Genomic DNA, 57081 nt, shown 5'->3' on the forward strand with positions numbered 1-57081 from the left:
CCAACGTGCTGGAAAAGGAACGGCGCGGCGAATATCTGGGCAAGACCATTCAGGTTATTCCGCATGTAACGAATGAAATCAAAGACTTCCTTGCCGTGGGCGAAGATGAGGTCGATTTCATGCTGTGCGAGATCGGCGGCACCGTCGGCGATATCGAGGGCCTGCCGTTTTTCGAGGCGATCCGCCAGTTCGCGCAGGATCGCCCGCGCGGGCAGTGCATCTTTATGCACCTGACCCTGCTGCCCTATCTGGCCGCGTCCGGGGAACTGAAAACCAAGCCGACGCAGCACAGTGTCAAGGAATTGCGCACCATCGGCCTGTTCCCCGATGTGCTGGTCTGCCGCAGCGAACAGCCGATTCCCGAAAAGGAACGCGCCAAGATCGCGCTGTTCTGCAATGTGCGTCCTGATGCCGTGATCCCGGCCTATGACCTGTCCTCGATCTACGAGGCGCCCTTGGCCTATCACCGTGCCGGGCTGGATCAGGCGGTGCTGGACGCATTCGGCATCAGCCCCGCGCCTCGCCCCGATCTGACCCGATGGGAAGACGTGATGGACCGCCTGACCAATGCCGAAGGCGAGGTGCGCATCGCCGTAGTTGGCAAATATACCCAGCTTGAGGATGCGTATAAATCCATCTCCGAGGCGATGACGCATGGCGGCATGGCCAACCGGGTGCGGGTGCGTGCCGAATGGGTCGCGGCCGAGGATATCGAGGCGGAAAACGGCGCGCATCTGCTGGATGGCTATCACGGCATCATCGTGCCCGGCGGCTTTGGCGAGCGGGGCACCGAAGGCATGATCGAGGCGGCGCGATACGCCCGCGAAAAGAAGGTGCCCTATCTGGGCATCTGTCTGGGAATGCAGATGGCCGTGATCGAGGCGGCGCGCAATCTGGCCGGGATGCCCGACGCCGGGTCCGAGGAATTCGACCACGAGGCGGGCAAGACCCGGTTCACGCCGGTGGTTTACCACCTGAAAGAATGGGTGCAGGGCAATTACACCGTGCAGCGCAAGGTTGGCGATGACAAGGGCGGCACCATGCGCCTTGGGGCCTACAGCGCCGTGCTGACGCCGGGTTCGCGGATCAGTCAGGTTTATGGTGGCGCGGTTGAAATCGAAGACCGCCACCGCCACCGCTATGAAGTGGACGCGACCTATCGCGATCAGCTTGAATCGGCGGGGCTGGTGTTTTCGGGCATGTCGCCCGATGGCAAGCTGCCCGAAGTGATCGAATACCCCGATCACCCGTGGTTCATCGGCGTGCAGTCGCACCCGGAACTGAAATCCAAGCCCTTTGACCCGGCACCGCTGTTTGCCGATTTCATCCGCGCCGCCAAGGAAGGCGCGCGGCTGGTGTAAGGGGGCTGTGATGGTGCAGTTCACCCGCAGGGCGGTTCTGTCGCCGCAGGGTCAGCCCTATCAGATGGCCGGGGCGCGGTCGTTCAGGCTGGCCCCAGAGGCCGAGGTGGTCGAAACCGCCTTGGGCGAGTATCACTCGTTGCATCATATTGATCTGGACCGGGCGCGGGTGTGTTGGGTGGATGCGGGCCGCAAGATTTCGGATCGCGAAGGCGCGTTCTTTTATCAGGAACAGCGCCGTCATGCGCAGGCGGTGCTGTTCGCGCCGTTCGATGATGCGGTGCAACTGGATGCGCCGCTGACCCGGCGGCCGGTGCTGTTCTTTTCCATCGGGCGCTGCGGCTCGACCCTGATTTCCAAGATCGCGCATACCTGCGGCCTGACCACCTGGTCCGAACCCGACAGCTTTACCAACCTGACCCGCGCCCGTGATCTGCGCCTCAGCCAGCCGCAGACGGTGGCGCGGCTGACGCATCTGGCGCTGTCCGATCTGGACCGGCTAAGCGAGGGCACCGCATTTGGCATCAAGTTCCGCGCCGAGGTGACGGGCAGCATGGCCAGCATCATCGACGCCGCCGAAGATGCGGTCAGCTTTTTCGTGGTGCGCGACGCGGTGGAATGGGCGCGATCCAGCCGCAGGGTGTTCGGGGTGACGGCGGATCAGTCGGTGCGGCGGCTGGCGCGGATGGTGAATGTGGTGCGCCGGGTGTCTGGCTCTGGCCGGAGGATCCGGCTGCTGGATTACCGCCAGATGGTGACGCAGCCCGAGACGGTGGCGGCGATGATCTGCGACGCGGCGGGATTGCCTTATCCCGATCCCGCGCGCCTGCAACAGACCATGCAGACGGATTCGCAGCAGGGCACCAGCATCAATCGCGAGGCCAAACGCTTTGACCTGCCGCCCGACTTTGACGACAGCTTTCGCGCCGCCTGGGTGGCCGCCGCGCCCAATCTGGACCCGCATGACAGCGCCCGCTGGCTAAGCTGACGATCTGGCCGGTGGGGGAGGATGCCCCCCCGACAGCGGTTCGGAAAACGTCCCGATCTGCGGGAATAGACCTGTATCTGACACGTTTATCCCATCGGGGCGGCCAGTGGGGGGAAAGTGGATCACGAGAACGGACAGCTTGTCGCCCGCATGGATCGCGCCCTGGCCGACCGTTTTGGGCCGGGGTGGCATCTGCGCCGGGTCTATCACCGCATCCGCCCCGCCGGGGTGCAGCAGGTCTATCAGGCGACATCCGCGCAGGGGCAACGGCTGGCGATCAAGATCTGCGCCACGCCAGAAACCACACGGGCGCAGTTCGACGCTTTGGTTCTCATGGCGCGGGCACAGCCCGACAGTGTGACCCCTCGATTTATCGCGGCGGACGATGGGTTCTTTGCAATGGACTGGATCGAGGCGCCGACGCTGAAGGACCGGCTGGGCGATGCTGAACGGCTGAAGCTGCTGCATGGTGCGGGCCGTTGGTTGCGGCGGCTGCACGCGGCCACGCGCGCGCTGCGCCCCCGGACCGATGCCGGGCCAAGGGGCGATCTGCTGTATCCGGGGCAGGGTGCCGAATACAATGCCGTCCTTCGCGAGCTGACGCAGCGGCAGCGGCGGCTGCGCATGAAATTCGCCTGGATTTCATTGCTGCACGGGGATTTTCATCCGGGGAACCTGTTCGTGGATGCGGGCAGGATCGTCTGCTTTGATCCGCCGCAGATCCGCTATGGCCCGCGCCATGTGGATTTGGCCCGTTTTCTGGTGCTGCTGAGGGTGTATCGCCAGCACGCGCAGGCTCTGGGCAGGGCATGGCCCGACAGCTACCGTCAGGATGAAGCTGCCTTTTTGGGGGGGTATGGCGCGTTGTATCTGCCTCTCTCGGGGCGGCTGCGGTTCATGGTTGATCTGGCCACCGCCCGGCTGTGGCACCATCTGGCGCGCCAACCCCGGTTAACCGCGCTGGAGCAGGCCGAACTGGCCATGCTGCATCGCCAGATGGCCCGGCGTGGGCTGCTGCCGGAACCCGGCTGACCGATCCGGCGTGGGCCGATCTGCCCCCTACACTTTCGCCCGGCAAAAAGGCAGACTGCGCCCGAACCGTGGCCGCCAACCGTGACGGAGCCTGTGATGCGCCTTGCCCTGATCTTGTCCCTGCTGCTGGCCGCGCCTGCCATGGCGGATGCGCCGCTGTTCATTCTGGACCGCACGCAGATGGCCTTTGACCTTGGCCCCGGTCATCCGGCGAACAGCCCGGCGCGGGCGTCGAATTCGCCGAATGCGGCGTGGAATTCGGCCGCCAATTCGGCCAACAGCGCGGCGGCCTATGAAAACCGGCCTGACAATCCGGCGAACCAGAACCGGCTGATCTTTACTGCCGATGGCAATGTGCTGGGCTATTACGCCGTGAATGCGGGCGGGGTGCTGAACCTGTTCGATCTGCGCGGGCAGCGGATCGCCTATCGCCCGGCGCGCGGCACCCGCAGCCTGTTCACCACTGGCGGGGAATGGTGCGGCACGGTTGACGGCACCATGGGCGGCGGCTTTGCCCTTGGCGTGACGCGGCAATGCGCGGCGCGGTTCGGGCGGTAACGCAGCCCTTGTGAAACTGTCACAATGCCGGTCTATGACGAGTAAAATTTTCGGAGGACGGAATGACCGACGCACCCAGAGACTGGCTTGACGCCGAGCTTCAGGACACGCTGGACGAGGATTACGAGATCGAGCTTGAGGATGCCGTTCTGTCGGCGGAAATCAAGAAGATCTATCGGGATACGCATCCCGATGAACTGGATCGCAAGGTTTATTTCAACGAGCTGCTGCGCCTTCAGTCCGAGCTTATCAAATTGCAGGACTGGGTGGCCCATCACAAGGAAAAGGTCGTCGTCATTTTCGAGGGCCGCGATTCCGCAGGCAAGGGCGGCGCGATCAAGCGTATCACCCAGCGTCTGAACCCGCGCGTGTGCCGGGTCGTCGCGCTGCCCGCCCCTTCGGACCGCGAGAAAAGCCAGTGGTATTTTCAGCGCTATGTGCCGCATCTGCCGGCGGGTGGGGAAATCGTGCTGTTCGACCGCAGTTGGTATAACCGCGCCGGGGTCGAACGGGTGATGGGCTTTGCCGACGAAGATCAGGTGCAGCAGTTCTTTGACGACGTGCCGGAATTCGAACGGATGCTGGTGCGTTCAGGGATTCGGGTGGTGAAATACTGGTTCTCGATCACGGATGAGGAACAGCAGATGCGGTTTTTGATCCGCATCCACGATCCGCTGAAACAATGGAAACTGTCGCCGATGGACCTGCAATCCCGCGTCCGCTGGGAAGCCTATACCAAGGCGAAAGAGGAGATGCTGGAACGCACCAATATTCCCGAAGCGCCTTGGTATGTCGTGCCCGGCAATGACAAGAAACGCGCCCGGCTGAATGTGATGAACCATCTGCTGAGCCTGATCCCCTATACCGAGGTTCCGCACGAAGAGGTGCATTTGCCCGACCGCGTGTTCAACGTCGATTACGAACGCGAGATTCTGCCGCCGGAACTGTATGTGCCCCAAAAGTATTAATGCCTCCGGCGGGGATATTTACGGACCAAAGATGCTGGATTTCGTGATCTGTGACGTGTTCACGGATCGGCCGTTTTCCGGCAATCCTTTGGCCATCGTCATGGATGCGGACGGGTTGAGCGCGGCGCAGATGCAGATCATCGCGCGGCAGTTCAATCTGTCCGAGACGATCTTTGTCATCGCTCCGCGCGATCCGGCGCATACCGCGCGGGTGCGGATTTTCTTTCCGACCGCCGAGATTCCTTTTGCCGGTCATCCGACCATCGGCTGCGCCTTGCATCTGGCGGGTGGTGCCGACGGGCGGATCGTGCTGGAGGAGGAGGCGGGGCTGGTGCCTGTCACCATCCGCGACGGCGTGGCGGAATTTGTTGCGCCGCGCTTGCCTGTGGCGCATGGGGCTGTGCCCGATGCCGGGTTGATCGCGGCGGCGCTGGATCTGTCGTCCGGCGATCTGGGCTTTGACCGTCACAGGGTCGGGTGTTGGCAGGGTGGCCCGGCCTTTCTGTTCGTGCCGGTGGCGGATGGTGCTGCGTTGGTGCGTGCCCGCCCGGTCGAGCCGTATTGGTCACGCTTGATGGCGGCGGCTGATGTGGACAGTGCCTATCTTTACACCCCGGATGGGGGCGGGTTCCGTGCCCGGATGTTTTCGCCAACCGCCGGGATTCCCGAAGATCCGGCCACCGGGTCTGCTTCGGCCCTTTTGGCGGCGCAGTTTCTGGCGGCGGGCGATCTGGCGCAGGGCGAAACCCGCATCGCGCTGCGGCAAGGGGTCGAGATGGGGCGGCCGTCCGAGATTGGCTTGACCGTGGTGGTTTCCGGTGCTTGGCTGGCCGAAATTCGTGTCGCGGGCCGTGCCGTGTCGATGGCGCAGGGCCGTATCCGTATACCGGAGGTGGGATGACCAAAGCCTATTGGGTCGGGTTGGTGACGGTCGATGATCCGGCTGCCTATGATGCCTATCGTCAGGCTAATGCCGCTGCGTTCGAAAAATACGGCGCGCGGTTTCTGGTGCGTGGCGGGGCGGCCGAGGTGGTCGAGGGCAATGTTCGTCCGCGTGTGGTGGTGATCGAGTTTCCCGATCTTCAGACGGCGCGCGATTGCTGGCACAGCCCGGAATATCAGGCGGCGCGGGCGCTGCGTCTGCCGGTCAGCGATGCCGATCTGGTGATCGTCGAGGGCTGGGGCGGGTGACAATCTGGCCCTTGCCGTCACGTGGTGTCGGTTTATATCGGGTGGATGTTTCGCAATCTGCTGTCGCGCCTGTTTTCTGATGAGCCGCTTTCGCAACCGCTGGCATCCGAGGATGCCGAGGTTGCGGTGGCTGCGCTGTTGGTTCGTGTGGCGCGGGCCGACGATCATTACACCACGACCGAGCGCGACAGGATCGACCGCGTGCTGGCCCGGCGCAGGGGGCTGAGTGGTGACGAAGCCACCGCCCGCCGTCTTGCCGCCGAAATGATCGAGGCCGAGGCCCCCGACACCGTGCGCTTTACCCGGCAGGTCAAGGAGCGCATCGCGCTGGACGATCGCATCGGCGTCATCGCCGCCATGTGGGAGGTTGCCTATGCCGACAATCGCCGCAGCGCCGAGGAAGAAAGCCTGATCCGTCTGGTCGCCGGTCTGCTGGGGGTGACGGATCGGGAATCGGCGGTTGCGCGGCAGCAGGTGCTGGCGCAGATGGGGTTGCCCGAGGGTTGAGCCGCTGGTTGGTTGTGGTGCGGTTGGTCGGGCGATCAGCCTTTCGTTTTTGCGTATTTATGACAAACAGGAAGCCATGGGCGCGTCCGGGGTGGCCGGATGTGGCGGCGCGTTAATCCAGTTCGGCCAGAAAGATATATCCGGCGCCATAGATGGTTTTGATAAGGCGCGGGTTTTTCGGGTCTTCGCCCAGCTTGGCCCGCAGCCGCGAGATACGCACATCCATCGCCCGGTCAAAGCTGTCGCCTGCCGTGCCGCCCAGTGATTCCAGCATTTGTGCGCGGGTAATCAGGCGGCGCGGGCTGTCGAGGAACAGGCGCAGCAGTTCGGCTTCGGCATGGCTGATCGGGGATTCGCTGCCGTCTGGGGCGGTCAGCATGTAGCGGTCGAAATCGGCGGTCCATCCGGCGAAGTGCTGGATCTGGCCGCTGCGGCCTGCGGTGGTCTGGGCCGGGCGGCGCAGGCGGGCGCGGATGCGGGCCACGACCTCGGCGGTTTCGAACGGTTTGATGATGTAGTCATCGGCGCCCAGTTCCAGCCCCGTTACCCGGTCCTGCACCTGTGCGCGGCCCGAGATGATGATGATCGCCGCCCCCGATTCCGCCGCCAGCCGGTGAACCAGCGCCAGCCCGTCGCGGTCGGGCAGGCCAAGGTCGATCAGGCAGGCGTCGGGGGTGATGCGGCGCAGCGCGGCCTCGAATTCGGTGGCGCGGGCAAAGGCGGCGGTGCGGAACCCGGCATCTTCCAGCGCATTGGCCAGCAGGCGGCGGATTTCCGGTTCGTCGTCCAGAATGGCGATCAGCGGGACATCAGACATCGGGCATGGTTCCAGAGATTGCCTTGGCCAGCGCGGCGGCCAGCCGGGCGGCGTCGAAAGGTTTGGTCAGCACCGGGCAATTGGCCGCCAGCCGGGCAGGGTCAGAGGGCGGCAGCGAGGTCATCAGCACGCAAGGCAGCGGGCCGCCGGTCAGATCAAGGCCAGAGCCGTCGCCCAGTTGCAGGTCTGACAGGATCAGCGTCAGCCCCGGCAGATCGGCGATGGCCCGCGCCTCGGCCAGCGAGGCGGCCTCGATCACGGCATGGCCAAGACTGGTCAGCATATCGCGGACACTGGTGCGGATCGTATTATCGTCCTCGGCCAGCAGCACCATTTGCGGGGTGGCGCGACGCAACGGCAGGCGGATGCTGATGCATGCGCCGCTGTCGGTATTTCTCAGCCGCAGGGTGCCGCCGGCCAGTTTGGTCTGGTCATAGACCATCGACAGGCCAAGGCCCGATCCTTGTGCCTGCTTGGTGGAAAAGAACGGCTCGGTCCCGCGCTGCAATGCTTCGGGGGAAAAGCCGGGGCCGGTGTCGGTGACGGTCAGCAGCAGCCAGTCGCTGCCCTCGGCGCGGGCGGTCAGCGCGATCCGGCCCGGCCCGGCCATGGCGGCATTGGCGTTCAGGATCAGGTTCAGCAGCGAATCCTGCAAGAAGCCGGGGTCAAGGATCAGGCGCTGATCGGGCAGGGTGCAACTGACCGCCAGTTCGGTGCCGTCGTGCAGCGACGGGCGGGCCAGCGCGGCGGTTTCCGTCAGCAAGGCGGGCAGATCGACGGGCTGTGGCGACGGCTGGCGCGGCCCGGAAATCCGCGCCAGCCGTTCCAGCAGCGCCGCGCCCCGGCGGGCGGCGGCCAGCGTGCCCTGCACATCGGCGGCTGATCCCGGCGGCAGGTCGGCCCCGGCCAGCCGCCCCTGAAGGCCCAGAATGATCGTCAGCAGATTGCCGAAATCATGCGCCAGCCCCGATGTCAGCCGCGCGGCCAGTTGCCGTTTCGAGGCGTGGCTTAACGCTTCGCGCGCCTGAACCTCGGCGGTGACATCGGTGGACAGGATATAGACACCATGCCCGGCGCGGTCGGGCGTCAGGGCGATGCGGATGCGGCGGCCCGATCCGGGGTGCGTCATCTCGAACACCTGCGGATCGCCGGCGAGGGCGTTTTCCATCGGCGGGACCAGCGTTCTGGCCGCGTCGGGGCCATGCGCCTCTTGCAGGGTCAGGCCGACGATTTCGGCATTGGTGCCGGGAAAGACCGAAGGCAGGCGCCGGTTGGAAAAGGTATAGCGCAGCTGATCGTCCATATGCGCGATATGGGCCGGGATCATTTCGATGACCTGCCGGGTGTGCGCCTCGGTCCGGGTCAGGATGGCCTGCGCTTCTTGCAGGGCGGCGTTGGTGGCGGCCAGTTCGCGGTTGGCGGCGGCAAGCTGTTCGGCATGGGTCAGCAACTGTTCCGACAGTTCCTCGGACCGGGCGCGCAGCAATGCTTCCTGCCGCTTGGTGGCGGTGATGTCGGTATAGACGGCGATCCAGCCGCCCTGCGCCAGCGGCGCGCCCTCGACCGCGATCCAGCGGCCATCGGGGCGCTGACGTTCCAGATAATGCGCCTGAAAGGCCCGCGCCTGTTCGACCCGCATGGCCACTGCGGCATCGGGATCGGCCTGCGGGCCGTATTCACCGCGCTCGACCATAAAGCGGATCGTGTCTTCAAAGGTGGTGCCGGGCTGGATCAGTGATTCGGGCAGGTCGAACATGTCCTGAAACGGGCGGTTCGCCACCGCCAGCCGCAGATCGGCGTCGAAAATCGTCAGGGCCTGCCCGATCAGATTCAGGGCCGAGCGGGTCAGATCGTTCAGTTGCGCCGTGGTTTCCATCCTGTCCCCCTCGGGCGTCAGCGTTAGCATCGCCCCCCGCGAGGGGGAAGCTGTAACATTTTGTTGGATTCGGGAAAAACTGCGGCAAAGATTGCCCCCGACAACGAAAAGCGCGCAACGGAGGAGAGGTCCGGCGCGCACGAAGCCCGGCAGACAGGCCGGGCAGGGGGAGGGGACATGACCACACCAGCCGCGCCTGCGGGCGATCTGCAATCTATTCCTGCGCTGTTGGCGCGGAACGTCGCGCAGTTCGGCAACTGTCCCGCCTATCGGGAAAAGGAATTCGGCATCTGGCAAAGCTGGAGCTGGGCCGAAGCCGCCGAAGAAATCCGCGCGCTGGCGCTGGGCTTTCTGGCGCTGGGGCTGAACCGGGGCGATCATGTGGCCATCGTCGGGCGCAACCGCCCGATGCACTATTGGTCAATGGTGGCGGCGCAGATGTGCGGCGCGGTGCCGGTGCCGCTGTATCAGGACGCCGTGGCCGACGAGATGGCCTATGTGCTGGGGCATTGTAACGCCCGCTTTGTCGTCTGCGGCGATCAGGAACAGGTGGACAAGATCATCGAGGCCGAACAAAAGGCCCATACCGTCGATCAGGTCGTCTATGCCGACAAGCGCGGGATGCGCAAATATGACCACACCCGCCTGAACGCGCTGGAACATGTGCAGGCCGAAGGCCGTGCCGCCGCGCAGCGTCTTGGCCCCGAACTGGACGCCCGCATCGCCGAACTGACCTATGACCACACCTGCGTCATGCTTTATACCTCGGGGACGACCGGCAAGCCCAAGGGCGTGGTGCTGTCGAACCGCAACGTGATCGAAAGCGCCAGGAACTCGGCCTCGTTCGATCATCTGGGCATGGACGAAGATGTTCTGGCCTATCTGCCGATGGCGTGGGTCGGGGATTTCGTGTTCTCGATCGCGCAATCCACCTCGGTCGGTTTTACCGTGAACTGCCCCGAAGGCGCGCATACGATGATGACCGATTTGCGCGAAATCGGGCCGACCTATTTCTTTGCCCCGCCGCGTATCTTTGAAACCATGCTGACCAATGTGATGATCCGCATGGAGGACGCAGGCGATCTGAAACGCGGTATCTTTAATTACTTCATGGAGTTCGCCAAGGCGAACGGCGAAGAATTCGGGATGCCGAAATACCGCAAGCAGCAGTCGAAACCGACGCTGCGGCGGCGGGTGCGTTGGGCATGGCGCTATGCCATGGGGATCGGCTTTGCGTTTGAAACCATCGTGGAAAACGCGATCCGTCTGGCGCTGGTCAAGCTGCGCCATGGCAAAAAGGCGCGCGACCATTTCAAGGCGCGCGGGCCGCTGTTGAACCTGTATCCGCAGCCGCTGCGCGATTACTTTACCTATCGCACCGGCGAAGTGCTGGTCTATTCGCCGCTGAAAAACTCGTTGGGGCTGTCGCGCATCCGCGTGGCCTATACCGCAGGCGAAGCCATCGGGCCGGAGATTTTCGAATTCTACCGCAGTCTGGGCATCAACCTGAAACAGCTTTACGGCCAGACCGAAGCAACGGTGTTCATCACCCAGCAGCCCGACGGTCAGGTGCGTGCCGATACCGTTGGCGTGCCCTCGCCGGGGGTCGAGGTCAAGATCGCGGACAATGGCGAGGTGTTCTATCGCGGCCCCGGCACTTTCGTCGAATATCTGAACAACCCCGAAAGCACCGCATCGACCAAGGACGCCGAAGGCTGGGTTGCAACCGGCGACGCCGGGTTCTTTGAACCGGACAGCGGCCATCTGCGCATCATCGACCGCGCCAAGGATGTGGGCAAGATGGCCGATGGCAGCATGTTCGCGCCCAAATATGTCGAAAACAAGCTGAAGTTCTATCCCAACATTCTGGAAGCCGTGGTGATCGGGAACGGGCGCGACTATTGCACCGCCTTCATCAACATCGACCTGACGGCGGTGGGCAACTGGGCCGAACGCAATAACGTGGCCTATGCCAGCTATCAGGAACTGGCCGGAAATCCGCGCGTCTATGAAACCATCCGCAAACATATCGAAGAGGTAAATGCCTCGGTTGCGCAGGATGCGATGCTGTCGGGCTGCCAGATCCACCGCTTTCTTGTGCTGCACAAGGAACTGGATGCGGATGATGGTGAAATGACCCGCACCCGCAAGGTCAAGCGCGGCGTCATTTCGGAAAAATTCGCCGATCTGATCGAGGCGATGTATGGCGGCAAGGACAGCATCTATACCGAAACCGAAGTCACCTACGAAGACGGTCGCAAGGGCAAGCTCAAGGCCACGGTGCGGATCGAGGATGCCAAGGTTTTCCCGACCGCCAGCCAACAGGTCGCGGCGGAATGACCGCCCGCCCCGCAAACTGCCCCGCTTTGAAAGGTGACGCATGACCCAGATGACCGCAGCCACCGCCCCGGCCGAGGGCTATACCACCGCGGATGGTCGCCAGATCGGCCCGGTGCTGATGGAGATGAAGAACATCACCCTGCGCTTTGGCGGCGTCAAGGCGATCACCGACATCAGCTTTGACATCCGCGAAGGCGAAATCCGCGCCATCATCGGCCCGAACGGGGCTGGCAAATCCTCGATGATGAACGTCATGTCGGGCTTTTATGTCCCGCAGGAAGGCGAAGTCTGGTTTCGCGGCAGCCGCCGCCCGCCGATGAAACCGTATGAGGTCGCGCGGCAGGGCATCGCCCGGACGTTCCAGAACATCGCGCTGTTCGACGGCATGTCGGTGCTGGACAATATCATGACCGGCCGCCTGAACCAGATGAGCGCGAATATCTTTCAGCAGGCCCTGTGGTGGGGCGCGGCCGAACGCGAGGAAATCGCCCATCGTGAAAAGGTGGAAAAGGTCATCGACTTTCTGGAAATCCAGAACATCCGCAAAACCCCGGTCGGGCGCTTGCCCTATGGTCTGAAAAAGCGGGTCGAGCTGGCCCGCGCGCTGGCCGCCGAACCCAAGCTGCTGATGCTGGACGAACCGATGGCCGGCATGAACGTCGAGGAAAAAGAGGACATGTCCCGCTTTATCCTGGATGTGAACGACGAATTCGGCACCACGATTGCGCTGATCGAACATGATATGGGCGTGGTCATGGATCTGTCCGACCGCGTGGTCGTGATGGATTACGGCAAAAAGATCGGCGACGGCACCCCCGACGAGGTGCGCAACAACCCCGAGGTCATCAGCGCCTATCTGGGGGTGTCTCATGACTAAGACAGAATTCGCCGCAACCGGACGGGAGGCCGTGTGACATGGGTTTCTTTATTGCCACCGAGGTCTTTATCAACGGTCTGATGACCGGCGTGATGTATGCGCTTGTCGCGCTTGGCTTTGTGCTGATCTACAAGGCGTCGGGCGTGTTCAACTATGCGCAGGGCGTGCTGGCGCTGTTCGCCGCGATGACGCTGGTGGGCATCCAACAGGGGCAGGTGCCCTTTGCGCATCTTATCAACGCGGCCTTTGGCACCAACCTGCACCATTTCGGCTGGACCATCCCGTCGCTGCTGGCGATCCTGCTGACAGCGGGCGTCATGGTTCTGCTGGCCATCGCCATCGAAAAGCTGGTGCTGCGCCATCTGGTCGGGCAGGAACCGATCATCCTGTTCATGGCCACCATCGGCCTTGCCTATTTCCTTGAAGGTCTGGGCGACGTGATGTGGGGTGCCGACATCAAATCGCTGGACGTGGGGCTGCCGCAGGGCGTCTCGGAAAGCTTCGAGGAAATGACCGATGCGATGTTCGGCTATGGCCTGTTCATCGACAAGCTGGACATCTGGGCAGCCATCATCGCGGCGGCGCTGGTCGCGGCGCTGGTCGTGTTCAGCCAATACACCAAACAGGGCCGCGCCATGCGCGCCGTGGCCGATGACCATCAGGCGGCGCTGTCGGTCGGGATCAACCTGCAATTCATCTGGATCATGGTCTGGTCGATCGCGGGCTTCGTGGCGCTGGTCGCGGGCATCATGTGGGGCACGAAATCGGGGGTGCAGTTCAGCCTGTCGCTGATCGCGCTCAAGGCGCTGCCGGTGCTGATGCTGGGCGGCTTTACCTCGATCCCCGGTGCGATTGTCGGGGGGCTGATTATCGGCGTGGGCGAAAAGCTGTTCGAGCTGTGGGTCGGCCCACTGGTCGGCGGCGCAACCGAAAACTGGTTCGCCTATGTGCTGGCGCTGCTGTTCCTGGTGTTCCGTCCGCAGGGCCTGTTCGGCGAAAAAATCATCGAGAGGGTGTAAGGATGCAAGGTTGCAGCGCCTCCGGCGGGGAGAATGGGACAAGCAAGAAGCCAGCTTCCTGTTTGCCTGAATACGCAGTCCACCGCGCAAATCCGAATGCCATGTTTCACCATCAAGAGGGGGTCAACTGATGCTTTACCGTGAGGCCGGTGATTTCAAGACCAGCTACCGTGATGACGGGCAGACCTTCCCGATCGGCTTCGACCGCTGGCGCTATTACTTCGTGCTGTTCGTCGCCTTTCTGGTGATCCCGCTGTGGATCGACGATTACTGGGCGAACGCCGTGTTTGTGCCCTTTCTGATCTATGCCATCGCGGCCATCGGGCTGAACATCCTTACCGGCTATGCCGGGCAGGTCAGCCTGGGGACCGGCGGGTTCATGGCGGTGGGGGCCTATGCGGTTTACAAGCTGATGACCGCCTTTCCCGACATCAATATCGTGATCCACATCGTTCTGGCGGGCGGGATCACGGCGGCGGTTGGTGTGCTGTTCGGCCTGCCTTCGCTGCGGATCAAGGGGTTCTATCTGGCCGTGGCCACGCTGGCGGCGCAGTTCTTTCTGGTCTGGCTGTTCAACAAGGTGCCGTGGTTTTACAACTATTCCGCCTCGGGTCAGATCAACGCGCCGACCCGCACCGTTCTGGGCTGGGATGTAACCGGCCCGGCCACCAGCGCCCCGGCGAAATACCTGATCTGCCTGGTCTTTGCCTTTGTGCTGGCGTGGGTGGCGCGCAACCTGACGCGCGGCACCATGGGCCGCAAGTGGATGGCGATCCGCGATATGGACATCGCCGCCGAAATCATCGGGGTGAACCCGCTGACCGCAAAACTGACCGCCTTTGCCGTGTCGTCCTTCTTTGTCGGCATCGCGGGCGCGCTGTTCTTTGCCGTCTATCTGGGGGCCGCCGAAGTGGGCGAGGCGTTCGGGATCAACAAGTCCTTCCTGATCCTGTTCATGATTATCATCGGCGGTCTTGGATCTATCTTTGGCGCTTTTGCAGGGGCCGCTTTCCTTGTGTTGCTGCCGGTGCTGCTGAAAAACGTCCTTGTGGGTGGCATGGGCTGGCCGACCGATCTGGCGGCACATATCGAGCTGATGATCGTGGGCGCGCTGATCGTGGTCTTTCTGATCGCCGAGCCGCACGGGCTGAACCGCCTGTGGGAACTGACCAAGGAAAAGCTGCGGCTGTGGCCGTTCCCGCACTGACGTTCGAATATCAGAACCGGGCAATCCGGCACGTTTAACCTTTTGGGAGGAAACCCGAATGAAACTGACTTTCCCCGCAATCGTCGCTGCCGCCATGATGGCCGCCGCGCCCGCGATGGCCGATCTGGTGGTGCCGAACCTGTCGTATCGCACCGGCCCCTATGGCGCGAACGGCACGCAATACGCCGATGGCTTCAACGATTACTTCACCCTGCTGAACGAACGCGACGGCGGCATCGGCGGCGAGCGTGTGCGGGTGCCCGAATGCGAAACCGCCTATAACACCGAAAAGGGTGTCGAATGCTATGAGGCGACCAAGGGGCAGGGCGCGCTGGTTTACAACCCGCTGTCCACCGGCATCACCTATCAGCTGATCCCCAAGGTGACGGTTGACCATATCCCGCTGTATACGCCGGGCTATGGCCGCACCTCGGCCAAGGACGGCACGGTGTTCGAATGGGTGTTCAATGCGCCCGCCAACTATTGGGACGGCGCTTCAATCGCGGTCAAACATCTGCTGGACGTGAACGACGGTAGCCTTGATGGCAAGTCGATTGCGCTGGTCTATCACAACTCGGCCTATGGCAAGGAACCGATCCGCACGCTGGAGGAGTTGTCGAAAAAGCATGGCTTCAAGCTGACACTCATCCCCGTTGATGCGCCCGGCCAGGAACAGAAAAGCCAGTGGCTGCAAATCCGGCGCGAACGTCCTGACCATGTGATCCTGTATGGCTGGGGCGTAATGAACCAGGCCGCCATTCAAGAGGCGGCGAACGTCCGCTTTCCGATGGAAAACATGATCGGCATCTGGTGGTCGGGTTCGGAACTGGACGTGCGCCCGGTGGGGGCAGGGGCCAACGGCTATAAGTCCATGACCTTCCACGGCGTCGGCACCGATTACCCGATGTATGATGACATGAAGCAATATGTCATCGACCCCGGCAAGGCCTCGCAGGGGGGGGCGCATGTCGGTTCGGTGCTGTATTCGCGCGGCATGTATGCGGCACTGGTCATTTCCGAGGCGATCCGCAAGGCGCAGGAACTGTCGGGCACGTCCTCGGTCAATGCCGAACAGGTCCGTCAGGGCTTTGAGGCGCTGGACATCACGCCGGAACGTCTGGTCGAACTGGGCCTGCCCGATTTCGGCCCGGAACTGGCGATCTCTTGCGACAACCACGGCGGCAGCGGCATGGCCCGCGTGCAGCAGTGGGATGCCGCCGCAGGCCAGTGGAACCTGATTACCGAGTTCACCGCCCCCGACCACGAGGTGCTGGACCCGCTGATCGCCGAAGACAGCGCGGCCTATGCGCGGGAAAGCAATATCACCCCGCGTAGCTGCAACTGATCCGACAGCCCCGGCGGTATGATGCCGCCGGGGCCACCCTGACCGCCATCTGACCGGGGGATTGCCCATGCTGGACACCGCGCCGAACCAGACCTCGACCATCACCAGCGGCGAAACGCTGCTTGAGGTGAACAATATCGAGGTGATCTATAACCACGTCATTCTGGTGTTGAAGGGCGTCAGCCTGTCGGTGCCCAAGGGCGGCATCACCGCTCTGCTGGGGGGCAACGGCGCGGGCAAGACCACCACGCTGAAGGCGATTTCCAACCTGCTGCACTCGGAACGCGGGGAAGTGACCAAGGGCAGCATCACCTATCGCGGCGAGCGTGTGCAGGACATGGACCCCGCCAGTCTGGTAAAAAAGGGCGTCATTCAGGTGATGGAGGGGCGGCACTGCTTCGAACACCTCACGGTCGAGGAAAACCTGCTGACCGGCGCCTATACCCGCACCGATGGCAGCGTCGCGATCAAGCGCGACCTTGAAATGGTTTACGAATACTTTCCGCGTCTGCGTGAACGGCGGCGGTCGCAGGCCGGTTATACCTCGGGCGGGGAACAGCAGATGGTCGCCATGGGCCGCGCCCTGATGAGCCGCCCGGAAACCATCCTGCTGGACGAACCCTCGATGGGGCTGGCCCCGCAGCTGGTCGAGCAGATCTTCGAGATCGTCAAAGCCGTGAACGAGGGCGAGGGCGTGACCTTTCTTCTGGCCGAACAGAACACCAACGTCGCGCTGCGCTATGCCCATTATGGCTATATCCTTGAAAGCGGCCGCGTGGTGATGGATGGCGCGGCGGATGCGCTGCGTGAAAACCCGGACGTCAAGGAATTCTATCTCGGCATGTCGGACGAGGGCCGCAAATCCTTCCGCGACGTGCGCAGCTATCGCCGCCGCAAACGCTGGCTGGCGTGATGACCAAACCGACACCGAAACGCAGGGGGACAGCATGACCAGCCATCACGACGATCTGGAAACCCGCAGTGCGGATGAACGAGAGGCCGCCCTGATGCGCGACCTGCCCGCCGCGCTGACCCGTGCCAAGATGGCCCCGGCCCTGGCGCGGCTGCTGCGCGAGGTGGACCCGGATCAGATCACGACCCGCGCCGCACTGGCCAGCCTGCCGGTGATCCGCAAGGCGGAACTGTCTGATGCGCAAAAGAAATCGCCGCCCTTTGGGGGCTTTGCCACGCGCAAGGCGGCCGAGTTCGATCATATCTTTCAGTCGCCCGGCCCGATCTATGAACCGGGCCGTCGGGAAGGCGACTGGTGGCGTCTTGGCCGGTTTCTGCACGCCGCCGGGGTCGGGCGTGGCGACATTGTGCAGAACTGTTTCGGCTATCACCTGACGCCCGCAGGGATGATGTTCGAATCGGGCGCGCGGGCGGTGGATGCTGCCGTTTTGCCCGCTGGAACCGGACAGACCGAATTGCAGGTCCGCGCGGCGGTGGATATTGGCACGACCGTCTATGCAGGCACGCCGGATTATCTGAAGATCATTCTGGATAAGGCCGACGAGATGGGCGAACAGCTTGGCTTTACCCGCGCAACCGTGTCGGGCGGGGCGCTGTTCCCGTCGCTGCGTCAGGCCTATGCCGACCGTAGGATCGTCACCCGGCAATGCTATGCCACCGCCGATCTGGGGCTGCTGGCCTACGAATCCGATTCGATCGACGGGATGATCGTGGACGAGGGCGTGATCGTTGAAATCGTCCGCCCCGGCACCGGCGATCCGGTCCCCGAAGGCGAGGTTGGCGAGGTGGTCGTCACCACGATGAACCCCGATTATCCGCTGATTCGATTCGCCACGGGCGATCTGTCGGCGGTGCTGCCGGGCACAAGCCCCTGCGGCCGCACCAATATGCGCATCAAGGGCTGGATGGGCCGGGCCGATCAGACGACCAAGATCAAGGGCATGTTCGTGCGCCCCGAACAGGTCGCCGCGCTGGTCGCCCGGCACCCCGAAATCGCCCGCGCCCGCGTGATCGCCACCCGCGAGGGCGAGATGGACAGCATGACCATCCGCATCGAAGCACCTGATTCAACAGGTGAATCCTATGCCGCAACCGTTGCCGACGTTCTTAAGCTGAAAGGTCGTATCGAGGTTGTCGCCCCTGGCAGCCTGCCCAACGACGGCCTGGTGATCGAGGATCAGCGCAAATACGACTGATGCAGAATACGATGCATTTGAAGCGTTAACTTGTTTTGAAAGGCGTCCTGATAAACTTTCCACCCTTGGGTAACTGAAACTTGGGGGTGGCATCATGGCCGCTGATAAGGGCAGAGCATCTGCTCCGATCATTATCAAACGTGTGCAGGTCGGTGGCGGCGGTCATCACGGCGGCGCATGGAAAGTGGCCTATGCGGATTTCGTGACCGCAATGATGGCATTTTTTCTGCTGATGTGGCTGCTGAATGCGACCACTGAAAAACAGCGTCGCGGTTTGGCCGATTATTTCGACCCGACGATCATGCAGTCCCAGACCGGCTCGGGCGATTCGGTCGAGGATGGGCAGGGTCAGGCCGAAAAGATGACTGGCGATGCCGCTCAGTTTCAGGAAATGGTCAAACAGATTCAGGATGCCCTGACCGGATCGGGCGCCGAATCAATGCAGCATACCAACGCGCTGCGCCATGTCGTCACGCGGCTGACCGATGAAGGTCTGGTCATCGAACTGTCTGATTTGACGGATGAACCGTTGTTTGTCGAAGATACGGCGCAGCCGCATCAGGTCACGCGCGAACTGGCCGATATTCTGGCGCGGGTTCTGGGCCGGGTGCGCAACGATCTGGCGATTTCCGGCCATGTGCGCGCCTATCCGGCGATGATGACCAGATCACCGGTCTGGCCGCTGTCCGATGCTCGCGCTCACACTGTGCGCAACCTGCTGGAACAGGCGAATCTGGATGGTCAGCGTATCCAGCGCGTCACTGGCTGGGCCGACCGCAAAAACCGCTCGGCCAACCCGATGGACCCTGCAAACAACCGGATTGAAGTGATTTTACTGAGATAGCCGGGAAAAGCTGTCGGGCGTTAGGCGAATTTTAAGGCGTCTGGTCCATGGTGCATTCAAAGGTTCAAACGCAAGGATAGCAGCCACATGACGATGTCTTCAGCCCTCAGCGCCGGTGTTTCGGGTCTTTCGGCCAACGCCATGCGCCTGGCGACGATTTCGGACAATATCGCGAACTCGTCCACCTATGGCTACAAGCGGGTCGAAACAGAATTCGATGCGATGGTGCTGATCGAGGGGAATTCGACCGGGATGTATTCGGCGGGCGGCGTGCGCGCCACCTCGCATCGCATCATCGACCAGAACGGTGCGCTTATCGGCACATCGAATCCGCTGGATATTGCCATCTCGGGCCGTGGGATGCTGCCTGTCACCACCGCCGTCGCGCTGGACAATCAGATGAGCGATCTGCCCATGCTGATGACCCGCACCGGCAGCTTCCGTCCCGATGCCAATGGCATTCTCAAGACCGAATCCGGGCTGGTTCTGATGGGTTGGCCCGCAAACAGCGATGGTTCGATCCCGCTGATGCCGCGCGATACGATCGCTGGGATGCAGCCGATCAAGATCGACAAGAACCAGACCGCCAGCGACCCGACCCGCAACATTTTTCTCAGCATGAACCTGCCTGCGTCGGAAACGCGCGATACCGCCGATGGCGAACCGATCACCATGAGCGTGGAATATTTCGGCAACCTCGGCACATCTGAGACTCTGACGCTCAGCTTCACGCCCGAGATCCCGGATGATCCCGGTCTGTCGAACACCTGGACGGTCGAGGTCCGCGATTCCGCCGGGAACCCGCCCGAGGATGTGATCGAAACCTTCCAACTCGTCTTTGACGATGCAGCCGGCACCGCCGGCACCATCAAAGAGGTGAATGACGACGGTGGTAATGCGCATGGAAAATACGATGCCGAAACCGGCAAGCTGAATTTCAACGTCGCTGGCGGGCCCATGTCGCTGGAGATTGGCAAGATCAATGGTGTCAGCGGGATGCGGCAACTGTCCAGCAGCTTTTCGACCACCAACGTAACCAAGGATGGCTCTCCGGTCGGTAATCTGGCGTCGGTTGAAATTGATCCGAACGGCCTGATCCGCGCGACCTATGACACCGGCTTTATGAAGGTTCTTTACAAAGTGCCGCTGGCGGATGTGCCGAACCCGAACGGTTTGATCGCGCTGGACAAGCAGACCTTCAAGATTTCGCCAACCTCGGGGTCGTTCTTCTTGTGGGATGCAGGTGACGGCCCGACTGGCGAAGTTGTCGGTTATGCCCGTGAAGAGTCCACAACCGATGTTGCCGACGAACTGACCAGTCTGATCGTAACGCAGCGGGCCTATTCCTCGAACGCCAAGGTCATCCAGACCGTGGATGAGATGCTTCAGGAAACGACCAACATCAAACGCTGATGATTGCACCGGGAGTTGCTGAAAGGAAGACAGCATGAACCTTACAAGAGCTTTGTCCAACGCCGTAACCGGCCTTCAGGCCAGCGGTCGCGGCACCGAAACCGTGTCTTCGAACCTCGCCAATATCATGACGCCGGGCTATGCCCGGCGTGAGATGGAGGTGTCGTCCCAATCCTGGTCGGGGGGCGTCGGTGGCGTTCATGTGAATGGTATCAACCGCATCGTTAACGATACTCTGGTTGCAGAAAATCGTTCGGCAAGCGGTGCCAAACAAGGTGCGATGATCCAGTCGCAGTTCCTGACCTCGATGGAAAATCTGGTTGGCGTTCCCGGTGAGACCGGCTCTCTTTCATCCGCGCTCAGTGGTTTTCAGACCGCACTGGCGTCGGCCTCGGCCCGGCCGGATGATGAAGTCCGCCTGACCAATGTCGTGTCATCTGCAACGGTATTGGCGCGACAGTTGAATGCAATTGGCGACGGTATTCAGGCGGCACGTTCCGCTGCGGATCAACAGATTGCTGCCGATGTGGCCAATCTGAACGCGGATTTGCAGCGTGTGGCCGAACTGAATCGGCGCATTTCCTCGCTTGGCAGCAGCGGCGTCGAAACGCTTTCCATGGAGGATGAACGTCAGACAATTATCGACCGTATTTCGACGATTATTCCCGTCCAGCAAGTCGAGCGGCCCGGAAACAAGCTGGCTCTTTTCGCAACGGGCGGCACAATTTTGCTGGACGGAAGCAAACCATCAAATTTCGAGTTTACCGCAGTTGGCCAGATATCGGCAGATATGACGGTCCAAGGCGGGCAGCTTGGGGTGCTTTCGGTTGACGGTCACCAGATTTCTGCCAGCAAAATGGCAATGCTGGGCGGCGGAACGCTGGTGGCATCATTCGCGGTACGCGATGATCTGGCACCGCAGTTGCAACGTGAAATTGATGCGCTTGCACTGGATTTGCATGATCGCCTTGCAAGCGACACTGTGGATTCGACGCTTGATGGAAGCCCTGGTTTTTTTACCGATGACGGCTCGCTTGCGTCCCTTGATGCGATTGATGGCCTTGCCTCTCGCATCCGTATCAACTCTGCACTCAATGCGGTTGATGGCGGGGACGTGTGGAGGGTTCGAGATGGCATAGGTGCCACATCGCAGGGTAGTGTTGGTAATGGCAGCCTGCTGGATCGGATCAGCGCAGCTTTGACAGCGCCGAAAACCATGGCGGACGCGGCGACCTTTGGGGGGCAGTCGGGCCTTGATGATTTTGCGGGGCAGCTTTCGTCCCGCTTGGGGAGTCGTCGCGTCAGTGCGGATGCCGAACTGGCAGTTCGAAACGCGAGATCAACGACCCTTTCCACTCGCCTGATGGCTGACGGTGTTGACAGCGATGCCGAGATGCGCCGCCTGTTGCAATATGAACATGCTTACTCTGCCAACGCGAAGGTCATTCAGACCATCGACGATATGCTGAAAACACTGTTGAGTATCTGATATGACCATCAATCCCATTGGCGATAACGCCCGTGCTTATGCGCTGCAAAATGCAACTAACAGGTTGAAATCGACGCTTGATGCTCTTTCATCGGAACTGAACAGCGGTAAAGTGGCTGATATTACACAGCGTGTGCGGGGAAATCTCCAGCCGCTTAATCATATCGAAAACCGAATGTCACTGCTGCAACAGTTCAAGCTGAATTCCGCAGAGGCTTCCGGTCAAGTTGATGCGATGCAGGCTGTTCTGGGGGATGTGCATTCCAAAGTGGAAAAAATGGGCGTAACGCTGATGGCAGTTACGGTGTCTGAATCTCCTCATATCGTGTCGGCTTACGCCCAAGAATCGTCGCAGGCATTCCAATCAGTAATATCTCAGCTTAATACAACAGTGGCGGGTGTTGCCATTTTTAGTGGCGTTGACACTGATCGTTTGCCTCTGGCCTCGGCGGACAGCATTCTGGCCGAGCTTGAAACAATCGTTTCTGGCGCCACAACGGCTGATGAGGCTAGTGTGCTGCTAGATGACTGGTTTTCAGCCCCGGCAGGTGATGGCGGCTTTCTGGACTTTGCCTATTCCGGGTCGCAAGGTGGAATGCGGCAGGTTCAGCTGTCAGAACGGGATAAGGCGGCGGTTGAGATTGATGCAAGCCATCCAGTTTTGCGTGATACAATGAAGCTGATGGCCATGGGTGCGCTTGTTGATCGTGGCTTTCTCTCAGATTCGCCGGTCGAGCAGAAAGAGATTTTACGCCTGTCTGGCATGGGTTTGTTCAAGAATACCCCTGATGTCATTGGCCTGCGTAGCAATCTAGGCCTGACTCAGCAGCAGATAGAAAGCGTAAGTGCGCAAAATGCCAGTGCACTCGCATCTTATGAGATCGCGCGCAATGAAATGGTTTCTGCTGACCCGTTTGCGACCTCGACTGCGCTGATGGAAGTTCAGACCCAGTTGGAGACGCTTTATACGCTGACGTCGCGCCTTTCCAACCTCAAGCTTGTGGATTACCTCCGGTGAAGAAAATTATCGCGCTAATCGCCCTTTTTTTGCTGCCTGCCTTGGCCTCTGCTGCGCCTGTGCGGATCAAGGATCTTGCGAACTTTGATGGTGTCCGGGGGAACGATCTGGTTGGCTATGGCCTTGTCGTGGGGCTTGATGGGACGGGCGACAGCTTTCGTAACGCGCCTTTTGCTGAAGATATGTTGGCAGGTCTTTTAGAGCGACTTGGTGTTAACGTGTCTGACGATGCCCTGCGGTCGAAAAATGTTGCTGCTGTTATTGTTACGGCGGATTTGCCGCCTTTTGCCCGCGCCGGAAGCCGTGTCGATGTAAATGTTGCCACTATTGGCGATGCCAAAAGCCTGTTGGGCGGAACATTGGTGATGACGCCACTTAAGGCCGCAGATGGAAATATCTATGCTGTGGCGCAGGGTTCGATCATCTCGGGGGGCGCGGCTGCATCTGGGCAAGCGGCCCGTGTGGTCGAAGGGGTGCCGACAGCGGGCACAATCCCGGTTGGTGCTCGTGTCGAAAGAGAGGTGGATTTCGATTTTTCTGAAATTCAGGATATTCGCATCGCGCTTAGAAATGCCGATTTCACAACGGCTGTTCTGATTGAGGATGCAATCAACAGGGATTTTGGAAACCGTATAGCGCGCACCGATGACAGCGGCACTGTTTCTGTCGATTTTCAGCGTCTCGGTTCCGTTAATCCGGCGCGTGTCCTTGCACGTATCGAAAATTTGACTGTTGAACCTCAGGATAAGGCCAAGGTGGTGATCGACCACAGGTCAGGGACTATTGTGATGGGGAATAATGTGCGTATTTCGCGCGTGGCCGTGTCGCAGGGGAATCTGACGCTTAAAGTGGCGGAAACGCCCGTGGTTTCTCAGCCCAATCCATTTGCGGCGGGCCAGACTGTAGTTGTTCCGCGCACGAATGTAGAGCTTTCAAATGAAGCGGGGATTGGCTTTGCCGAAGTTTCTGGCGAGACGTCTCTGTCTGAAGTTGTGGCAGGGCTGAATGCGCTTGGTGTCCGTCCGCGCGAGATGATTGATATTCTGAAATCTATCCACGGCGCTGGTGCGCTGCATGCCGAGCTGCTGGTTCAATAAGTGTGCGGTGGCAATCGTCCATATACATGCAATGGGCCGGGGGCCTCCCCCGGCTTTGTATCGCGGCGCAATCGCGGCCCTACACCTGCCAGCGTAGAAAATTGGCAATTATCCGCAGCCCGACGGTTTGGGATTTTTCCGGGTGGAACTGGGTGCCTACGATATTGTCGCGTCCGACCACCGCTGTCACGGCCCCGCCATAATGGGCCGTTGCCAGCAGATGCGCGGTGTTGGCGACCTTGAACTGCCAGCTATGCACAAAATAGGCATGGTCGCCGGTGGTGATGCCTTCCAGAACAGGGTGCGGGTGCAGAACGGTCAGGTCGTTCCAGCCCATATGCGGCACTTTCAGGCCAGGCGTGTCGATGGCGGTAATCTCGCCGCCGATCCAGCCGAGGCCGGGGGTTTCGCGATACTCATGCCCCACATCTGCCAGCATCTGCATTCCGACGCAGATGCCCATGAATGGCACCCCGCCCGCAATCACACGCTCGCGCAGGGCATCGACCATGCCCGGCACCGCGTCCAGCGCCGCGCGGCAGGCCGGAAAGGCACCGTCGCCCGGCAGGATAATGCGATCGGCGCGGCGCACCACATCGGGGTCGGCGGTCACGATCACCTCGGCCCCGGCATCGCGGCCCATCAACTGCACCGCCTTTTCGGCCGAATGCAGGTTGCCGCTGTCATAATCGACCAGCGCCACCCGCATTACAGCGCCCCCTTGGTCGAGGGCAGCGCGTCGCTGCGCGGGTCAGGCTCGACCGCTTCACGCAGGGCGCGGGCCACGGCCTTGAAGGTGGCCTCGGCGATGTGGTGCGAATTGATCCCATGCAGCCGGTCCACATGCAGCGTGATGCCGCCGTGCGTGGACAGCGCCTGAAAGAATTCGCGCACCAGTTCCACGTCAAAGCTGCCGATCTTGTGCGTCGGGAAATCGACATTCCACACCAGATAAGGCCGCCCCGACAGATCCAGCGCGGCCCGCACCAGCGTATCGTCCATCGCCAGATGAAACGCGCCATAGCGGCGGATGCCCTTTTTGTCGCCCAAGGCCCGCACCAAAGCCTGACCGATGGCGATGCCGGTATCCTCGACCGTGTGGTGATCGTCGATATGCAGATCGCCATCTGCCCGCACGGTCAGGTCGATCAGCGAATGCCGCGACAACTGATCCAGCATATGGTCAAAAAAGCCGACCCCCGTCTGATTGTCATAAACCCCGGTGCCGTCGAGGTTTACCGTGACCTCGATCCGGGTCTCGGCGGTGTTGCGGGAAACGGTTGCTGTGCGCATCGGTTCATCCTTCATCTCTGCCTGTTCTTTAGCCCGGCAGACCCCGCGCGCCAAGATCATGCGCAGATTCGTCGTATCTGGTTCCGGTCCGGTCGATTCTGGTGGATGTTGGTGGGGTGGCTGTCTTCATATTTCTGTGATACGCCCCGGTGTTTCTGCGGCATAACGCCGCCGTCCGACCGACCGATCACAGCCACCGCGAGAAAGGAAAGAGGATGACAGATCCGAAAAATCCCAATTCAGCCCGCAAGGGCCGCCCCGGAGACAGCAGATACGAAAGGCCGATTCTCAGTGGCTACCCTGAAATGGTGCCGCAGGATAGCGATGGGACCGACCCGATCCCCCAGCCGGAAGGCCCGACTGAGATCATCGAGACCGATTACACCATCGGTCAGGACAATATCGAAAAGCGCGACGCTGCGATCCCTTTCGACATTCACAACCCCGTTTTCGGCACCTCGGCGGCGGCCATCGTGATTTTCACCGTGCTGACGCTGATGTTCCCCGCACAGGCCGAACCGTTTTTCACCGGGATGCGCAACTGGCTGACCGGCAATCTGGACTGGTTTTTCCTGATGTCGGGCAACATTTTCGTGCTGGTCTGCCTGTATCTGGTCGTATCGCCCCTGGGCAAGATCCGCCTTGGCGGCCCCGAGGCGACGCCCGATTTTTCCCTTGGCGCGTGGTTTTCGATGTTGTTCGCCGCCGGGATGGGCATCGGCCTGATGTTCTATGGCGTGTCCGAACCGATCAGCCATTTCGAGGCTGCCTTCGCCGGGCCGACCTATGAAAACGGTGTGCGCACCGACTGGGCGCCGCTGGGCGCTGCCGCGGGCGACGAAATGGCCGCGCGGCGTCTGGGGATGGCCGCGACCATCTATCATTGGGCGCTGCATCCTTGGGCGATTTATGCCGTTGTTGCGCTGGCGCTTGGTATCTTCAGCTATAACAAGGGCTTGCCGCTGACGATGCGCAGCGTGTTCTATCCCATCTTTGGCGACCGCATCTGGGGCTGGCCGGGGCATGTGATCGACATTCTTGCCGTGTTTGCCACGATCTTCGGCCTGGCCACCTCGCTGGGCTTTGGCGCAGAGCAGGCAACGGCGGGGCTGAACTTCCTGTTCGGCTGGTCCAATTCGACCACGGCCAAGGTGGTGCTGATCGTCGTCATCACGCTGATCGCAATGGTTTCGGTCATCACCGGCGTGGAAAAGGGCGTCAAGCTGCTGTCCGAATTCAACATGGCGCTGGCGGTGCTGCTGTTGTTCTTTGTGATCTTTGCCGGGCAGACGATGACGATCTTCACTGGCTTCTTTGGCAATCTGGGCGCCTACGCGCGCGAGCTGATCCCGCTGTCCAACCCCTTTGGGCGCGATGACAACAACTTCCGCGAGGGGTGGACGGCTTTTTACTGGGCCTGGTGGATCAGTTGGTCGCCCTTCGTCGGCATGTTCGTCGCGCGTGTGTCGCGTGGCCGCACCGTGCGCCAGTTGCTGATGGCGGTGCTGATCGTGCCCTCGCTGGTCTGTGTGCTGTGGATGACGGCCATGGGCGGCACCGCGATCACCCAGACGCTGGCCGGATTTACCGGCATCAGCGAGGCAGGGCTGGAACTCAAGCTGTTCCAGATGCTGTCGCAACTGCCGATGACGCAGATCACCAGTTTTGTGGGCATCGTTCTGGTGTTGGTGTTCTTCATCACCTCGTCCGATTCCGGCTCGCTGGTGATCGACACCATCGCATCGGGCGGCAAGATCAACTCGCCGGTTCCGCAGCGGGTGTTCTGGTGCACGATCGAGGGGCTGGTCGCGATTGCGCTGATGGTCGGCGGTGGTCTGGGGGCGTTGCAGGCGATGGCCGTGTCCACCGGGCTGCCCTTTACCATCGTGCTGCTGGGTGCAGTCTGGGCCATCATCAAGGGGCTTCAGGGCGAGCAGCGTGAACTTGCCTGATACCGGCCCGGACGGGCGCCATGTCGCGCCCGTCCTTGTCAGCGCGGGTTTTGAGTGTCAAAACCCGTTCTGACACGACAAAGGACAAGCGGATGAGCGACATAGCCACAGCCGAACGCCGTCTTAGTGCGGCGCTGGACCGGATCGACTATCTGCTGGAAACAGGCCGCCTGCGCGGGGCCGCCCCCGCCGCGCCCGATCCCGTGACCGCCGATCCCGATCTGGCCGCGCGTCTGGATGCGGCATTGGCCGATAACGAGCGCCTGTCACAAGAACTGGCCAAGGCGCTTGCGCAACCCTCTGCGCCTGACGTCGATGAACGGCTGCATGACGCAGGCGCCGAAATCGCCCGCCTTGCTGCCGCGAACGAAGAACTGGCCGCCGCCAACCGCGCCCTGATCGAGGCGCAGCCGGGCGAAAACAGCGATCAGGCCAGCATCGCCGCGTTAGAGGCGGAAATTCAGGCCCTGCGCGCCGCGCGCGAGGCTGAAATCGCCCAGCTTGGCGACATCATGGCAGAACTGGAACGCCTGCTGGGCGCAAAAACCGGCGAAAGGGGCTGATTATGGCAGAGGTCACATTCACCATCGGTCAGCGCGACTACACTCTGGCGGCGCAGGACGGCGAAGAAAAACTGCTGCGCCGCGCCGCCGCCATGCTGGATACCGAAGCCCAGCAGATTCTGTCGCAGGCCGGCAGGATGCCCGAACCGCGCCTGCTGCTGCTGGCTGGCCTGATGCTGGCCGACCGCACCGCGCAATTCGAAGACCGCGCCGACAAGGCTGAACGGGAACTGAACCGCCTCAAGGCGCACCCCGAACGGGTGGAAATTCCCGTCATCCCCGCCGATCTGCACGAGGCGATGAACGAACTTGCCGCCCGCGCCGAAGCCTTGGCCGATCGCATCGAAGACGATACCCCCTGACCAGCAGGCGTCTTTCGTTTCTAAATATCCCCGCCGGAGGCTCCGGCAGGGACGTCCTCACACCGTTGCAGATGGCAGAGCTGCGGCGCAAACCCGTCGCCACGGAGAAACGCCCCCGCCCCCCCTCAAATCACATCGCGGCCAGTTGTGCCAAGGCCGCGCGGGTGCGGGCGATGTCATCCTCCAGCGTGGACAGCTTGGCGCGGGTTTCCTCGATCACCTCGGCATCGGCGTTTTCGACGAAGCGCGGGTTCGACAGCCGCCCGCGCAATCCGCCCGCATCCTTTTCCGCCTTGGCTACCGATTTTTCCAGCCGCGCGGTTTCCACGTCCACGTCGATCAGATCGCCAATCGGCAGCGCGAAAGACGCCCCCGCCACCGCCACCGCGATGGTGCCCCTGGCTGCTGCGCCATCGGCAGGCGGGTTCACGCGGGCCAGCCGCCCGATCAGCGGAGCGTTGGCGGCCAGCGCGGCACGGGCGGCGGCGTCCGCCTGCGTCACGATCAGGTCCAGCTTTGCACCGGCGGGAACACCCATCTGCGCGCGGGCCGAGCGCACCGCCTCGATCAGCGAAATCACCCAGTTCATCTGCCGGTCAGCATCGGCGTCGATCAGTTCCGCGCCGTATTCGGGCCAGTCGCCATGCACCAGCATCCCCGTGCGGTCGCCGGTCAGCGCCCACAGTTCTTCGGTGACAAAGGGCATGATCGGATGCAGCAGCGTATAGCACTGATCCAGCACCCACCCCATCGTGGCGCGGGTTTCATCGGCACATTCGCCATCGAACAGAGGCTTGGCGAATTCCACATACCAATCGCAGACCTTGCCCCAGACAAAGGCATAAAGCCCGGTCGCCGCATCGTTAAAGCGATAGCCGGTCAGCGCCTCATCCGTGGCCATACGAATGCGCGCCACTTCGCCGATGATCCAGCGGTTCACGGTATGCGCAGGCTCGGGCCGCGCCCCGCCGCCGCGCACGCCGTTCATTTCGGCAAAGCGGGTGGCGTTCCACAGCTTGGTCACAAAGTTGCGGTTCGCCTCGACATGCTTTGGCCCCAGCTTGGGGTCGCGGCCCATCGCGGCCATGCTGGTCAGGGTGAATCGCAGCGCGTCGGCGCCGAAATCGTCGATCAGGGTCAGCGGGTCGATGACGTTGCCCTTCGACTTGGACATCTTCGCGCCCTTTTCGTCGCGCACCAGCCCGTGAACATAGACGGTGCGGAAGGGCACATCGCCCGCAACCTCCAGCTGCATCATCATCATCCGGGCGACCCAGAAAAAGATGATGTCAAAGCCCGTGACCAGAACATCGGTCGGGAAATAGCGGCGCAGTTCCGGCGTATCCTCGGGCCAGCCAAGGGTGCCCAGCGGCCACAGCCCCGACGAAAACCATGTGTCCAGCACGTCCGGGTCACGCCAGACGGGATAGACCAGATGCGTCGGGTCTTGCGTCAGGTTGTAATCGGCCAGCGCACGGGCCAGCGTTTCCACGGCCTGATGGCGGTTCTCGACCTCGACCACGCGGCTGATTTCCAGCGGCTGCGGCAAACCGGCGATGGCATCGCGGAACAGTTCGGTCACGCCCTCGAAACTGGCGGCGGCGCGGTGCAATTCGCCGCGATCCACCAACCCATCGACCAGCAAGCGGAACAGTTCCACCTCATCCAGCGCGCCGTCGCCCTCATCATCGGCAAAGCCTTCGGCCGACAGATCAAGACCATACCATACCGGGATCTGATGCCCCCACCACAATTGGCGGGAAATCGTCCACGGCTCGATATTTTCCAGCCAGTTAAAGTAAACCTTCTTGTGCTGTTCCGGCAAAATCTCGGTCCGGCCATCGCGCACGGCGTCCAGCGCGGGGCCGACGATCCGCTGTGTATCGACGAACCACTGATCGGTCAGCATGGGTTCAATCACCACGCCGGACCGGTCGCCAAAGGGCTGCATGATCGGTTTGGCATCGACCAGTGCGCGGCGTTCCAGATGCTCGGCCCCGGTTTCCTTGTCGATGGATTTGTGCAGATAGGTGACGGCCAGCCCCTCGGCGGTGATCTGGTCGATCACCACGGCGCGGGCGTCCATCCGGTCCAGCCCGCGCAGTTCCTCGGGCACAAGGTTCACGTTCGACACATCGCCCACATCCTCGCCCCGCGCCGCGCGGCTGGCGATCTCGGCGCTTTCGTCATAGGGCAGACCATCGCGCCGCATCGCGCCCTTGGTATCCATCAGCGCATACAGCGGGATGTTGTTGCGCATCGCCACGCCGTAATCGTTGAAATCATGCGCGCCGGTGATTTTCACCGCGCCCGAGCCGAAATCGGGGTCGGGGTATTCATCGGTAATGATCGGGATCAGACGGCGAAGCTCTTTTGGCCCGACCGGAATCTCCACCAGCTTGCCGACGATAGGGGCATAGCGCGCGTCGTCGGGGTGAACCGCCACCGCGCCATCGCCCAGCATGGTTTCGGGCCGCGTCGTGGCGATGGCGATATAGTCGCGCACCTCGCGCAGGGTCACATTCCCGTCGGCGTCACGCTCGACATATTCATAGGTCTCGCCACCGGCCAGAGGGTATTTGAAATGCCACATATGGCCGGGGGTCTCGCGGTTCTCGACCTCCAGATCGGAAATGGCGGTCTCAAAATGCGGGTCCCAGTTCACCAGCCGCTTGCCGCGATAAATGATGCCCTTGTTATACAGATCGACAAAGACGCGGATCACCGCATCGTGGAAATTGCCGTCCTCGCCCGCAGGCGCGCCGGGCGCACCCGACATGGTAAAGGCATTGCGCGACCAGTCGCAGCTTGCCCCCAGCCGTTTCAGCTGATTGATGATCGTGCCGCCGGATTCCTGCTTCCACGCCCAGACTTTTTGCAAAAACGCTTCGCGCCCGATGTCGCGGCGGCCCGGCTGACCGGCTTGGGCCATCTGCCGTTCCACCACCATCTGCGTCGCAATTCCCGCATGGTCCTGACCCGGTTGCCACAGCGTGTCAAAGCCGCGCATCCGGTGCCAGCGCACCAGAATATCTTGCAGCGTATTGTTCAGCGCGTGGCCGATATGCAGGCTGCCGGTGACATTGGGCGGCGGGATCATGACCGTAAAGGTCTCGGCCCGCCGCACATTGGCCCCGGCGGCAAAGGCCCCGCTGCGTTCCCATTCGGCGGCGATCCGCTGTTCAGCGGTCTTGGCGTCGAAGCTTTTGTCCATGCTCATCGGTCATCCCCTTGCTTGGCCATTGGATTAACGGCTGGCGCGGGGAAGGCCAAGGGCGATCAGCGCAGACGGGGCCTGTCAGGGCTTTCAGTCAGCGGCTCCGCCCCTGGCGCGAAAAACGCTTCCTGTTTGCCCAAATACGCACCTTCGGGCACAACCTCGCCCCGTTCAGCGAGGCCCGACCACCGCAAACCACGCGCCCTGCGGGTCTTGCGCGATGGCGATCCAGGCGCCGCCGGGCACCTCGGTCGGGCCGTGATGCAGGCGGCCGCCTGCCGATTTGATCCGCTCGATAGCGGCTTCGGTGCCCTCGACGCCGAAATAGGGCAGCCAGTTCGGCACCGGCGCATCGCCAAGCCCCATGATCGCCCCAATATCGCGGCCATCGCGGCGGACAAGCTGATAGGTGCCCATTTCGCCCATGTCCATCGCCTCGCCCTTGGTCCAGCCGAAATGGCGGGCATAGAACGCGCAGCCCGCCTCGGGGTCCGTGGTCATCAGCTCGTTCCAATTAGCATGGCCGGTCTTCGACTGATCGAACGACCCCGACGCTTCGGCCTTGGCGATCTCGTCGGCGGTCATCTGCGACATATCGGGTTGCAAAATGCCAAAGCGGGCACCCTGCGGATCGGCGATGACGGCATAATGGCCGGTTCCGGGCACTTCGTCCGGGCCGGACAAGATATTGGCTCCGTCCCGCTGCATGGCCGCGCAGGTCGCGGCGCAATCATCGACGGCGAAGCAGATCAGCCAATGCGGCGGCAAATCGCCGGGATTCGCGGTCAGCCCCGCAATCATCACATCATCCGCCTTGGCCAAGGTATAATCAAGTCCCGGCATATCGGCCGCGATGGTTTGCCACCCCAGAACTGCCGCATAAAATCGCCCTGCCTCGGACGGGTTGCTGGTGTTCAGCTCATACCAGCAGGGATTGCCTTGATAGCTCATGGTTCGTCCTTTCAGGTATTGCGGTTGTGAAACCGGGGCAAGGCCGCGCCGGTTCCCCTGAAAAGAAGGTGCCAGTTGCAGTCTTGAAAAGCAAACATTGGTCTGAAAAGACAACGGAAGCGGCCAGGCCCTGCAATAACGCAGGCTGTCTGGCCGCTTATGTGCTGATGTCCGTTTCCGCCGCCTCAGGTCGCGCGATCCAGCTTGGTGGACAGGTGAATCAGGCTTTCGGATGACCGCACCCCCTCGATCCCGCCGATCCGGTCCAGCACGTCATCCAGTTCCGAGGTCGAGGCGCAGGCCAGTTGCAGCAGCAGATCGACCCGCCCGCTGGTCGAGTGGATGCGCTCGACCTGCTGGATCGCGCGCAGCCGGGTCAGCACGGCGGGCAGCGTGCGCGGCTCGATCGCGATCAGCACGGTGGTGCGGATGTGACCGGCGCGCGCGGCCTCGCCCAGGCGCAGGGTATAGCCGGCGATGGTGCCGCTGGATTCCAGCCGCTCCAGCCGGGCCTGAACCGTGGACCGCGCCACGCGCAGCTTGCGCGCCAGCACTGCGACGGAAATGCGGGCATCTTGCGACAGTTGTGTCAGGATGTTGCGGTCAAGATCATCCATGGCGACTCCACTTCAACGGAATTTTCGGCAGAATAACCGGATTTTTCGATGAAATCACGCTTTTCAATGATGAAATCAGGCGGCATATGGCGCATCTTTCTGGCTTTGGAACATGGAAGGGCCACGCATGGGACAGAACAAGACCGTCTGGGATAACCCCGCCGACCTGATCCGCAACATGCAGCCGGAAAATCCGGTCATGGCCTTTGCGCCGACCCTGCTGCAAGACAGGGCGCGGCGGTTTATCACCGGATTTCCGGGGCTTGTGACCTATGCTGTCAAATCGAACCCCGAAGAAGTGGTGATCCAGAATCTGGTCGCCGCCGGGCTGCGCGGCTTTGATGTGGCCTCGCCTGCGGAAATCGGCCTGATCGGGCGGCTGGCTCCGGGTGCGGCGCGGCATTACCACAACCCCGTGCGCTCGGTCGCGGAAATTGCCCATGCGGTGGGGGCGGGGATTCTGGCGTGGTCGGTGGACAGCCGGTCCGAACTGGACAAGCTGTTCGCACAGGTGCCGGTGTCGGTCGATGGCGCGGGCGTGGAAATTTCGCCCCGCTTCAAGCTGCCGGTTCTGGGGGCAGCCTATGATTTCGGCTCGAAATTCGGGGCCACGCCGGAACTGGCGGCCGAGCTGCTGCGGGCGGTGGCGGATCGCGGCTATACGCCCTCGCTGACCTTCCACCCCGGCACGCAATGTGTCGATCCGGGCGCGTGGGAAAGCTATATCCGGGTTGCGCGGGAAATTTGCGATGCGGCGGACGTGCGCGCCGTGCGGCTGAACGTGGGCGGCGGTTTTCCCTCTTACCGCGTGCATGGCGTCGAACCCGAGCTTGAGTCGATCTTTGACCGCATCGGTTCCGTCACGGCCGAGGTGTTCGGCACCGACGCCCCGCAACTGGTGTGCGAGCCGGGCCGCGCCCTGTGCGCCGATGCGTTTTCGCTGATCGCGCGGGTCAAGGCGGTGCGCGACGGCACCAACGTATTCCTGAACGATGGCGTTTATGGCGGCCTGACCGAACTGCCCATCATCGGCAACCTTGACCGGATCGAGGTGCTGGCCCCCGATGGCTCCCCGCGCGGGGCCGAGGTGCATGGCCGGGTGATTTTCGGCCCGACCTGCGATTCGGTGGACCGCCTGCCCGGCGAGTTGAGCCTGCCGAACGATATTGCCGAAGGGGATTACGTCATTTTTCACGGTGCGGGTGCCTATTCGACGGTGACGAACACGCGTTTCAACGGCTTTGGCCTGATGACCCACGCGACCGTGATGGCATTGGACTAACCCTTTTGTAATCAGGCTGTGCTAGGACACGGGGCATGGACAGAATCCGTGCCCCGTTGACGCATGTGGTGCTGATGGACGGCACCTTCGCCTCGCTGGCCGAGGGGCGGCGTTCGTCCATCGGCCAGATCCGGCAATTGCTGCGCGGGGCCTATGGGGCGGTGCCCGGCGGGCGGCTGCGGTTGCACTATACGGCGGGGCAACAGTGGAACCGCTGGCGGACATTGGGCGACATCGCCATGGGCCGGGGGCTGGAGGCGTGGATTTCCGGTGCCTATGGCTGGCTGGCCTCGGGCTATCTGCCGGGCGACCGGGTGTTCTTGCTGGGCTATTCGCGCGGCGCTTTTGCCGTGCGATCCTTGGCCGGGATGATCGGGCGTGTCGGCCTGCTGCGGGCCGATGCCGCGACCGAACGTAACATCCGGCTGGCGTGGCGCTATTACCGCCGCGACGATGCGACCGGGGCTGCGGCGCTGTTTCGCCGGCGGCGCTGCCATCCGGCTGCACCGATTCGCATGGTGGGCTGCTTTGATACGGTGATGGCGCTTGGCCTGCGGCTGCCCTTGCTGTGGATGCTGACCGAGCCGCAGTTCCGTTTCCACGATGCGCATCTGGGGGCGGGCGTGGATTACGGCTATCAGGCACTGGCGCTGGATGAAACGCGCGCGGTCTTTGCGCCGCAGCTTTGGGATGACGCCAGCGGCGCGGGGCATATCGAACAGATGTGGTTCAAGGGCTGCCACGCCGATATTGGTGGCCAACTGGCGGGGTTAGAGTTCGCGCGCCCGCTGGCCAATATTCCGCTGGTCTGGATGCTGGAACGGGCCGGTGCCGCAGGGCTGCCGCTGCCCGATGGCTGGCGCGCGCATTTTCCCTGCGATGCCACCGCGCCCGGCATCGGATCGTGGCGCAACTGGGGCAAGTTCTTTCTGGCCCGCGCCCCGCGACTGGCCGGCCAGCACCCGACCGAGGCGCTGCACCCGACCGTCATCCGCCCCTATCCCGGCCCCGCCCTGCTGACCGGGCATCTGGCAGATCAGGCGGTGGACAAGGTGCGGCGGCGCGGGTGGCTGCGGGCGGGGCAGACCGTGGCGGGCAAGTAACGGCGGCGGCTTTACGCCACCGCCTCCAGCTCGCGCACGGGGACGACGCCAAGCGCGGCGCAAACGTCGCGGGTCAGCTCGGGGCGGTTCAGCGTGTAGAAATGCAGCCGGTCCACACCGCCCCGGATCAGGTCGTCGCACAGTTCGGCGCAGATCGCGGTGGCCAGCAGGCGTTCACGCTCGCCCCCGTCGCGGGCGGCGGCGGCAAAGGCGTCCTCGGCCCATTGCGGGATCGAGGTGCCGCAGCTCTGTGCGAACCGCCTGGCCCCCGCCCAGCCGTGAATCGGCAGGATACCGGGGATGATCGGCGCGTCGATCCCGGCCTTTTCGCAGGCATCGCGGAACCGGAAAAAGGTGTCTGCCTCGAAAAAGAACTGCGTGATGGCGCTGTTCGCCCCGGCGTCGATCTTGCGTTTCAGCCAGGTGACATCGGCGGCGGTGTCGGCTGCGTCGGGATGCGGTTCGGGATAGGCGCCGACGCGGATCGTCATGTCACCGCGCGCCGCGATGGCCTCGATCAGTTCGACAGAATTGGCGAAACCGTCGGGATGCGGGGTGAACCGCGCCGCGCCCTTGGGCGCATCGCCACGCAGGGCGACGATTTCCCGAATGCCCGCGTCGGCGTAATCCTGAACGATGGCAAGGGTGTCGTCGCGCGTCGCCTCGACACAGGTCAGATGCGCGGCGACATTCAGGCCATAGTGGCGGTTGATGGTCGTCACCGCTTCGTGCGTCAGCTTGCGCGTGGTGCCGCCCGCGCCATAAGTTACCGAGACGAAATCGGGCGACAGGGGGGCCAGCGCCCGCGCGGTGTCCCACAGGCGAAAGCTGGCATCCAGCGTCTTGGGCGGGAAGAACTCAAAGCTGATGCGGGGCGTTGTCATGGCGCGATTCCTTTTTGTTATCCCCCTTGTGCCATGCGGCTTGACGTGAGACAAATTCATGTTTCTCAACAAGGTTATGAGGCTGACTCAAGATGCACCTGGAGTTGCGGCACCTGCGCACCGTCCGCGCGATCCATGAACAGGGCGGTCTGGCCCGCGCCGCCGAGGTGCTGCATATCACCCAAAGCGCGCTGAGCCACCAGATCAAGGGGTTAGAGGATCAGGCCGGGGTCGAGCTGTTCGTGCGCCGGGCCAAGCCGATGCGGCTGTCGGCGGCGGGGCTGCGCCTGTTGCGGCTGGCCGAAACCGTGCTGCCGCTGATCGAGGCCGCCGAGGCCGAGTTCAAGGGCGTCGAGATGGGGCGCGTCGGGCGGCTGCACATCGCCATGGAATGCCACGCCTGTTTCGACTGGCTGTTGCCGGTGCTGGACATGTTCCGCCGCGCCTGGCCCGATGTCGATGTGGACATCCGCCAGCGGCTGGCCTTTGCCGCGCTGCCCGCGCTGTTGCGCGAAGATGTCGATCTGGTGATTTCCTCGGACCCCGAGGATACGCCCGGCGTCAGCTTTCAGCCGCTGTTCGATTATGCCCCGACGTTGATGGTGCCCGCCACGCATCCGCTGGTGGCCAAGGGTTGGGCCGACCCCGAGGATCTGGCGACCGAGACGCTGATTACCTATCCGATGGACCGGGCGCGGCTGGATGTGTTCAGCCAGTTCCTGACCCCTGCCGGGGTCGAGCCGCGCGGGCTGCGGCAGGTCGATCTGACGGCGGTGGCGGTGATGCTGGTTGCCTCGGGGCGCGGGGTGGCGGTGATGCCCGACTGGGTTTTGCGGCGCGAGATCGCCAATCCGGAAATCGCGCTGCTGCCGCTGGGGCAGGGCGGGATGCTGCGGCGTCTTTATGCGGCGGTGCGTGCCGATGATCTGGGTTTGCCCTATATCGCCCATGTTTTGCGGCTGGCGCGGACCGAACCTTTGCGGATGCTGCGCGGGTAAGGGATTGGATTTTGGCCCGCATCGCCGTAAGACGCCTGAAACCACAGGAGCCGCCGATGCAAAGCGCCAATCTGAACGTGATGATAAAAGCCGCGCGCAAGGCGGGGCGCAGTCTGGTCAAGGACTTCCGCGAGGTCGAGAACCTTCAGGTCAGCGTCAAGGGCGCGGGCGATTTTGTCAGTCGCGCCGACCGCGAGGCGGAACGGATCATCAAAGAGGAACTGCGCGGCGCCCGCCCCAACTATGGCTGGATCGGCGAGGAAACCGGGCAAGAGGCGGGCGAAGACCCGACCCGGCGCTGGATCGTCGATCCGCTGGACGGCACCACGAATTTTCTGCACGGCCAGCCGCATTGGTGCATCTCGATCGCGCTGGAACACAAGGGCGAGGTGGTCGCAGGCGTGATCTTTGATCCGGCCAAGGACGAGTTGTTCGTGGCCGAAAAGGGCGGCGGCGCATGGATGAACGACCAGCGGCTGCGCGTCTCGGGCCGCAAGCAACTGGGCGAGGCGGTCATCGCGACCGGCGTTCCCATCGGTGCGCGCTCGGGCCTGCTGGGGCAGGGGCTGCGCGACATGGCCCGCATCGGCCCGCAGTCGGCGGGCATCCGTTGTCTGGGCGCGGGCGCACTGGATCTGGCCTGGCTGGCCGCCGGCCGCGTCGATGCCTATTGGGAGCGCGGGTTCAAGGCATGGGACGTGGCTGCGGGCATCGTGCTGGTGCGCGAGGCGGGCGGCTTTGTCGATGGCATCACGGCGGGTGAAAACCCGGTCGAATCGGGCGACATGATCGCCGCCGCGCCGGGGCTGTTCGACAACGTGGCCAAGATTATTCGCGATCAGGGCTGAATTGCCCAAAGGCCGGGGGTTTTACCCCCGGACCCCCAGGATATTTAGGGACCAAAGATGAGGCCGCGTCTGTTTCAGGCGGTTGCGGCCTGACGTGTTTCGGGTTTGTCGGCGCTTGGCTGGCTGTGGGGCACCGGCGGCTGGTTTTGTGACAGTTCGTCCAGTGTCCGTCCGCCGATCTGGCCCAGCATTGGCACCGCCACCGTGCCCGGCATGGCGGGATCGTTTGCTGCCTCTTGCGGTTCGGCTTCGAAGATGCCGTGGGTGGTTTTGTCCCAGTAGAAGGGGGCGACGACCACTTCGTAGATGGCCTTCCACCCGGCGAAACAGGCCAGCGGGTTGTAGAAGTGCATTGTCGGCACCCATGCCATCAGGTGGCGGTGTTTTTGTTTGCGCACGGCATACATGCCGATGGCCATGTTCAGCAGCTCGGCGGTGATGAACAGGGTAAACAGGCTGATGGCGGCCAGCGGTGCCCATTCTGGCGGGAAGGCGGGGATGACCGGATGCGGCAGGCCCAGGCTGAGCAGCCAGAAGCTCCACAGCACGGGGGCCAGCAGGTGTTGCGAGACCGAGCCGAAGAACTGCACCTGCATCCCCACGAACGCCTTGGTGCCGATCTGCCGCCACAGGCCCGCCGGGTCGCGCATGGCGACGCCCCATGTCATGGCATAGCCCTTGATCCAGCGGGACCGCTGTTTGACCCATGGCACGGGGCGGCAGTTGGCCTCTTCGTCGGTGGTGGTGTCCAGCACCTCGGCGCGCCAGCCATAGCGGGCCAGACGCACGCCCATATCGGCGTCCTCGGTCACGTTCCACGCATCCCATGCGCCAAGTTGTTCCAGCACGTCGCGGCGGAAGAACTGCGTGGTGCCACCCAGAGGCACGACCAGGCCCATCCGCGCCATGCCCGGCAGCAGGACCCGGAACAGGGTCGCGTATTCGATGGTAAAGCAGCGTGCCATCCAGTTGGTGCGCGGGTTATAGTAATCCAGCGCGCCTTGCAGGCAGGCCACATCGGGGGCGGCAAAGTGAAAGCCGCGCGCGATCTTGTGCAGTTGGTCCGGGTCGGGGCGATCCTCGGCATCCCAGACGCCCACGATGCTGCCGCGGCAGAAATTCAGCGCATAGTTCAGCGCCCGCGGCTTGGTGCGGATCGGGCCGTCGGGCACCTTGACCACGCGCATCCAGCGCGGCAGCGTCACCCCCTTGAGCGCGTCGCAGGTCACGTCGTCGGTGGCCTCGACCACCAGCAGGATGTCGGTCAGTTCGCGCGGATAGGTCAGCCGCGACAGGCGCGTGACCAGACTGTCGGCGATGTCGCTTTCGCGAAACAGCGGCACCATGACCGAGATGACCGGCAGGGGGCCGTCGAACTCGGGCGGGGTGCGCAGGTTTGCCGCCAGTGCGATCCGTTCGGCCCGCGCGGCGGCATCGGCGCGTAAGGTGCTGCGAAAAGCCAGAATTTTCAGCGCGGTGGCGCAGATCAGCATAAACACGGCCCAGACGGTCAGGGTTGCCGCCACCGCCACCGGCGACAGCACCAGCCCGGCCAGCAGCACGGCGCCCAAGGTCATGGCGATACGGCCGGTGCGGGTTTCGTTTCGCGTGCGGCAGCTTTCGGCGGCGGGCACGCGCGATTCGGCCTGACGGATCAACTGCGTGCGGCGCGTGGCCAGAATCGCCTCTTGCGCCTGAGTGGGCGCGCAGAGCAGCATCCGCACGATACCGAAACTGTCGGGCAATTGCGGCAGCAGGGCGTCGAAATCCTGCGGGCGGGCGGTGGCGATCCATGTGACCCCGGCCACACGCCGCCACGGCACGATCCCCTGCGCCAGACAGAAATCCGCCCCGGCGGCGTCGATCAGGCGCGGGTCGGGCGGGGTTTCGGCCAGATCAATGACCGAAGTGCGCCATTGCCGCGACAATGCCCGCGTCAGCGCCGGTTCCGTCACCCAGCCATGCGCCAGCAGAATTTGCCCTAGCGACACATCTTCGCGCTTGCGCAGCACCGTTGCCTTGAGCAGATCGCCGGTCGAGACCGCCCCATCTTCCAGCAGCAGTTTTCCAAGCGGCTGTTGATTGCGCGGGGCCAGAGTCGTGGTTGCCGCCGGTTCCGGCGTGGGGGCTGCCTGCGCCGGTGTTATGACCGGGGCAGGGGTGCGGCGCAGCGCAAAGATATTGTCAGCGCGTTCTGCGCCTCTGGTCTGGCTCATGGGGCAAGTCCTTCTCTTGCCCCATGGCTGCACAGTTCAGGTTAAAAACCCGTTAAGCACGATAGATTATTTGCGCCGTTCCTGCATTGCATCCGCAAAACGGCGGAACAGATAGAGACTATCCTGCGGGCCGGGCGCGGCCTCGGGGTGGTATTGCACCGAAAACACCGGGCGGCCCTGCACGCGCAGGCCGCAGTTCGAGCCGTCGAACAGGCTGACATGGGTTTCCAGCACGCCATCGGGCAGGGTCTGCGAATCAACCGCAAAGCCGTGGTTCATCGAGGTGATTTCCACCTTGCCCGTTTCCACATCGCGCACCGGATGGTTCGCGCCGTGGTGGCCGTGGCCCATCTTGACCGTCTTGGCACCAAGCGCCAGTGCCAGCATCTGGTGGCCCAGACAGATGCCAAAGATCGGCAGATCATGTTCCAGCAGGGTCTGGATCATCGGCACGGCATAGTCGCCCGTCGCCGCCGGATCGCCGGGGCCGTTCGACAGAAATACGCCTTCCGGGTCATGGGCCAGCACCTCGTCGGCGGTGGCGGTTGCGGGCAGGACCGTGACCTGCGCACCGCTGGCCACCAGCGAGCGCAGGATGTTCCGCTTGGCACCGTAATCCAGCGCCACCACCTTGAACGGGCGCTCGGTGGCAGGCGTGTCAAAGCCGGTCCCCCATTCCCAGGTGCCTTCGGTCCAGCGATAGCTTTGGGTGCAGGACACCTCTTTCGCCAGATCCAGCCCGACCAGCCCCGGCCAGTCGCGCGCTTTGGCGACCATGGCGGCGATGTCGAAATCGCCGTCGGGATCATGGGTCAGCACCACATGCGGCGCGCCCTGCTGGCGGATCGCGCGGGTCAGCCGCCGGGTATCGACGCCGCCGATGCCGATGCGGTTGCGCGCGGCCATCCACGCCGACAGTTCGTTCGTGGCGCGCCAGTTCGACGGCTCGGTCGGGTTCCAGCGGACGACAATGCCGGATGCGACGGGATCGCCCGCCTCGTCATCCTCGGGGGTGATGCCGGTGTTGCCGATATGCGGAAAGGTAAAGGTGACGATCTGGCTGGCATAGGACGGATCGGTCATGATTTCCTGATAGCCGGTCATCGCGGTGTTGAACACCAGCTCGGCGACCACCTGCCCGGTGGCACCAAAGCCTTGCCCATAAAACACTGTGCCGTCGGCAAGCGCGAGGCAGGCGGTAGGTTTTGCGGCCATGGCGGCACCTCTGTCTGAAATCACAGGGTGAATAGGGGGGGCGCAGCGCGGGGTCAAGTCTTGCGGGTTGAAAACCGGCCGTCCGGGGCATAAATGGCCGAGCTTCGGAACCGGCCCTTTGGCCATCAGGAAGGACAGACCATGGATTTGCGCACCCGGCTGATGGCCGACACGAAAGAGGCGATGAAGGCGCGTGACAGCGCCCGCCTGTCCACGCTGCGCCTGATCGGCGCCGCCCTGAAGGACCGCGAGATCGCCGCCCGGTCCGAGGGGGGCGAGACGGCGGAACTGGGCGATGCCGATCTGATCGCGATCCTGTCGAAGATGGTCAAGCAACGGCAGGAATCGGCGCGCGCCTATGAAGAAGGCGGGCGGCTGGAACTGGCGGAAAAGGAACTGGCCGAAATCGAGGTGATTCAGGCCTATCTGCCCCGGCAGTTGACCGGCGACGAGGCCGAGGCCGCCATCGCCACCGTCATCAGCGATCTGGGCGCCGGGTCGATCCGCGACATGGGCCGCGTGATGGCCGAACTGCGGGCGCGCTATGCCGGGCAGATGGATTTCGGCGCTGTCGGCCCGCTGGTCAAGGCGCGGCTGATGGGCTGAACCCTTTGGCGGTGCCGGGGCGGTCCCGGGCGTTATGCGGGCAGGAGGTATTCCATGCCCGCAAAATCCAAAGCCCGGCAGCGCGCCGCCGGGGCCTGAAGGTTGGCCCTACCCCAAGCGGCCCCCCTGGCAGAGTGGTCGGGAGTGGCGGGCGGTTCGGGCCTTTGGTCAGGCGGGTGGCTCGTTCTCACTCAGTGTTGTCATGAGCCGCCGGGACAGCAAGGTGGTGCCCCTGTCGGGTGGCGGGACATGCGCAAAGAAAAATGCGATGACCATCAGCAATGTGGCAAGAATACCGGGTCGTTGCCATTCGGGCGTGCCGGCTGCTGCCAGCAGGGCGATGGCTTCTTGTGCCTGACTGGCAGGGACGGCGATTCGACAGCCGCCGGTCGCTTGTGACCAGTGAGGGGTCTGAACCGTCATATGCTGGTCAAGCGCATAAGCCTGTATGCCATGACCTGTCAGAAACCCAAGGCACAGAGAAATATCGGCGCCGCCTTTTGCTGATGCAACTACAATCATATCAGGTGAATCCTGTCCTAATAATTGCGGCATACACTATTCTGGATTCTGGCCGGGATGAGGCAAGTGCTGTTTCCCTGCCGCCGCAGTTTATGTTCAGCGGATGCCCCGCTCTCATGACAACCTTGATCTTGCCGCAAGGGGCAGGGGGCAACTCATCCCAATAGGCGGCACTTAAAGCGAAGTAACTCAACGCAGGTCCATCAGCCGCTGCGTGATCTGGTTATGCAGGGTGCGGCGCTCCTCGGGCGTCAGAAAGGCCCCTAGCTCAAGCTCGCGGCGGCCATCGGTCAACGTCAGATAATCCTGCACCGGACCTTTGCGCAAAACGGCGCGCACCCAATGGCTGTTGGCCTGCCAGTGCCGGTCAGGGCTGCCCGGATCGTGGCGGATCAAGACGACCTGATCGCGGGTCAGCGTCAGAATTTCCTGCGTCTGACCACTGCGATAGCTGCGCGTGATCGCAAACCACAGCCCCCACAGCGCCACGCCCGCGAAGGGCAGCAGCCCCCACAGAATCGCCGTGCCGACCATGGCGATCAGCGGCAGCCCCATGAAAATCGCCGTCGCCGCAATGAACCAGACAAACCCGTGCACCGGCATCGACCGATAGGGCCAGGCGGTCAGCCGCGCGGTGCCGGGGTGGTCTTGCCACTCATAGGGCATGCTGCCTCGCCGGGCGGGTGCCGAGGAGCTGGCAAAAGCGCAAATAATAGCCGTCGGGATCCGCGACAACGAACTGGCGCTGGCCAGTTTCATGATCGCCCGCGCGATACCATTTTTCTTCGTCCGGCAGGATCAGTGGCCAGCCTTTTTCCGCCAGCGCATCCAGCAGGGGCTGCACCTCGTCCACTGTGATTTCCAGATTCATGCCGCGACCAAAAGGGCGGTCAGCCGCTGTCAGGCTCTGGTCAAAATTGCGCCCGACCGAAGGCGCGTCGATCATCAGATCGGCCCCGCCCATGCGGAGATATGCAAAGCTGTCCTCGGGGCGGTCATAGATCACCTGCCAACCCAGAATATCCCGATAAAACCGCAGCGAGGCGTCGAAATCGGTGACAGTCAGTTCAGGAACCAGTGAGGGCATCGGCGTTCTCGTATGAAAAAGCCCCGGAGCGTTCCGGGGCTTTGTGATCTTGTCCGCCCCGGCTTAGTGGGCGTGGCTGCGGTCCCAATCCTCGCGCTTGGGCAATTGCTCGAACGTGTGTTCGGGCGGGGGCGAGGTCAGGGTCCATTCCAGCGTATCGGCATGTTCGTTCCAATAGTTCCGCTGGGTCACGCGCTGCCCTGCGAACAGGGTATAGAACACGATGCCGATAAAGAACAGGAACGACGCGAACGAGATATAGGCCCCGATCGACGAGATATTGTTCCAGTAGGCGTATTCGATCGGATAATCGATATAGCGACGTGGCATCCCCTGACGGCCCAGGAAATGCTGCGGGAAGAAGATCAGATTCGATCCGATGAACATCATCCAGAAGTGCAGCTTGCCCGCCCATTCAGGATACTGACGGCCCGACATCTTGCCGATCCAGAAATAGACCCCGGCAAAGATCGCATAGACCGCACCCAGCGACATCACATAGTGGAAATGCGCCACGACATAGTAGGTGTCATGGTAAACGCGGTCCAGCGGGGCCTGCGACAGCACCACCCCGGTCACGCCGCCGACGGTGAACAGGAACAGAAAGCCAAAGGCCCACAGCATCGGGGTTTTGAACTCGACCGAGCCGCCCCACATGGTGGCGATCCACGAAAACACCTTGATGCCGGTGGGCACCGCGATGGTCATGGTGGCCAGCATGAAATAGGCCTGCTGCGTCACCGACATGCCGACGGTGTACATGTGGTGCGCCCAGACGACAAAGCCCAGCACACCGATGGCCGCCATGGCCAGAACCATCGGCAGATAGCCAAAGATCGGCTTTTTCGCGAATGTGGCGATGACGTGGCTGATGATCCCAAAGCCGGGCAGGATAATCATATAGACTTCCGGGTGGCCAAAGAACCACAGGATGTGCTGATACAGGATCGGATCGCCGCCACCTGCCGGGTTAAAGAAGTTTGTGTCGAAGTTGCGATCCATCAGCAGCATGGTGATGGCGCCCGCCAGAACCGGCAGCGACAGCAGGATCAGCCATGCGGTGATGAACACCGACCACGCAAACAGCGGCACTTTGAACAGGGTCATCCCCGGCGCGCGCATGTTCAGGAAGGTGGTGATGATGTTGATCGCCCCCAGAATCGACGAGGCACCCGAAACGTGGACGGCAAAGATCGCCAGATCCATCGAATAGCCGCCCTCGTTGGTGGACAGCGGCGGATACAGCACCCAGCCCACGCCCGAACCCATCTGCTGGTTGCCACCCGGCGCCAGCAAGGACGCGACACCAAGGCAGACCCCGGCGACATACATCCAGTAGGACAGGTTGTTCAGCCGCGGAAACGCCATATCCGGCGCGCCGATGTGCAGCGGCATGAAATAGTTGCCGAACCCGCCGAACAGCGCCGGGATGACGACAAAGAACATCATCAGCACGCCGTGATAGGTAATCAGCACATTCCACAAATGGCCGTTGGGCGTGCAATCCTCGGCCGAGGGGAACAGGCGCGCCCCCTCAAGACACATGTATTGCACACCGGGATGCTGAAGCTCCATCCGCATGTAAACGGTAAAAGCGACCGAGATCAGCCCGACGATGCCCGCCGTGAACAGATACAGAATCCCGATGTCCTTGTGGTTCGTGGACATGAACCAGCGGGTAAAGAACCCCCGCGTGTCGTGATGGTCATCGTGGCCATGAGCGGCTGCGTCTGCCATACGCGATCTCCCTCGATTCCTTTGGGCTGGCCATCGCGGATCAGCCCCTGTCACATACCTGTAACCCACCCTTGCCAACCAGACAATGCGTCACATGCCAGATCAGACATGGGTCGCAGGAACCGCCCCTCGCCGTCACGGGGTCACATGTCACGGCACAGACAAAAACCGCCGCCCTGTCTCATCTTTGGTCCCTAAATATCCCGGGGGTGCGGGGGCTGGCCCCCGCTTGCGCGCGGATCGCGGGGCCACACCCCGGCCCTGCAGGCCGACCCAATTCCACCACCCGCGCCATGAAAAACCCCCGCAAGCGCAAGGGCGTGCGGGGAATGCAGGGGTGATCCGGTGGCAGAGTTACTGCGCGCCGTGCTGCGCCAGAAAGGCCACGACGTCGGCCTGGCCTCTGTTCAGCTTGAAGGTCATCTTGGTTTTCAGGGTCGGGTCGCCGACCTTTTCTTCGGTGAATTTGTTCGGGTCGGTGACGTAACCGATCAGGTCTTCCTGGGTCCAGACCTCGCCTGCCTCACCCAGCTTTATCAGCGCGTCCGAGTATTTGAACCCTTCCTCGGCCCCGGCTTTGCGGCCAACGATGCCATACAGGTTTGGGCCGGTGGTGCCGCCCTTCACGATGTCGGTGCCCGCGTCGTCGCGGATCATGTGACAGGCGCGGCATTTCTTGAATTCGTTTTCGCCCTTGGCGGCGTCGCCCGCCTCTTGCGCGAAAACGGGCGTGGTCATCGTCAACACGGCAAGAGAGGCGAAGATCGTGGCTTTCATGGCTTTGTCCTAACGAACTGCGATTCGGGGATTTGTGCCCCCCAGACGCAGATTGTTAGCACCACGCCGGGACGCCGCAACACTCAAATCCGGCCATGCAGATGCCGTCAGCGGCTTGTCGCGGGAATATGATGGCACCTATCCGGGAAAGTGCCGGGCAAAGGTGGCGCGCAGGGCCACGTCCAGATCATCCATCCCCACCGGCAGGCCCAGATCGACAAGACTGGTCACGCCATGCCCGGAAATGCCGCAGGGCACGATGCCGGCGTAATGGCCAAGGTCGGGTTCGACATTGATCGAGATGCCGTGAAAGCTGATCCATTTGCGCAGCTTGATGCCGATGGCGGCGATCTTGTCGTCGCGGGTGCTGCCATCGGGCAGGGGGGGCTTGTCGGGGCGCGCGACCCAGACGCCGACCCGGCCCTGACGGATTTCGCCCTTGATGCCGAATTCGGCCAGCGCGGCGATCACCCAGTTTTCCAGCCCGGTGACAAAGGCGCGGATGTCGCGCCCGCGCCGGTTCAGATCCAGCATCACATAGACGATCCGCTGCCCCGGCCCGTGATAGGTATATTGCCCGCCGCGCCCGCTTTCATGCACCGGAAAGCGGCTGTCCAGCAGATCGCCGGCCTTTGCGCTGGTGCCTGCGGTATAAAGCGGCGGGTGTTCGACCAGCCAGACGGCCTCGTCCGCCGTGCCCGCTGCAATGGCCGCCACGCGCGTCTCCATGAACTCGACCGCCTGATGATAATCGGTCAGGCCCGTTGATGCGATCCATTCCACCATGGGCGGGGATTGGCCCAACCCAACCGCTGCGTCAATCCCCGCTGCCATGCACGAATCCCCTTTTCATCTGCGCGGCGCTGCATTATGACCCCGCGCACTGCCCGAAGATGCGGTCGTGGCGGAATTGGTAGACGCGCAGCGTTGAGGTCGCTGTTCCTTAACCGGAGTGGAAGTTCGAGTCTTCTCGACCGCACCATCACCTGAAAACGGGTCCGGCCTTTGCTGGATGGCCGTGCGCCGGGCAGGGCGTTGCCATATTCTGCGCGCCATGTGACAGCGGAGGAATTCGGTGTTTCCTGCAATTCTGCGGCGTCGCGCCGCCAGCTCCGTGAACGAACCGCTGCGCTGTTCGCTTTACGACGATGCCGTGGTCTGCCCGATTCAGAAACACAAGACGACGGATTGTCGGCAATATCTGGGCGTGTTCGACCGTTTTGGACGGCTTTTGCCGGATACCATCGCAGATCGGAATCATGGCACGTATCTGTATCGCGCCGCCGACCTGCCGCCGCCCGCCGCAATCGCAGACGCCCCCGAGGGCGAGGCGATCTATGCCGGGGTGTTCTTTCACCACTTCGGGCATTTCCTGATCGAGAGCATGGCGCGGCTTTGGTATGCCAAGGATCGCCCCGATCTGCCCGTCGTCTGGATCGGCGTGGATTCCTGGCCGCATCAGCCCACCATCCGGCAGTGGCAGCGGGATATGCTGGACATTCTGGGCATCCGAAATCCGCTGCGTGTGCTGATCGCCCCCGAGCGGTTCAAGCAACTGCATGTGCCCGGCCCCGGATATCGCTATGCCGACTGGTGCCACCCGCAACAGGCCGCTTTTCTGGCGGCCTACGACGGGCCGCCGCAGGAACCGGGCCGGCGGCTGTGGCTGTCGCGCAACGGGGTTCACAATGATGTCGGGCTGGCCAACAGCGACATCGTTGAACGCCGGTTGGCCGATGACGGCTGGATCGTGGCCCGCCCCGAGACATTTCCGCTGCGTGAACAACTGGACATGCTGTCACGCGCCGAAACCATCGCGGGCGAGGAAGGTTCCGCCTTTCACAGCCTGCTGCTGCTGCGCAATATCACCGGCAAGAAATTCAGGATATTTCAGCGCACCGAGAGGCTGCATCAGTCCTTTGATACCATCGGCGGGGCGCGGCAGGTCGATCAGGTCTCTTTCCACACCCGCGCCGATCGCGTCGCGAAAAAAAAGGGACGCTCGGTCTGCCGGATTGCGCCGAATGCCGATGAATACCTGAACGCACTGGCCGTTCCTGTGCCGCCGGTTAAGCCGCCCTCGCCCCCCGCGCAGCAGATGGCCGAACGGCTTGACTGGCTGGCAGGGTTTAACAAGGCCGCGTCTTACCTCGAGCTGTCGGCCGAGGGGCGCGACATCATGGCGACAGGGGTGCCGGACAAGGTTTCGGTCAGCCCGCATTTTCCGTTCGACACCCGGTCGTCAGTGGTGCCAGCCGCGCGGTTTTATGAAATGAACCTGTCGGATTACGCTGCACATTTCGCGGCGGGCCGCAGGTTCGACCTGATCTTCATCCGCCAGACGCAGCGGTTCGAGGATGTGTTGCGGCTGTTTCTGGGCAGCCAGCCGCTGGCCCGCGAATCGGCGATCTGGGTTGTGGATGGCGTCTGGCCTGTCGATGAATGCGCGACGATGGCATCGCAGCAGGATGCGCTGCGCTGTCGTCAGGCCACGGGCAGCGCCCGGCAGATATGGCAGGGCGATGCCTGTAAATTCGTGGTCATGCTGCATGATTTCTTTCCGGCCTTCCGGTTCCACACGCTGGATGACGGCGGCAGGCGCGACCAGTTGATCGTCTGGAAAGAGCCGCGCCTGTTTGCCCGGCCAGCCATGGGCAATATGGCCGGGATCGCGGCGATGATCTATGCGCAGACGCGGCAGATGCGCGACCTGTTTTCGCGCCAGAGCGCCGACACGATCGCGGCGGATCTGACCCGCCGCTTTGCTGCTGGGTGACCAGAATTTGCCGCGCCGCAGCATCATTGCCCGATTTTTAGGCATGTCGCGCAGGGTGGTCGCCTTGTCGTAAATGGTAATTGCAATTGGCCCGTCACGCTGCGTAACCTCTGCCTGCGCCATAAGCAGAACAAGACCTACAGGGGAGGTGCGCATTGACCGGCAAGACCAGTGGCGACGGGTTCGTCGTTTTCGACCACGTTCAGAAAAGCTATGACGGCCAGACGCTTGTCGTCAAAGATTTGAATCTTTCTATCGCCAAGGGTGAATTTCTGACGATGCTTGGCCCGTCAGGTTCGGGCAAGACCACCTGCCTGATGATGCTGGCCGGGTTCGAAACCGCCACCCATGGCGAAATCCGGCTGGACGGGCGCAACATCAACGATGTGCCGCCGCATAAACGCGGGATCGGTATGGTGTTTCAAAGCTATGCCCTGTTCCCGCATATGACCGTGGGCGAAAATCTGGCCTTCCCGCTGGAGGTCCGGGGCATGACCAAGGCCGACCGCGATGCCCGGATCAAGCGGGCGCTGGACATGGTGCAGATGGGCGCCTTTGCAAACCGCCGCCCCTCGCAGCTTTCGGGGGGGCAGCAACAGCGGATCGCACTGGCCCGCGCGCTGGTGTTTGACCCGGAACTGGTGCTGATGGACGAACCGCTTGGCGCGCTGGACAAGCAGTTGCGCGAACATATGCAATATGAAATCAAGCAGTTGCATCACACTTTGGGAATTACCGTCGTCTATGTGACCCACGATCAGGGCGAGGCGCTGACCATGAGCGACCGCATCGCTGTGTTCAACGATGGCCGCATTCAGCAGCTTGCCCCGCCTGCCGTGCTGTATGAAAAGCCGGAAAACAGCTTTGTTGCGAATTTCATTGGCGAAAACAACGCTCTGCCCGGCAATATTGAACAGTTGAACGGCAATCAGGCGCTGGTCCGGCTGGGCAATGGCGAGCTGATCGACGCCACGGCGGTCAACATCCGTCAGGTCGGGCAGGACACCCGCGTCTCGATCCGCCCCGAACGGGTCGAGTTCAAGCCCGACCTGATGCCCGCCGATGCCCACACGATCGAAGCGCAGGTCATCGACGTGATCTATATGGGCGACATTCTGCGCGCCCGCCTGCGGGTCGCGGGCAGCGATGGTTTCGTGATGAAATACCGCAATACGCTGGGTCAGACCAAGCTGTCGCCCGGCGAAAAGCTGCGTATCGGCTGGCATCCGCAGGATGCCCGCGCGCTGGATCCTTGACCGATGCGCCGCGCGTTTGCCCTGATCGCCGCTGCCCTGCCGCTTGGCGCTGCGGCGCAGGATCGCAGCATCACGGTCATTTCATGGGGCGGCGATTTTTCTGCCGCTCAGGTCGAGGCGCTGAACCGTCCCTTTACCGCCGAAACCGGGATCGGCGTGCTGATGGTCGATGCCGGCGACCCGGCCCTGCCGCTGAAGGCGCAGGCCGAGGCGGGCAATGTCACCACCGATGTCGCCAGCATCGGTTATGCCGAGGCGACGCAACTGTGTGATGCCGGTGTGGTGCAGCCCATCGACCATGCGATCCTGACGCCCGCGCCTGACGGCACTCCGCTGGAACAGGATTTCATGCCGCACGCCCTGGCGGAGTGTTTCGTGGCGACCGACATCTATTCCACGGTCATTGCCTGGGATGACCGGGCGATGGATGGCGCCGTGCCGCAGACCGTGGCCGATTTCTTTGATCTGGAACGCTTTCCGGGCCGCCGCGGGGTTTTGAAAGAGCCGCGCTTTACGCTGGAAATGGCGCTGATGGCCGATGGCGTGCCCGCCGCGCAGGTCTATGAGCTACTGTCCACCGATGCGGGTGTGGACCGCGCCTTTGCCAAGCTGGATACGATCAAGGCGCAGTCGATCTTTTGGGAAGCGGGCGCTCAGCCCCGGCAATTGCTGGCCGATGGCGAGGTGGCGATGGCCATGGCCTATAACGGCCGCATCTTTGCCGCGCGCGTCGATGATGATGTGCCCGTGTCGATGATGTGGGACGGCCAGATCTATGAAATCGAAGGCTGGGTGATTCCGACCGACGCCCCCAACCCGGCCGAGGCGCTGGAATATGTCGCCTATACCACCTCGCCGCAGGTGATGGCGCGGTTTGCGGGGCAGATCAGCTATGGCCTGCCGCGCCACAGTGCTGCCGCGCTGGTGGGCAATTATCGCGATACCGACATGCCGATGGCCGGGCATCTGCCGACCGCGCCGGAAAACATGTCGAATGCGCTGCAATTCGACCATGATTTCTGGGGCGATCACCTGAACGAACTGAACGAACGCTTTGCCCGCTGGGTGGCGTCGTGATTAACTTGACCTGCTGCCAGCCATGGCAGCCAATCACAACGGCGAATACGCCAGACCCATAGTCCAACCGGAGAAGAAACCGATATGAAAAGACTGCTGATCCTGACCACCGCACTGGGCGCACTGGCTGTTCCTGCCTCGGCGGATGTGAACCTGCTGTCCTGGGGTGGGGCCTATGGCAATTCCCATCTGGAAGCCTATGTCAAACCGTTTCAGGCTGAAACCGGCATCGCCGTCAGTATGGCCGATGCCGACAACCCCGCGACTCCGATCAAGGCCATGGTCGAGGCGGGCAATGTTTCAGCCGATGTGGCTTCGGTCGAATATGCCGACGCGGTGCGGCTGTGCGACGAAGGGCTGCTGGAAACGATTGATGCGTCGATCCTTGCCCCGGCCGGGGACGGCACCGCCGCCGCCGATGACTTTATCGAAGGCGCGATCACCGAATGCTTTGTCGCCACCGATGTTTATTCGATGGTGCTGACCTATGACGACAGCAAATTCCCCGAGGCCAAGCCCTCGACCCCGGCGGATTTCTTTGATCTGGAACAGTTCCCCGGCAAGCGCACCATGCGCAAGGGGGCCAAGTTCAATCTGGAATTCGCGCTGATGGCCGATGGCGTCGCCCCGGATGAAGTCTATGACATGCTGGCCACCCCCGAAGGCGTGGACCGCGCCTTTGCCAAGCTGGACACGATCAAGCGCGACATCGTGTGGTGGGAAGCGGGCGCGCAGCCGCCGCAACTGCTGGCCGATGGCGAGGTGACGATGGCCTATGCCTTTAACGGGCGTATCTTCAACGCCGCCCATGGCGAGAACAAGCCGTTCAAGATCGTCTGGGACGGCCAGATCTACGAAATGGAAGGCTGGATCGTGCCCAAGGGTGCGCCGAATCTGGAAGATGCGCTGAAGTTCATCACCTGGACCACCGCGCCCGCGCCGCAGGCCCGTGCGGCTGAATTCATCAGCTATGGCCCGCCGCGCCGCTCGGCTGCTGCGCTGGTCGGCAATATCGAAGGCTCGGACGTGCCGATGGGGCCGAACCTGCCGACGACGGCGGAAAACCTGACCAATGCACTGGGGTCGAACCTTGAATTCTGGGTCGATCACGATGCCGAGCTGAACGAACGCTTTAACAGCTGGCTGGCAAGCTGATCCGGCCCTTTGAACACCGCCGTTCCCGCCACCGATGCGGGGACGGCATCGCAGGAAAGAACAAGCTGTAGTCAACAGCGTCCATATTGGGGAGGACGACGCTATGATGGGGTCCAAACTGCTGGTCGGAACGGCGCTTGCTTTGCTGGCCGGCCCGGCATTGGCCGAAGGGCCGATCAATATCACCACCTATGGCGGTGCCTTTGGCGACGCGGTGAACGAGGCTTACACCAAGCCCTTTACCGAGGCGACCGGCATCGGGGCCACGATGATCGACAATTCCGATCCGCCCACCCGGCTGAAAGCCGAGGTCGAGGCAGGCAATGTGCAAAGCGATGTGTTCGACGTCGAACAGTCGGATGTGCTGCGCCTGTGCGACGAAGGGCTGATCGAGCCGATTGATCCGGCGATCCTGCCCGCAGGTGCCGATGGCAGTGCGCCCGCCGATGACTATCTGCCCGCGGCGCTGCATGAATGCGGCGCGGCGATCATGGTCTGGTCAACGGTCATTGCCTATGACACCAGCGCCTTTCCCGATGGCGCGCCCGCGACGGTGGCCGATTTCTTTGATCTGGAGAAATTCCCCGGCAAGCGTGGTTTCATCAAGCGGCCGAAATACACGCTGGAATTTGCCCTGCTGGGCGATGGCGTGGCCCCGGATCAGGTCTATGACGTGCTGTCCACGCCCGAAGGCGTTGACCGCGCTTTTGCCAGGCTGGACACGATCAAGGGCGACATCCTGTGGTGGGAAGCCGGCGCGCAGGCACCGCAACTGCTGGCCGACAAAGAGGCGTCGATGACGCTGGCCTATAACGGCCGGATTTTCGACGCCATCGTGCAAGAGGGCAAGCCGTTCGGCTTTGTCTGGGATGGCGTCAATCTGGATATGGATTACTGGGTCGTGCCGGTCGGTGCGCCCAATCGCGACGCGGCGATGAAGTTCATCGCCTTTGCCTCGGACCCGGCGCAGCAGGCGAATCTGTCGAAATATATCGCCTATGGCCCGCCGCGCAAATCGGCCTCTGCCAGCGTGGGTATGTTCAAGGACGGCACCACCGACATGGCCCCCTATCTGCCGACCACGCCCGAAAACGTGGAAAGGGCGCTGGTCAACGATGCCGAGTTCTGGGCCGATCACGACATCGAACTGACCGAGCGTTTCAACGCCTGGCTGGCAAGCTGAGAAGGCCGGGCCGTTCGCCTGCTTGATGGGCGGTCCAAAACCAAAAACGGCGGCCAAAGCCGCCAAACAGGGAGAACGACATATGAAAAAATATCTGATTCTTGGCACGGCACTGGCCGGGCTGACGGGTGCCGCCTCGGCGCAGCAGGTGAACGTGGTGTCATGGGGCGGGGCCTATTCGGCCAGTCAGGTCGAGGCGTATAACAAGCCCTTCACCGAGGCGACGGGCATCACCGTCAACATGATCGACTCCGATGATCCCGCGATCCCGCTGAAAGCGCAGGTCGAGGCGGGCAATGTCACCGCGGATGTGTTCGACCTTGACCACGCCGGTGCGGTCCGCATGTGCGATGAGGGGGCCGCGATCCAGATCGACGCCGCCGATCTGCCCGCCGCGCCCGATGGCACGGCAGCCGTGGACGATTTCATCCCCGGCGCGCTGACCGATTGCGCGGTCGGGAACATCGTCTGGGGCACGGTCATCGCCTATGACACGACCAAGTTCCCCGATGGCGCGCCGCAAACCGCCGCCGATTTCTTTGACACCGCCCAATTCCCCGGCAAGCGCGGCCTGCCGCCCAGTGCGAAACGCACGCTGTCGCTGGCGCTGGTGGCGGATGGCGTCGCGCCCGATCAGGTTCTGGAAACGCTGGCCACCCCCGAAGGCGTGGACCGCGCCTTTGCCAAGCTGGACACGATCAAGCGCGACATCGTGTGGTGGGAAGCGGGCGCGCAGCCGCCGCAACTGCTGGCCGATGGCGAGGTGACGATGACCACCGTTTACAACGGCCGCATCTTTGACGCCATTGTGGCCGAGGGTAAGCCCTTCGGCATCATCTGGGACGGGCAATACATGGAAATGAACCTGTTCGTCATCGCCGAGGGCGCACCGAATCCCGAACAGGCGCTGGAATATGTGAAATTCGCCACCGACACGCAGCAACTGGCGGAACAGGCGCGCTATATCAGCTATGGCCCGACGCGGAAATCCTCGCTGCCGCTGGTGGGCACCTACAAGGATGACAAGACCCAGATGGCCGATCACATGCCCAACTCGGAACAGCATATGGCGGGTGCGGTGATGGATGACCCGGAATTCTGGGCCGACCACGACATCGAACTGACCGAGCGTCTGCGCAGCTGGCTGTCGCAGAACTGATGCCGGTTGTCCGCCGCCCCCGTGCGGGGCGGCGGCTTATCTGATCCGATCCTGCCGAACCGAAGGTTACAGATGTCGAACGCCCTTGATCCACATGCCGCCGTTGTCGCCACCGCCTCGGGTGTCAGCCCTGATGGCGTGATGCGCACCGCTGATGGCAAGCCGCTGCGGCGCGCGTTGATGCGGTCGCAGGCGCGGGCGCGGCGGCGGGCGTTCCTGCTGGTCACGCCGCTGCTGCTGTTCGTGCTGCTGACCTTTCTGGTGCCCATCGGGCAGATGTTGCAGCGCTCGTTCTATAACGCCGAGTTTGCGGCCAATATGCCGCGCGTGACCGAGTGGTTTCACAACACCGCGCCCGGCACGCCCCCGGATGATGCCGCCTGGACGGCGCTTGGCGACGACATCAAAGAGGCCGCCGCCGCCCGCACCATCGCCCGCGCGGGCACGCGCCTGAACTATGACATGTCGGGGGCGCGGTCGCTGTTCACCTCGACCGGGCGCGCGGCCCGCAATATGGAGCCGCCCTATCAGGCCGCGCTGGCCGAAATCGACGCCCGCTGGGAAAGCCCCCTGCTGTGGGCCAAGATGCGGCAGTCGGCCAATGCGGTGACGGGCGATTTCTATCTGGCCGCCGTGGATCGCACGCGGGATGAGGCGGGCAGCATCACCGCCGTTCCCGAACAGCAGCAGATCTATGTAAAGCTGTTTATCCGCACGCTGGTTCTGTCGGCGGTCATCACGCTGACCACCTTTGTTCTGGGCTTTCCGATTGCGCATCTGCTGGCCACGCTGCCGATGCGCAAATCGAACCTGCTGATGATCCTTGTGCTGCTGCCGTTCTGGACCTCGCTTCTGGTGCGCACGACAAGCTGGATCGTGCTGCTGCAACAGCAGGGCGTCATCAACGATCTGCTGATCTTTTTCGGCATCATCGGCCAGCAAAGCCGGTTGCAGATGATCTATAACATGACCGGCACGATCATCGCGATGACGCATATCCTGCTGCCGTTCATGGTGCTGCCGCTGTATTCGGTGATGCGGACGATCAACCCGTCCTATGTCCGCGCCGCCCGCAGCCTTGGCGCGACAAGCTGGACGGCCTTCCGCCGCGTCTATTTCCCGCAGACCCTGCCGGGGCTGGGGGCAGGGGCGCTGTTGGTGTTCATTCTGGCCGTTGGTTATTACATCACGCCCGCGCTGGTCGGCGGTGCCTCGGGGCAGTTGATTTCCAACATGATCGCCATGCACACCACACAGACGCTGAACTGGTCGCTGGCGGCGGCGCTGTCCACCATTTTGCTGGTGATCGTGCTGGTGCTTTACTGGCTGTATGACCGCATGGTCGGCATCGACAACCTGAAACTGGGGTAAACCATGGCGCTTCCTTCTTATGCCTCTCCGCTGGAAAAACTGTGGCACGGCGCCTATCTGGTGATCTGCACGGCGATCTTTGTGTTCCTGATCGCGCCGATTCTGGTGTTCATTCCGCTGTCCTTCAACGCGGAGCCATATTTCACCTTTACGGAAAAGATGCTGACGCTCGACCCCGAGGGTTACAGCACCCGCTGGTATCAGACGCTGCTGACCTTCGGGATGCAGAACCCCGGCGGCAACACCGGCTGGGCGTGGTGGCAGGATGCGTGGAACAACGCGCATTGGATCAAGGCGGCCAAGAACTCGGTCATCATCGGAGTCAGCGCGACGCTGGTGGCGACGTTTCTGGGCACGCTGGCCGCGCTTGGCCTGTCGCGGCCGGAAATGCCGTTCCGGCGGGCGATCATGGCGATGCTGATTTCGCCGATGATCGTGCCGGTCATCATCTCGGCCCTGGGGATGTTCTTTTTCTATTCGAACCCCTGCGGTATTCTGGGGATGAGCGGTTCTGACGGCGGGCCGGCCTGCGGGCGTCTGACCGGCAGCTATCTGGGGATCGTGCTGGCCCATGCCACGCTGGGAATTCCCTTTGTGATTATCACCGTCACCGCAACGCTGGTCGGCTTTGACCAGTCGCTGAACCGGGCGGCGGCCTCGCTGGGGGCCAGCCCGCGGCGGACGTTCTTCAAGATCACGCTGCCGCTGATCCTGCCGGGGGTGATTTCGGGGGCGCTGTTCGCCTTTGTCACCAGCTTT

General features: G+C 62.6%; 52 protein-coding genes and 1 tRNA gene (1 of these 53 only partly in view). 37 read left to right on the forward strand and 16 right to left on the reverse strand.

The annotated features are described in order from the left end of the window. The 8 genes from Q4G14_RS10975 to Q4G14_RS11010 all read left to right on the forward strand — a co-directional run. On the forward strand, positions 1 to 1361 hold a 1361-nt coding region (locus tag Q4G14_RS10975), incomplete at its 5' end, for a CTP synthase (protein WP_303361790.1). Between the two features lie 10 nt (positions 1362 to 1371). Next, positions 1372 to 2349 carry a hypothetical protein gene (locus tag Q4G14_RS10980; protein ID WP_303361791.1) on the forward strand — a complete coding sequence of 326 codons (978 nt, stop codon included), beginning with the start codon at positions 1372 to 1374 and terminating at the stop codon, positions 2347 to 2349. A 150-nt stretch (positions 2350 to 2499) separates the two neighbouring features. Further along, complete coding sequence (locus tag Q4G14_RS10985; RefSeq protein ID WP_303361792.1) at positions 2500 to 3381, forward strand: phosphotransferase; 882 nt, start codon at positions 2500 to 2502, stop codon at positions 3379 to 3381. A gap of 96 nt (positions 3382 to 3477) precedes the next feature. Beyond that, positions 3478 to 3939 (forward strand): hypothetical protein, encoded by a 462-nt coding sequence (locus Q4G14_RS10990; RefSeq protein WP_303361793.1) that lies wholly within the window; start codon positions 3478 to 3480, stop codon positions 3937 to 3939. Between the two features lie 62 nt (positions 3940 to 4001). After that, positions 4002 to 4907 carry a polyphosphate kinase 2 gene (gene ppk2, locus Q4G14_RS10995; RefSeq protein WP_303361794.1) on the forward strand — a complete coding sequence of 302 codons (906 nt, stop codon included), beginning with the start codon at positions 4002 to 4004 and terminating at the stop codon, positions 4905 to 4907. Positions 4908 to 4938: 31 nt separating this feature from the next. Next, positions 4939 to 5808: a PhzF family phenazine biosynthesis protein gene (locus Q4G14_RS11000; protein ID WP_303361795.1), complete on the forward strand. Its 870-nt coding sequence runs from the start codon at positions 4939 to 4941 to the stop codon at positions 5806 to 5808. Continuing rightward, positions 5805 to 6098 carry a DUF1330 domain-containing protein gene (locus Q4G14_RS11005; RefSeq protein WP_303361796.1) on the forward strand — a complete coding sequence of 98 codons (294 nt, stop codon included), beginning with the start codon at positions 5805 to 5807 and terminating at the stop codon, positions 6096 to 6098. Before Q4G14_RS11000 ends, Q4G14_RS11005 begins: the two co-directional genes overlap by 4 nt. A 45-nt stretch (positions 6099 to 6143) precedes the next feature. Beyond that, positions 6144 to 6605 carry a TerB family tellurite resistance protein gene (locus Q4G14_RS11010; protein ID WP_303361797.1) on the forward strand — a complete coding sequence of 154 codons (462 nt, stop codon included), beginning with the start codon at positions 6144 to 6146 and terminating at the stop codon, positions 6603 to 6605. Between the two features lie 112 nt (positions 6606 to 6717). Here Q4G14_RS11010 and Q4G14_RS11015 read toward each other — a convergent pair whose 3' ends face one another. Continuing rightward, positions 6718 to 7422: a response regulator transcription factor gene (locus tag Q4G14_RS11015; RefSeq protein WP_303361798.1), complete on the reverse strand. Its 705-nt coding sequence runs from the start codon at positions 7420 to 7422 to the stop codon at positions 6718 to 6720. Then, entirely contained in the window at positions 7415 to 9328 is a 1914-nt protein-coding gene (locus tag Q4G14_RS11020; RefSeq protein WP_303361799.1) for a PAS-domain containing protein, read from the reverse strand. Before Q4G14_RS11020 ends, Q4G14_RS11015 begins: the two co-directional genes overlap by 8 nt. A gap of 147 nt (positions 9329 to 9475) precedes the next feature. Here Q4G14_RS11020 and Q4G14_RS11025 point away from each other — a divergent pair, with 147 nt between their 5' ends. From Q4G14_RS11025 to Q4G14_RS11080, 12 genes are all read left to right on the forward strand, one after another. After that, a complete protein-coding gene (locus tag Q4G14_RS11025; protein WP_303361800.1) occupies positions 9476 to 11638 on the forward strand; it encodes an AMP-binding protein in 2163 nt (720 codons plus the stop codon). A 49-nt stretch (positions 11639 to 11687) separates the two neighbouring features. Next, on the forward strand, positions 11688 to 12515 hold the full coding sequence (locus tag Q4G14_RS11030; RefSeq protein ID WP_303361851.1) for an ABC transporter ATP-binding protein: 828 nt from the start codon (positions 11688 to 11690) through the stop codon (positions 12513 to 12515). A 38-nt stretch (positions 12516 to 12553) separates the two neighbouring features. After that, the gene (locus tag Q4G14_RS11035; protein WP_303361801.1) at positions 12554 to 13534 is read left to right on the forward strand and encodes a branched-chain amino acid ABC transporter permease; all 981 of its coding nucleotides are present in this window, start codon (positions 12554 to 12556) and stop codon (positions 13532 to 13534) included. 130 nt (positions 13535 to 13664) lie between these two features. Next, a complete protein-coding gene (locus Q4G14_RS11040) occupies positions 13665 to 14741 on the forward strand; it encodes a branched-chain amino acid ABC transporter permease (RefSeq protein ID WP_303361802.1) in 1077 nt (358 codons plus the stop codon). Between the two features lie 58 nt (positions 14742 to 14799). Next, the gene (locus Q4G14_RS11045) at positions 14800 to 16086 is read left to right on the forward strand and encodes an ABC transporter substrate-binding protein (protein ID WP_303361803.1); all 1287 of its coding nucleotides are present in this window, start codon (positions 14800 to 14802) and stop codon (positions 16084 to 16086) included. 67 nt (positions 16087 to 16153) lie between these two features. Further along, a complete protein-coding gene (locus tag Q4G14_RS11050) occupies positions 16154 to 16999 on the forward strand; it encodes an ABC transporter ATP-binding protein (protein WP_303361804.1) in 846 nt (281 codons plus the stop codon). A gap of 34 nt (positions 17000 to 17033) precedes the next feature. After that, positions 17034 to 18254, forward strand: a complete 1221-nt coding sequence (locus tag Q4G14_RS11055; RefSeq protein WP_303361805.1) for a phenylacetate--CoA ligase family protein — start codon at positions 17034 to 17036, stop codon at positions 18252 to 18254. A gap of 94 nt (positions 18255 to 18348) precedes the next feature. After that, a complete protein-coding gene (locus Q4G14_RS11060; RefSeq protein WP_303361806.1) occupies positions 18349 to 19098 on the forward strand; it encodes a flagellar motor protein MotB in 750 nt (249 codons plus the stop codon). 87 nt (positions 19099 to 19185) lie between these two features. Then, positions 19186 to 20511 (forward strand): flagellar hook protein FlgE, encoded by a 1326-nt coding sequence (locus Q4G14_RS11065; RefSeq protein WP_303361807.1) that lies wholly within the window; start codon positions 19186 to 19188, stop codon positions 20509 to 20511. A 34-nt stretch (positions 20512 to 20545) separates the two neighbouring features. Beyond that, positions 20546 to 22000: a flagellar hook-associated protein FlgK gene (gene flgK, locus Q4G14_RS11070; protein ID WP_303361808.1), complete on the forward strand. Its 1455-nt coding sequence runs from the start codon at positions 20546 to 20548 to the stop codon at positions 21998 to 22000. Position 22001: 1 nt separating this feature from the next. Then, positions 22002 to 23018, forward strand: coding sequence for a flagellin (locus tag Q4G14_RS11075; RefSeq protein WP_303361809.1), 1017 nt, complete (start codon positions 22002 to 22004; stop codon positions 23016 to 23018). Next, the gene (locus tag Q4G14_RS11080) at positions 23015 to 24115 is read left to right on the forward strand and encodes a flagellar basal body P-ring protein FlgI (RefSeq protein WP_303361810.1); all 1101 of its coding nucleotides are present in this window, start codon (positions 23015 to 23017) and stop codon (positions 24113 to 24115) included. The genes Q4G14_RS11075 and Q4G14_RS11080 overlap by 4 nt, the downstream gene beginning before the upstream one ends. A gap of 79 nt (positions 24116 to 24194) precedes the next feature. Here the strand turns inward: Q4G14_RS11080 and hisH are convergent, their stop codons facing one another. Next, on the reverse strand, positions 24195 to 24824 hold the full coding sequence (gene hisH, locus Q4G14_RS11085) for an imidazole glycerol phosphate synthase subunit HisH (RefSeq protein WP_303361811.1): 630 nt from the start codon (positions 24822 to 24824) through the stop codon (positions 24195 to 24197). Next, on the reverse strand, positions 24824 to 25408 hold the full coding sequence (gene hisB / locus Q4G14_RS11090; protein WP_303361812.1) for an imidazoleglycerol-phosphate dehydratase HisB: 585 nt from the start codon (positions 25406 to 25408) through the stop codon (positions 24824 to 24826). The genes hisH and hisB overlap by 1 nt, the downstream gene beginning before the upstream one ends. 305 nt (positions 25409 to 25713) lie before the next feature. Between hisB and Q4G14_RS11095 the strand changes: the two genes are divergently transcribed. From Q4G14_RS11095 to Q4G14_RS11105, 3 genes are all read left to right on the forward strand, one after another. Then, on the forward strand, positions 25714 to 27360 hold the full coding sequence (locus Q4G14_RS11095; protein ID WP_303361852.1) for a BCCT family transporter: 1647 nt from the start codon (positions 25714 to 25716) through the stop codon (positions 27358 to 27360). Between the two features lie 92 nt (positions 27361 to 27452). Continuing rightward, on the forward strand, positions 27453 to 27923 hold the full coding sequence (locus Q4G14_RS11100; RefSeq protein ID WP_303361813.1) for a hypothetical protein: 471 nt from the start codon (positions 27453 to 27455) through the stop codon (positions 27921 to 27923). Positions 27924 to 27925: 2 nt separating this feature from the next. Continuing rightward, entirely contained in the window at positions 27926 to 28285 is a 360-nt protein-coding gene (locus Q4G14_RS11105; protein ID WP_303361814.1) for a cell division protein ZapA, read from the forward strand. A 130-nt stretch (positions 28286 to 28415) separates the two neighbouring features. Here the strand turns inward: Q4G14_RS11105 and Q4G14_RS11110 are convergent, their stop codons facing one another. The 3 genes from Q4G14_RS11110 to Q4G14_RS11120 all read right to left on the reverse strand — a co-directional run bounded on the left by Q4G14_RS11110 (position 28416) and on the right by Q4G14_RS11120 (position 33070). After that, positions 28416 to 31505 carry a valine--tRNA ligase gene (locus tag Q4G14_RS11110; RefSeq protein ID WP_303361815.1) on the reverse strand — a complete coding sequence of 1030 codons (3090 nt, stop codon included), beginning with the start codon at positions 31503 to 31505 and terminating at the stop codon, positions 28416 to 28418. 168 nt (positions 31506 to 31673) lie between these two features. Then, positions 31674 to 32453, reverse strand: a complete 780-nt coding sequence (locus tag Q4G14_RS11115; protein WP_303361816.1) for a VOC family protein — start codon at positions 32451 to 32453, stop codon at positions 31674 to 31676. A gap of 185 nt (positions 32454 to 32638) precedes the next feature. Further along, a complete protein-coding gene (locus tag Q4G14_RS11120) occupies positions 32639 to 33070 on the reverse strand; it encodes an Lrp/AsnC family transcriptional regulator (protein ID WP_303361817.1) in 432 nt (143 codons plus the stop codon). A 127-nt stretch (positions 33071 to 33197) separates the two neighbouring features. Between Q4G14_RS11120 and Q4G14_RS11125 the strand changes: the two genes are divergently transcribed. Together Q4G14_RS11125 and Q4G14_RS11130 are read left to right on the forward strand one after the other, a co-directional pair. Beyond that, a complete protein-coding gene (locus Q4G14_RS11125) occupies positions 33198 to 34352 on the forward strand; it encodes a type III PLP-dependent enzyme (protein WP_303361818.1) in 1155 nt (384 codons plus the stop codon). Between the two features lie 35 nt (positions 34353 to 34387). After that, positions 34388 to 35455, forward strand: a complete 1068-nt coding sequence (locus Q4G14_RS11130) for a DUF2235 domain-containing protein (RefSeq protein ID WP_303361819.1) — start codon at positions 34388 to 34390, stop codon at positions 35453 to 35455. Between the two features lie 11 nt (positions 35456 to 35466). Here Q4G14_RS11130 and metF read toward each other — a convergent pair whose 3' ends face one another. Next, a complete protein-coding gene (metF, locus tag Q4G14_RS11135) occupies positions 35467 to 36339 on the reverse strand; it encodes a methylenetetrahydrofolate reductase [NAD(P)H] (protein WP_303361820.1) in 873 nt (290 codons plus the stop codon). A gap of 92 nt (positions 36340 to 36431) precedes the next feature. Here metF and Q4G14_RS11140 point away from each other — a divergent pair, with 92 nt between their 5' ends. Then, positions 36432 to 37337, forward strand: a complete 906-nt coding sequence (locus Q4G14_RS11140; protein ID WP_303361821.1) for a LysR family transcriptional regulator — start codon at positions 36432 to 36434, stop codon at positions 37335 to 37337. 56 nt (positions 37338 to 37393) lie between these two features. Then, positions 37394 to 38185 (forward strand): inositol monophosphatase family protein, encoded by a 792-nt coding sequence (locus Q4G14_RS11145; RefSeq protein WP_303361822.1) that lies wholly within the window; start codon positions 37394 to 37396, stop codon positions 38183 to 38185. A 74-nt stretch (positions 38186 to 38259) separates the two neighbouring features. Here Q4G14_RS11145 and Q4G14_RS11150 read toward each other — a convergent pair whose 3' ends face one another. Both Q4G14_RS11150 and carA read right to left on the reverse strand, forming a co-directional pair. Then, positions 38260 to 40401: a glycosyltransferase family 2 protein gene (locus Q4G14_RS11150; RefSeq protein WP_303361823.1), complete on the reverse strand. Its 2142-nt coding sequence runs from the start codon at positions 40399 to 40401 to the stop codon at positions 38260 to 38262. A 66-nt stretch (positions 40402 to 40467) separates the two neighbouring features. Then, positions 40468 to 41616 carry a glutamine-hydrolyzing carbamoyl-phosphate synthase small subunit gene (gene carA / locus Q4G14_RS11155; RefSeq protein ID WP_303361824.1) on the reverse strand — a complete coding sequence of 383 codons (1149 nt, stop codon included), beginning with the start codon at positions 41614 to 41616 and terminating at the stop codon, positions 40468 to 40470. A 141-nt stretch (positions 41617 to 41757) separates the two neighbouring features. Between carA and Q4G14_RS11160 the strand changes: the two genes are divergently transcribed. Further along, positions 41758 to 42222, forward strand: coding sequence for a GatB/YqeY domain-containing protein (locus Q4G14_RS11160; RefSeq protein ID WP_303361825.1), 465 nt, complete (start codon positions 41758 to 41760; stop codon positions 42220 to 42222). Between the two features lie 168 nt (positions 42223 to 42390). On the opposite strand, the gene Q4G14_RS11165 is transcribed toward Q4G14_RS11160, so the two are convergent. From Q4G14_RS11165 to lipB, 6 genes are all read right to left on the reverse strand, one after another. Next, positions 42391 to 42744 (reverse strand): hypothetical protein, encoded by a 354-nt coding sequence (locus Q4G14_RS11165; RefSeq protein WP_303361826.1) that lies wholly within the window; start codon positions 42742 to 42744, stop codon positions 42391 to 42393. Positions 42745 to 42933: 189 nt separating this feature from the next. Beyond that, positions 42934 to 43410, reverse strand: a complete 477-nt coding sequence (locus Q4G14_RS11170) for a DUF2244 domain-containing protein (protein WP_303361827.1) — start codon at positions 43408 to 43410, stop codon at positions 42934 to 42936. Beyond that, on the reverse strand, positions 43400 to 43831 hold the full coding sequence (locus Q4G14_RS11175; RefSeq protein ID WP_303361828.1) for a VOC family protein: 432 nt from the start codon (positions 43829 to 43831) through the stop codon (positions 43400 to 43402). The genes Q4G14_RS11170 and Q4G14_RS11175 overlap by 11 nt, the downstream gene beginning before the upstream one ends. A 63-nt stretch (positions 43832 to 43894) precedes the next feature. Next, positions 43895 to 45568: a cytochrome c oxidase subunit 1 gene (locus tag Q4G14_RS11180; protein WP_303361829.1), complete on the reverse strand. Its 1674-nt coding sequence runs from the start codon at positions 45566 to 45568 to the stop codon at positions 43895 to 43897. A gap of 354 nt (positions 45569 to 45922) precedes the next feature. Beyond that, on the reverse strand, positions 45923 to 46345 hold the full coding sequence (locus tag Q4G14_RS11185) for a cytochrome c family protein (protein WP_303361830.1): 423 nt from the start codon (positions 46343 to 46345) through the stop codon (positions 45923 to 45925). Between the two features lie 138 nt (positions 46346 to 46483). Beyond that, the gene (gene lipB / locus Q4G14_RS11190; RefSeq protein WP_303361831.1) at positions 46484 to 47131 is read right to left on the reverse strand and encodes a lipoyl(octanoyl) transferase LipB; all 648 of its coding nucleotides are present in this window, start codon (positions 47129 to 47131) and stop codon (positions 46484 to 46486) included. Positions 47132 to 47240: 109 nt separating this feature from the next. Between lipB and Q4G14_RS11195 the strand changes: the two genes are divergently transcribed. The 9 genes from Q4G14_RS11195 to Q4G14_RS11235 form a co-directional block, all read left to right on the forward strand. Beyond that, positions 47241 to 47327, forward strand: a tRNA-Leu gene (locus Q4G14_RS11195). A gap of 132 nt (positions 47328 to 47459) precedes the next feature. Next, positions 47460 to 49121 carry a glycosyltransferase 61 family protein gene (locus Q4G14_RS11200; protein ID WP_303361832.1) on the forward strand — a complete coding sequence of 554 codons (1662 nt, stop codon included), beginning with the start codon at positions 47460 to 47462 and terminating at the stop codon, positions 49119 to 49121. A gap of 155 nt (positions 49122 to 49276) precedes the next feature. After that, entirely contained in the window at positions 49277 to 50377 is a 1101-nt protein-coding gene (locus Q4G14_RS11205; RefSeq protein WP_303361833.1) for an ABC transporter ATP-binding protein, read from the forward strand. 3 nt (positions 50378 to 50380) lie between these two features. After that, the gene (locus Q4G14_RS11210) at positions 50381 to 51454 is read left to right on the forward strand and encodes an ABC transporter substrate-binding protein (protein ID WP_303361834.1); all 1074 of its coding nucleotides are present in this window, start codon (positions 50381 to 50383) and stop codon (positions 51452 to 51454) included. Between the two features lie 84 nt (positions 51455 to 51538). Further along, positions 51539 to 52609, forward strand: a complete 1071-nt coding sequence (locus Q4G14_RS11215; RefSeq protein WP_303361835.1) for an ABC transporter substrate-binding protein — start codon at positions 51539 to 51541, stop codon at positions 52607 to 52609. A 106-nt stretch (positions 52610 to 52715) separates the two neighbouring features. After that, on the forward strand, positions 52716 to 53792 hold the full coding sequence (locus Q4G14_RS11220; protein WP_303361853.1) for an ABC transporter substrate-binding protein: 1077 nt from the start codon (positions 52716 to 52718) through the stop codon (positions 53790 to 53792). Positions 53793 to 53874: 82 nt separating this feature from the next. Next, a complete protein-coding gene (locus Q4G14_RS11225) occupies positions 53875 to 54951 on the forward strand; it encodes an ABC transporter substrate-binding protein (protein WP_303361836.1) in 1077 nt (358 codons plus the stop codon). A gap of 141 nt (positions 54952 to 55092) precedes the next feature. Continuing rightward, positions 55093 to 56322, forward strand: coding sequence for an ABC transporter permease (locus Q4G14_RS11230; RefSeq protein WP_303361854.1), 1230 nt, complete (start codon positions 55093 to 55095; stop codon positions 56320 to 56322). 3 nt (positions 56323 to 56325) lie between these two features. Further along, a protein-coding gene (locus tag Q4G14_RS11235) for an ABC transporter permease (RefSeq protein WP_303361837.1) crosses the window boundary here: on the forward strand, positions 56326 to 57081 show its 5' portion. 204 nt of this gene lie beyond the right edge of the window; only the first 756 of its 960 coding nucleotides appear in the window; it begins with the start codon at positions 56326 to 56328; the stop codon falls past the right edge of the window.

Origin of the sequence: Paracoccus sp. (in: a-proteobacteria) (assembly GCF_030538755.1) — a bacterium.
Taxonomy (GTDB): Bacteria; Pseudomonadota; Alphaproteobacteria; order Rhodobacterales; family Rhodobacteraceae; genus Paracoccus.

What these genes read in the sequence shown, in the direction of transcription:
- Q4G14_RS11050 (WP_303361804.1), top strand. Translation starts at nt 16,154, where the DNA reads ATGCTGGACACCGCGCCGAACCAGACCTCGACCATCACCAGCGGCGAA.
- Q4G14_RS11120 (WP_303361817.1), bottom strand. Translation starts at nt 33,070, where the DNA reads ATGGATGATCTTGACCGCAACATCCTGACACAACTGTCGCAAGATGCC.
- Q4G14_RS10980 (WP_303361791.1), top strand. Translation starts at nt 1,372, where the DNA reads ATGGTGCAGTTCACCCGCAGGGCGGTTCTGTCGCCGCAGGGTCAGCCC.
- lipB (WP_303361831.1), bottom strand. Translation starts at nt 47,131, where the DNA reads ATGGTGGAATGGATCGCATCAACGGGCCTGACCGATTATCATCAGGCG.
- Q4G14_RS11100 (WP_303361813.1), top strand. Translation starts at nt 27,453, where the DNA reads ATGAGCGACATAGCCACAGCCGAACGCCGTCTTAGTGCGGCGCTGGAC.
- Q4G14_RS11160 (WP_303361825.1), top strand. Translation starts at nt 41,758, where the DNA reads ATGGATTTGCGCACCCGGCTGATGGCCGACACGAAAGAGGCGATGAAG.
- metF (WP_303361820.1), bottom strand. Translation starts at nt 36,339, where the DNA reads ATGACAACGCCCCGCATCAGCTTTGAGTTCTTCCCGCCCAAGACGCTG.
- Q4G14_RS11045 (WP_303361803.1), top strand. Translation starts at nt 14,800, where the DNA reads ATGAAACTGACTTTCCCCGCAATCGTCGCTGCCGCCATGATGGCCGCC.
- Q4G14_RS11175 (WP_303361828.1), bottom strand. Translation starts at nt 43,831, where the DNA reads ATGCCCTCACTGGTTCCTGAACTGACTGTCACCGATTTCGACGCCTCG.
- Q4G14_RS11035 (WP_303361801.1), top strand. Translation starts at nt 12,554, where the DNA reads ATGGGTTTCTTTATTGCCACCGAGGTCTTTATCAACGGTCTGATGACC.
- Q4G14_RS10985 (WP_303361792.1), top strand. Translation starts at nt 2,500, where the DNA reads ATGGATCGCGCCCTGGCCGACCGTTTTGGGCCGGGGTGGCATCTGCGC.
- Q4G14_RS11150 (WP_303361823.1), bottom strand. Translation starts at nt 40,401, where the DNA reads ATGAGCCAGACCAGAGGCGCAGAACGCGCTGACAATATCTTTGCGCTG.
- Q4G14_RS11230 (WP_303361854.1), top strand. Translation starts at nt 55,093, where the DNA reads ATGCGCACCGCTGATGGCAAGCCGCTGCGGCGCGCGTTGATGCGGTCG.
- Q4G14_RS11225 (WP_303361836.1), top strand. Translation starts at nt 53,875, where the DNA reads ATGAAAAAATATCTGATTCTTGGCACGGCACTGGCCGGGCTGACGGGT.
- hisH (WP_303361811.1), bottom strand. Translation starts at nt 24,824, where the DNA reads ATGCGGGTGGCGCTGGTCGATTATGACAGCGGCAACCTGCATTCGGCC.
- Q4G14_RS11145 (WP_303361822.1), top strand. Translation starts at nt 37,394, where the DNA reads ATGCAAAGCGCCAATCTGAACGTGATGATAAAAGCCGCGCGCAAGGCG.
- flgK (WP_303361808.1), top strand. Translation starts at nt 20,546, where the DNA reads ATGAACCTTACAAGAGCTTTGTCCAACGCCGTAACCGGCCTTCAGGCC.
- Q4G14_RS11030 (WP_303361851.1), top strand. Translation starts at nt 11,688, where the DNA reads ATGACCGCAGCCACCGCCCCGGCCGAGGGCTATACCACCGCGGATGGT.
- Q4G14_RS11140 (WP_303361821.1), top strand. Translation starts at nt 36,432, where the DNA reads ATGCACCTGGAGTTGCGGCACCTGCGCACCGTCCGCGCGATCCATGAA.
- Q4G14_RS11215 (WP_303361835.1), top strand. Translation starts at nt 51,539, where the DNA reads ATGAAAAGACTGCTGATCCTGACCACCGCACTGGGCGCACTGGCTGTT.
- Q4G14_RS11005 (WP_303361796.1), top strand. Translation starts at nt 5,805, where the DNA reads ATGACCAAAGCCTATTGGGTCGGGTTGGTGACGGTCGATGATCCGGCT.
- Q4G14_RS11185 (WP_303361830.1), bottom strand. Translation starts at nt 46,345, where the DNA reads ATGAAAGCCACGATCTTCGCCTCTCTTGCCGTGTTGACGATGACCACG.
- Q4G14_RS11075 (WP_303361809.1), top strand. Translation starts at nt 22,002, where the DNA reads ATGACCATCAATCCCATTGGCGATAACGCCCGTGCTTATGCGCTGCAA.
- Q4G14_RS11180 (WP_303361829.1), bottom strand. Translation starts at nt 45,568, where the DNA reads ATGGCAGACGCAGCCGCTCATGGCCACGATGACCATCACGACACGCGG.
- Q4G14_RS11015 (WP_303361798.1), bottom strand. Translation starts at nt 7,422, where the DNA reads ATGTCTGATGTCCCGCTGATCGCCATTCTGGACGACGAACCGGAAATC.
- carA (WP_303361824.1), bottom strand. Translation starts at nt 41,616, where the DNA reads ATGGCCGCAAAACCTACCGCCTGCCTCGCGCTTGCCGACGGCACAGTG.
- Q4G14_RS11025 (WP_303361800.1), top strand. Translation starts at nt 9,476, where the DNA reads ATGACCACACCAGCCGCGCCTGCGGGCGATCTGCAATCTATTCCTGCG.
- Q4G14_RS11105 (WP_303361814.1), top strand. Translation starts at nt 27,926, where the DNA reads ATGGCAGAGGTCACATTCACCATCGGTCAGCGCGACTACACTCTGGCG.
- Q4G14_RS11115 (WP_303361816.1), bottom strand. Translation starts at nt 32,453, where the DNA reads ATGAGCTATCAAGGCAATCCCTGCTGGTATGAGCTGAACACCAGCAAC.
- Q4G14_RS11095 (WP_303361852.1), top strand. Translation starts at nt 25,714, where the DNA reads ATGGTGCCGCAGGATAGCGATGGGACCGACCCGATCCCCCAGCCGGAA.
- Q4G14_RS11170 (WP_303361827.1), bottom strand. Translation starts at nt 43,410, where the DNA reads ATGCCCTATGAGTGGCAAGACCACCCCGGCACCGCGCGGCTGACCGCC.
- Q4G14_RS11040 (WP_303361802.1), top strand. Translation starts at nt 13,665, where the DNA reads ATGCTTTACCGTGAGGCCGGTGATTTCAAGACCAGCTACCGTGATGAC.
- Q4G14_RS11060 (WP_303361806.1), top strand. Translation starts at nt 18,349, where the DNA reads ATGGCCGCTGATAAGGGCAGAGCATCTGCTCCGATCATTATCAAACGT.
- Q4G14_RS11000 (WP_303361795.1), top strand. Translation starts at nt 4,939, where the DNA reads ATGCTGGATTTCGTGATCTGTGACGTGTTCACGGATCGGCCGTTTTCC.
- ppk2 (WP_303361794.1), top strand. Translation starts at nt 4,002, where the DNA reads ATGACCGACGCACCCAGAGACTGGCTTGACGCCGAGCTTCAGGACACG.
- Q4G14_RS10990 (WP_303361793.1), top strand. Translation starts at nt 3,478, where the DNA reads ATGCGCCTTGCCCTGATCTTGTCCCTGCTGCTGGCCGCGCCTGCCATG.
- Q4G14_RS11065 (WP_303361807.1), top strand. Translation starts at nt 19,186, where the DNA reads ATGACGATGTCTTCAGCCCTCAGCGCCGGTGTTTCGGGTCTTTCGGCC.
- Q4G14_RS11010 (WP_303361797.1), top strand. Translation starts at nt 6,144, where the DNA reads ATGTTTCGCAATCTGCTGTCGCGCCTGTTTTCTGATGAGCCGCTTTCG.
- hisB (WP_303361812.1), bottom strand. Translation starts at nt 25,408, where the DNA reads ATGCGCACAGCAACCGTTTCCCGCAACACCGCCGAGACCCGGATCGAG.
- Q4G14_RS11055 (WP_303361805.1), top strand. Translation starts at nt 17,034, where the DNA reads ATGACCAGCCATCACGACGATCTGGAAACCCGCAGTGCGGATGAACGA.
- Q4G14_RS11125 (WP_303361818.1), top strand. Translation starts at nt 33,198, where the DNA reads ATGGGACAGAACAAGACCGTCTGGGATAACCCCGCCGACCTGATCCGC.
- Q4G14_RS11165 (WP_303361826.1), bottom strand. Translation starts at nt 42,744, where the DNA reads ATGATTGTAGTTGCATCAGCAAAAGGCGGCGCCGATATTTCTCTGTGC.
- Q4G14_RS11210 (WP_303361834.1), top strand. Translation starts at nt 50,381, where the DNA reads ATGCGCCGCGCGTTTGCCCTGATCGCCGCTGCCCTGCCGCTTGGCGCT.
- Q4G14_RS11130 (WP_303361819.1), top strand. Translation starts at nt 34,388, where the DNA reads ATGGACAGAATCCGTGCCCCGTTGACGCATGTGGTGCTGATGGACGGC.
- Q4G14_RS11110 (WP_303361815.1), bottom strand. Translation starts at nt 31,505, where the DNA reads ATGAGCATGGACAAAAGCTTCGACGCCAAGACCGCTGAACAGCGGATC.
- Q4G14_RS11220 (WP_303361853.1), top strand. Translation starts at nt 52,716, where the DNA reads ATGGGGTCCAAACTGCTGGTCGGAACGGCGCTTGCTTTGCTGGCCGGC.
- Q4G14_RS11020 (WP_303361799.1), bottom strand. Translation starts at nt 9,328, where the DNA reads ATGCTAACGCTGACGCCCGAGGGGGACAGGATGGAAACCACGGCGCAA.